Origin of the sequence: Streptomyces sp. NPDC042638 (genome assembly GCF_040647235.1) — a bacterium.
Taxonomy (GTDB): domain Bacteria; phylum Actinomycetota; class Actinomycetes; order Streptomycetales; family Streptomycetaceae; genus Streptomyces; species Streptomyces rameus.
In genome coordinates, this window is sequence record NZ_JBEZBT010000015.1 from 28,254 (window position 1) to 83,720 (window position 55,467).

At 71.5% G+C, this 55,467-nt stretch carries 56 protein-coding genes (1 of these 56 cut by a window edge); 21 read left to right on the forward strand and 35 right to left on the reverse strand.

The annotated features are described in order from the left end of the window. Positions 1–63 precede the first annotated feature (63 nt). Both ppgK and AB0B40_RS14995 read right to left on the reverse strand, forming a co-directional pair. Positions 64–810 carry a polyphosphate--glucose phosphotransferase gene (ppgK, locus tag AB0B40_RS14990; RefSeq protein ID WP_345046701.1) on the reverse strand — a complete coding sequence of 249 codons (747 nt, stop codon included), beginning with the start codon at positions 808–810 and terminating at the stop codon, positions 64–66. Positions 811–839: 29 nt separating this feature from the next. Next, entirely contained in the window at positions 840–1,856 is a 1,017-nt protein-coding gene (locus AB0B40_RS14995; protein ID WP_345046699.1) for a 4-hydroxy-3-methylbut-2-enyl diphosphate reductase, read from the reverse strand. A gap of 391 nt (positions 1,857–2,247) precedes the next feature. Here AB0B40_RS14995 and xseA point away from each other — a divergent pair, with 391 nt between their 5' ends. The 3 genes from xseA (at position 2,248) to AB0B40_RS15010 (ending at position 4,436) form a co-directional block, all read left to right on the forward strand. Continuing rightward, complete coding sequence (xseA, locus tag AB0B40_RS15000; protein ID WP_345046697.1) at positions 2,248–3,456, forward strand: exodeoxyribonuclease VII large subunit; 1,209 nt, start codon at positions 2,248–2,250, stop codon at positions 3,454–3,456. Continuing rightward, on the forward strand, positions 3,453–3,689 hold the full coding sequence (locus AB0B40_RS15005) for an exodeoxyribonuclease VII small subunit (RefSeq protein WP_345046696.1): 237 nt from the start codon (positions 3,453–3,455) through the stop codon (positions 3,687–3,689). The genes xseA and AB0B40_RS15005 overlap by 4 nt, the downstream gene beginning before the upstream one ends. 156 nt (positions 3,690–3,845) lie before the next feature. Further along, positions 3,846–4,436, forward strand: coding sequence for a malonic semialdehyde reductase (locus AB0B40_RS15010; protein ID WP_345046695.1), 591 nt, complete (start codon positions 3,846–3,848; stop codon positions 4,434–4,436). A gap of 82 nt (positions 4,437–4,518) precedes the next feature. On the opposite strand, the gene AB0B40_RS15015 is transcribed toward AB0B40_RS15010, so the two are convergent. Beyond that, positions 4,519–5,046 (reverse strand): DUF4245 domain-containing protein, encoded by a 528-nt coding sequence (locus tag AB0B40_RS15015; protein ID WP_345046693.1) that lies wholly within the window; start codon positions 5,044–5,046, stop codon positions 4,519–4,521. Between the two features lie 128 nt (positions 5,047–5,174). On the opposite strand from AB0B40_RS15015, the gene glpX reads away from it, so the two are divergent. Beyond that, positions 5,175–6,209 (forward strand): class II fructose-bisphosphatase, encoded by a 1,035-nt coding sequence (gene glpX, locus AB0B40_RS15020; RefSeq protein WP_345046692.1) that lies wholly within the window; start codon positions 5,175–5,177, stop codon positions 6,207–6,209. A 170-nt stretch (positions 6,210–6,379) separates the two neighbouring features. Here glpX and AB0B40_RS15025 read toward each other — a convergent pair whose 3' ends face one another. After that, on the reverse strand, positions 6,380–6,754 hold the full coding sequence (locus AB0B40_RS15025; protein ID WP_345046690.1) for a WhiB family transcriptional regulator: 375 nt from the start codon (positions 6,752–6,754) through the stop codon (positions 6,380–6,382). 175 nt (positions 6,755–6,929) lie between these two features. Next, entirely contained in the window at positions 6,930–7,619 is a 690-nt protein-coding gene (locus AB0B40_RS15030; protein ID WP_362264054.1) for a DUF1707 domain-containing protein, read from the reverse strand. A 170-nt stretch (positions 7,620–7,789) separates the two neighbouring features. On the opposite strand from AB0B40_RS15030, the gene AB0B40_RS15035 reads away from it, so the two are divergent. Beyond that, the gene (locus AB0B40_RS15035) at positions 7,790–9,463 is read left to right on the forward strand and encodes a fumarate hydratase (protein WP_362264055.1); all 1,674 of its coding nucleotides are present in this window, start codon (positions 7,790–7,792) and stop codon (positions 9,461–9,463) included. 16 nt (positions 9,464–9,479) lie between these two features. Here the strand turns inward: AB0B40_RS15035 and AB0B40_RS15040 are convergent, their stop codons facing one another. Beyond that, the gene (locus AB0B40_RS15040) at positions 9,480–10,994 is read right to left on the reverse strand and encodes a ricin-type beta-trefoil lectin domain protein (RefSeq protein WP_345046684.1); all 1,515 of its coding nucleotides are present in this window, start codon (positions 10,992–10,994) and stop codon (positions 9,480–9,482) included. Between the two features lie 103 nt (positions 10,995–11,097). On the opposite strand from AB0B40_RS15040, the gene AB0B40_RS15045 reads away from it, so the two are divergent. From AB0B40_RS15045 to AB0B40_RS15055, 3 genes are all read left to right on the forward strand, one after another. Further along, complete coding sequence (locus AB0B40_RS15045; RefSeq protein ID WP_362264056.1) at positions 11,098–12,495, forward strand: class II fumarate hydratase; 1,398 nt, start codon at positions 11,098–11,100, stop codon at positions 12,493–12,495. 83 nt (positions 12,496–12,578) lie between these two features. Continuing rightward, entirely contained in the window at positions 12,579–13,268 is a 690-nt protein-coding gene (locus tag AB0B40_RS15050) for a DUF402 domain-containing protein (RefSeq protein WP_345046681.1), read from the forward strand. 302 nt (positions 13,269–13,570) lie between these two features. Next, complete coding sequence (locus tag AB0B40_RS15055; protein ID WP_345046679.1) at positions 13,571–15,694, forward strand: SpoIIE family protein phosphatase; 2,124 nt, start codon at positions 13,571–13,573, stop codon at positions 15,692–15,694. Between the two features lie 64 nt (positions 15,695–15,758). Here AB0B40_RS15055 and AB0B40_RS15060 read toward each other — a convergent pair whose 3' ends face one another. After that, a complete protein-coding gene (locus AB0B40_RS15060) occupies positions 15,759–18,146 on the reverse strand; it encodes a transglycosylase domain-containing protein (RefSeq protein ID WP_345046678.1) in 2,388 nt (795 codons plus the stop codon). Between the two features lie 214 nt (positions 18,147–18,360). Here AB0B40_RS15060 and AB0B40_RS15065 point away from each other — a divergent pair, with 214 nt between their 5' ends. The 5 genes from AB0B40_RS15065 (at position 18,361) to AB0B40_RS15085 (ending at position 23,268) form a co-directional block, all read left to right on the forward strand. Then, positions 18,361–19,311, forward strand: coding sequence for an SPFH domain-containing protein (locus AB0B40_RS15065; protein ID WP_345046676.1), 951 nt, complete (start codon positions 18,361–18,363; stop codon positions 19,309–19,311). Further along, positions 19,308–19,559, forward strand: coding sequence for a hypothetical protein (locus tag AB0B40_RS15070; RefSeq protein ID WP_362264057.1), 252 nt, complete (start codon positions 19,308–19,310; stop codon positions 19,557–19,559). Before AB0B40_RS15065 ends, AB0B40_RS15070 begins: the two co-directional genes overlap by 4 nt. 150 nt (positions 19,560–19,709) lie before the next feature. After that, positions 19,710–20,234, forward strand: coding sequence for a PadR family transcriptional regulator (locus AB0B40_RS15075; protein WP_345046673.1), 525 nt, complete (start codon positions 19,710–19,712; stop codon positions 20,232–20,234). Beyond that, entirely contained in the window at positions 20,231–20,920 is a 690-nt protein-coding gene (locus AB0B40_RS15080; RefSeq protein WP_345046672.1) for an ABC transporter ATP-binding protein, read from the forward strand. Before AB0B40_RS15075 ends, AB0B40_RS15080 begins: the two co-directional genes overlap by 4 nt. Continuing rightward, on the forward strand, positions 20,917–23,268 hold the full coding sequence (locus AB0B40_RS15085) for an FtsX-like permease family protein (RefSeq protein WP_362264058.1): 2,352 nt from the start codon (positions 20,917–20,919) through the stop codon (positions 23,266–23,268). Before AB0B40_RS15080 ends, AB0B40_RS15085 begins: the two co-directional genes overlap by 4 nt. Positions 23,269–23,469: 201 nt before the next feature. Here the strand turns inward: AB0B40_RS15085 and AB0B40_RS15090 are convergent, their stop codons facing one another. Continuing rightward, positions 23,470–24,417: a LysR substrate-binding domain-containing protein gene (locus tag AB0B40_RS15090; protein ID WP_362264086.1), complete on the reverse strand. Its 948-nt coding sequence runs from the start codon at positions 24,415–24,417 to the stop codon at positions 23,470–23,472. 139 nt (positions 24,418–24,556) lie between these two features. Between AB0B40_RS15090 and AB0B40_RS15095 the strand changes: the two genes are divergently transcribed. Both AB0B40_RS15095 and AB0B40_RS15100 read left to right on the forward strand, forming a co-directional pair. Further along, on the forward strand, positions 24,557–25,111 hold the full coding sequence (locus AB0B40_RS15095) for a peroxiredoxin (RefSeq protein ID WP_161294273.1): 555 nt from the start codon (positions 24,557–24,559) through the stop codon (positions 25,109–25,111). A gap of 3 nt (positions 25,112–25,114) precedes the next feature. Further along, complete coding sequence (locus tag AB0B40_RS15100; RefSeq protein WP_345046668.1) at positions 25,115–25,648, forward strand: alkyl hydroperoxide reductase; 534 nt, start codon at positions 25,115–25,117, stop codon at positions 25,646–25,648. A 25-nt stretch (positions 25,649–25,673) separates the two neighbouring features. Here AB0B40_RS15100 and AB0B40_RS15105 read toward each other — a convergent pair whose 3' ends face one another. The 6 genes from AB0B40_RS15105 to AB0B40_RS15130 form a co-directional block, all read right to left on the reverse strand. After that, positions 25,674–27,029, reverse strand: a complete 1,356-nt coding sequence (locus tag AB0B40_RS15105) for an AI-2E family transporter (protein ID WP_362264059.1) — start codon at positions 27,027–27,029, stop codon at positions 25,674–25,676. A gap of 139 nt (positions 27,030–27,168) precedes the next feature. Next, positions 27,169–27,897, reverse strand: a complete 729-nt coding sequence (locus AB0B40_RS15110; RefSeq protein WP_345046665.1) for a transglycosylase SLT domain-containing protein — start codon at positions 27,895–27,897, stop codon at positions 27,169–27,171. A gap of 384 nt (positions 27,898–28,281) precedes the next feature. Then, positions 28,282–29,607, reverse strand: coding sequence for a PhoH family protein (locus AB0B40_RS15115; protein WP_345046664.1), 1,326 nt, complete (start codon positions 29,605–29,607; stop codon positions 28,282–28,284). A gap of 349 nt (positions 29,608–29,956) precedes the next feature. Further along, complete coding sequence (locus tag AB0B40_RS15120; protein ID WP_345046662.1) at positions 29,957–30,730, reverse strand: isoprenyl transferase; 774 nt, start codon at positions 30,728–30,730, stop codon at positions 29,957–29,959. A gap of 764 nt (positions 30,731–31,494) precedes the next feature. Then, positions 31,495–32,280 carry a class I SAM-dependent methyltransferase gene (locus AB0B40_RS15125; RefSeq protein WP_345046660.1) on the reverse strand — a complete coding sequence of 262 codons (786 nt, stop codon included), beginning with the start codon at positions 32,278–32,280 and terminating at the stop codon, positions 31,495–31,497. 117 nt (positions 32,281–32,397) lie between these two features. Next, a complete protein-coding gene (locus AB0B40_RS15130) occupies positions 32,398–33,270 on the reverse strand; it encodes an LLM class flavin-dependent oxidoreductase (protein ID WP_345046658.1) in 873 nt (290 codons plus the stop codon). Between the two features lie 86 nt (positions 33,271–33,356). Between AB0B40_RS15130 and AB0B40_RS15135 the strand changes: the two genes are divergently transcribed. Further along, a complete protein-coding gene (locus tag AB0B40_RS15135; protein WP_345046657.1) occupies positions 33,357–33,731 on the forward strand; it encodes a DUF192 domain-containing protein in 375 nt (124 codons plus the stop codon). 58 nt (positions 33,732–33,789) lie between these two features. Here AB0B40_RS15135 and AB0B40_RS15140 read toward each other — a convergent pair whose 3' ends face one another. The 14 genes from AB0B40_RS15140 to AB0B40_RS15205 form a co-directional block, all read right to left on the reverse strand. Further along, a complete protein-coding gene (locus AB0B40_RS15140; protein ID WP_345046705.1) occupies positions 33,790–34,398 on the reverse strand; it encodes an OmpA family protein in 609 nt (202 codons plus the stop codon). A 10-nt stretch (positions 34,399–34,408) separates the two neighbouring features. Next, positions 34,409–34,990, reverse strand: coding sequence for a hypothetical protein (locus AB0B40_RS15145; RefSeq protein WP_362264060.1), 582 nt, complete (start codon positions 34,988–34,990; stop codon positions 34,409–34,411). A gap of 31 nt (positions 34,991–35,021) precedes the next feature. Beyond that, positions 35,022–35,618, reverse strand: a complete 597-nt coding sequence (locus AB0B40_RS15150; RefSeq protein WP_362264087.1) for a pilus assembly protein TadG-related protein — start codon at positions 35,616–35,618, stop codon at positions 35,022–35,024. Continuing rightward, complete coding sequence (locus tag AB0B40_RS15155) at positions 35,615–35,812, reverse strand: hypothetical protein (RefSeq protein WP_362264061.1); 198 nt, start codon at positions 35,810–35,812, stop codon at positions 35,615–35,617. The genes AB0B40_RS15150 and AB0B40_RS15155 overlap by 4 nt, the downstream gene beginning before the upstream one ends. Positions 35,813–35,925: 113 nt before the next feature. Continuing rightward, positions 35,926–36,690: a response regulator transcription factor gene (locus AB0B40_RS15160; RefSeq protein ID WP_345046651.1), complete on the reverse strand. Its 765-nt coding sequence runs from the start codon at positions 36,688–36,690 to the stop codon at positions 35,926–35,928. 16 nt (positions 36,691–36,706) lie between these two features. Then, positions 36,707–37,915: a histidine kinase gene (locus tag AB0B40_RS15165; protein WP_362264088.1), complete on the reverse strand. Its 1,209-nt coding sequence runs from the start codon at positions 37,913–37,915 to the stop codon at positions 36,707–36,709. A 233-nt stretch (positions 37,916–38,148) separates the two neighbouring features. Beyond that, a complete protein-coding gene (locus AB0B40_RS15170; RefSeq protein WP_345046650.1) occupies positions 38,149–39,036 on the reverse strand; it encodes a DUF5936 domain-containing protein in 888 nt (295 codons plus the stop codon). 13 nt (positions 39,037–39,049) lie between these two features. Further along, complete coding sequence (locus AB0B40_RS15175; RefSeq protein WP_362264062.1) at positions 39,050–39,994, reverse strand: type II secretion system F family protein; 945 nt, start codon at positions 39,992–39,994, stop codon at positions 39,050–39,052. A 7-nt stretch (positions 39,995–40,001) separates the two neighbouring features. Next, complete coding sequence (locus AB0B40_RS15180; RefSeq protein ID WP_362264063.1) at positions 40,002–41,339, reverse strand: CpaF family protein; 1,338 nt, start codon at positions 41,337–41,339, stop codon at positions 40,002–40,004. An 18-nt stretch (positions 41,340–41,357) separates the two neighbouring features. Continuing rightward, on the reverse strand, positions 41,358–41,702 hold the full coding sequence (locus AB0B40_RS15185) for a TadE/TadG family type IV pilus assembly protein (RefSeq protein WP_345046646.1): 345 nt from the start codon (positions 41,700–41,702) through the stop codon (positions 41,358–41,360). Between the two features lies 1 nt (position 41,703). Continuing rightward, entirely contained in the window at positions 41,704–42,084 is a 381-nt protein-coding gene (locus AB0B40_RS15190) for a TadE family protein (protein ID WP_362264064.1), read from the reverse strand. A gap of 7 nt (positions 42,085–42,091) precedes the next feature. Continuing rightward, positions 42,092–43,336 (reverse strand): P-loop NTPase, encoded by a 1,245-nt coding sequence (locus tag AB0B40_RS15195; protein ID WP_345046644.1) that lies wholly within the window; start codon positions 43,334–43,336, stop codon positions 42,092–42,094. Positions 43,337–43,348: 12 nt separating this feature from the next. After that, the gene (cpaB, locus tag AB0B40_RS15200; protein WP_345046643.1) at positions 43,349–44,053 is read right to left on the reverse strand and encodes a Flp pilus assembly protein CpaB; all 705 of its coding nucleotides are present in this window, start codon (positions 44,051–44,053) and stop codon (positions 43,349–43,351) included. Between the two features lie 163 nt (positions 44,054–44,216). Beyond that, complete coding sequence (locus AB0B40_RS15205; protein WP_345046642.1) at positions 44,217–45,158, reverse strand: hypothetical protein; 942 nt, start codon at positions 45,156–45,158, stop codon at positions 44,217–44,219. A gap of 235 nt (positions 45,159–45,393) precedes the next feature. Here AB0B40_RS15205 and AB0B40_RS15210 point away from each other — a divergent pair, with 235 nt between their 5' ends. Continuing rightward, positions 45,394–47,106: a glycoside hydrolase family 18 protein gene (locus AB0B40_RS15210; protein WP_345046640.1), complete on the forward strand. Its 1,713-nt coding sequence runs from the start codon at positions 45,394–45,396 to the stop codon at positions 47,104–47,106. A 66-nt stretch (positions 47,107–47,172) separates the two neighbouring features. Here the strand turns inward: AB0B40_RS15210 and AB0B40_RS15215 are convergent, their stop codons facing one another. Beyond that, positions 47,173–47,583, reverse strand: a complete 411-nt coding sequence (locus tag AB0B40_RS15215; protein ID WP_362264065.1) for an ATP-binding protein — start codon at positions 47,581–47,583, stop codon at positions 47,173–47,175. Between the two features lie 175 nt (positions 47,584–47,758). On the opposite strand from AB0B40_RS15215, the gene AB0B40_RS15220 reads away from it, so the two are divergent. From AB0B40_RS15220 to AB0B40_RS15230, 3 genes are all read left to right on the forward strand, one after another. After that, positions 47,759–48,610: a helix-turn-helix transcriptional regulator gene (locus AB0B40_RS15220; RefSeq protein ID WP_362264089.1), complete on the forward strand. Its 852-nt coding sequence runs from the start codon at positions 47,759–47,761 to the stop codon at positions 48,608–48,610. Positions 48,611–48,612: 2 nt separating this feature from the next. Then, positions 48,613–48,828, forward strand: a complete 216-nt coding sequence (locus AB0B40_RS15225) for a DUF397 domain-containing protein (protein ID WP_362264066.1) — start codon at positions 48,613–48,615, stop codon at positions 48,826–48,828. A gap of 182 nt (positions 48,829–49,010) precedes the next feature. Continuing rightward, positions 49,011–49,541 (forward strand): lamin tail domain-containing protein, encoded by a 531-nt coding sequence (locus AB0B40_RS15230; protein ID WP_362264090.1) that lies wholly within the window; start codon positions 49,011–49,013, stop codon positions 49,539–49,541. Between the two features lie 137 nt (positions 49,542–49,678). Here AB0B40_RS15230 and AB0B40_RS15235 read toward each other — a convergent pair whose 3' ends face one another. Continuing rightward, positions 49,679–50,032, reverse strand: a complete 354-nt coding sequence (locus tag AB0B40_RS15235; RefSeq protein WP_362264067.1) for a hypothetical protein — start codon at positions 50,030–50,032, stop codon at positions 49,679–49,681. A 195-nt stretch (positions 50,033–50,227) separates the two neighbouring features. On the opposite strand from AB0B40_RS15235, the gene AB0B40_RS15240 reads away from it, so the two are divergent. After that, entirely contained in the window at positions 50,228–51,571 is a 1,344-nt protein-coding gene (locus AB0B40_RS15240) for a M14 family metallopeptidase (protein ID WP_362264068.1), read from the forward strand. Between the two features lie 3 nt (positions 51,572–51,574). On the opposite strand, the gene AB0B40_RS15245 is transcribed toward AB0B40_RS15240, so the two are convergent. The 5 genes from AB0B40_RS15245 to AB0B40_RS15265 form a co-directional block, all read right to left on the reverse strand. Next, a complete protein-coding gene (locus tag AB0B40_RS15245; RefSeq protein WP_362264069.1) occupies positions 51,575–52,153 on the reverse strand; it encodes a hypothetical protein in 579 nt (192 codons plus the stop codon). Positions 52,154–52,190: 37 nt separating this feature from the next. Beyond that, on the reverse strand, positions 52,191–53,669 hold the full coding sequence (locus AB0B40_RS15250; RefSeq protein WP_362264070.1) for a gluconate:H+ symporter: 1,479 nt from the start codon (positions 53,667–53,669) through the stop codon (positions 52,191–52,193). A 108-nt stretch (positions 53,670–53,777) separates the two neighbouring features. After that, positions 53,778–54,188 carry a RidA family protein gene (locus AB0B40_RS15255; RefSeq protein WP_345046629.1) on the reverse strand — a complete coding sequence of 137 codons (411 nt, stop codon included), beginning with the start codon at positions 54,186–54,188 and terminating at the stop codon, positions 53,778–53,780. Continuing rightward, positions 54,185–54,949: an IclR family transcriptional regulator gene (locus AB0B40_RS15260; RefSeq protein ID WP_345046627.1), complete on the reverse strand. Its 765-nt coding sequence runs from the start codon at positions 54,947–54,949 to the stop codon at positions 54,185–54,187. Before AB0B40_RS15260 ends, AB0B40_RS15255 begins: the two co-directional genes overlap by 4 nt. Continuing rightward, on the reverse strand, positions 54,946–55,467 hold the 3' portion of the coding sequence (locus AB0B40_RS15265) for a sugar kinase (protein ID WP_362264071.1). 525 nt of this gene lie beyond the right edge of the window; only the last 522 of its 1,047 coding nucleotides appear in the window; its start codon lies beyond the right edge, outside the window; its stop codon occupies positions 54,946–54,948. The genes AB0B40_RS15260 and AB0B40_RS15265 overlap by 4 nt, the downstream gene beginning before the upstream one ends.

The window sequence follows — 55,467 nt, forward strand, 5'->3', positions numbered from 1 at the left end:
CCGGAGCCGGCCGGGGGCGGGGTCGCCGGTGACCCCGCCCCGGGCCGGCTCGGGCGTACGGCTCTAGACCTGCTGGGCCGCTCTCATCGCCGCGCCCACGATCCCCGCGTTGTTCTGCAGCTGCGCGGGGACGATCTCGGCCTTGATGCCGTCGAGCAGGTGCAGGAACTTGTCCGCCTTGCGGCTGACGCCGCCGCCGACGATGAACAGGTCCGGCGAGAACAGCATCTCCACGTGCGCCAGGTACTGCTGGACGCGATGGGCCCACCGCTCCCAGCTGAGGTCGTGGTCCTCCTTGGCCTTGCTGGAGGCACGCTTCTCCGCGTCGTGGCCGTGCAGCTCCAGGTGGCCGAGTTCCGTGTTGGGGATCAGGGCGCCGTCCACGAAGACGGCGCTGCCGATGCCGGTGCCGAAGGTGAGCAGGATGACCGTGCCCCCGCGGCCCCGCCCGGCGCCGAACTCCATCTCGGCGACGCCCGCCGCGTCCGCGTCGTTGACCACGGTCACCGGGAGTCCGCCGAGTCTGCCGCTGAACAACGCGCGCGCGTCCGTGTCGATCCAGCTCTTGTCCACGTTCGCGGCCGTACGGACCGTGGCGCCGCCGGTGACCACTCCGGGGAAGGTCAGGCCGACCGGCCCGGTCCAGCCGAAGTGGTCCACGACCTGCTTGACCCCGTCGGCGACGCCGTCGGGCGTCGCCGGATGCGGGGTGAGCACCTTGCAGCGCTCCTGGGCCAGGCCGCCCCGGTCGAGATCCACAGGGGCGCCCTTGATCCCGGATCCGCCGATGTCCACACCGAAGATCTGCATGGCTCCACGTTACGACGGCCCACTGACGGTCACGCCACGGGCGTGCCGCTTCCGCCGCGCTCGGCGACCAGGGCGGCGGCCTCGTCCCGCAGGTCGCGGCGCAGTTCCTTGGGCAGCGAGAAGGTGATCGACTCCTCGGCCGCCCTGACCAGCTCCACGTCCGCGTAGCCGCGCTCGGCGAGCCATTCCAGGACCTGCTCGACCAGCACCTCGGGGACGGAGGCACCGGAGGTGACGCCGACCGTCGTCACGCCCTCCAGCCAGGTCTCCTCGATCTCGTCGGCGAAGTCCACCAGGTGGGCGTCGCGGGCGCCGGCGAGCTTGGCGACCTCGACCAGCCGCTTGGAGTTGGAGGAGTTGCGCGAGCCGACGACGATGACCAGGTCGGCCTCGGCGCCCATCTGCTTCACGGCGAGCTGGCGGTTCTGCGTGGCGTAGCAGATGTCGTCGCTGGGCGGGGAGACGAGCCCGGGGAACTTCGTCTTCAGCGCGTCGACGGTCTCCATGGTCTCGTCGACGGACAGGGTGGTCTGGGAGAGCCAGACGACCTTCGACGGGTCGCGGACCTCGACCTTGGCGACGTCCTCGGGGCCGTCGACCAGCTGGATGTGGTCGGGGGCCTCGCCGGAGGTGCCGATGACCTCCTCGTGGCCCTCGTGCCCGATCAGGAGGATGTCGTAGTCGTCGCCCGCGTACCGGACGGCTTCCTTGTGGACCTTGGTGACCAGGGGGCAGGTGGCGTCGATGGTGGCGAGCCGGCCCTGCCTGGCCTCCTCGTGCACCACGGGGGCGACGCCGTGCGCGGAGAACATGACGATGTTGCCCGGCGGCACCTCCTCCGTGCGCTCGACGAAGACGGCGCCCTTCTTCTCCAGGGTCTGCACGACGTACTTGTTGTGGACGATCTCGTGCCGGACGTAGATCGGGGCCCCGTACTGCTCCAGGGCTTTCTCGACGGCGATCACGGCGCGGTCCACGCCGGCGCAGTAGCCCCGGGGGGCGGCGAGCAGGACACGGCGGCCAGACGAAGCGGTCATGCGTCCCATCGTAAGGCCGCGTCCGGCGGCCCGGAGATCGCGTTCCCCCGGCCCCGCGGGCAAGACCGGTGGGTATGTCCGACACCGGAACGACGGTCGGCGAGGCCGGCACGGACCACCGGCTGCGGCGCGGAGCGGGCGCGCGGGATCTCGTGGTCCACGGGTTGCCGTCCATCGCCCCGATGGCACCGGTCGGGGTGTCCGCCGCCGCGGACTCACACCCCCGGCGGCGGCCGGTCCCCTGGCCCTCATCGGGCGGCGGGCGCGACGGCGGCGCTCGGGCGGCTGCCCCCGGGGGTGCGGGGCACCGCGCGGTCGGCCGCCGTGGGGCCGCCCCGGTGGCGCCCCGCCGCCCACGGCGCGTGGCCGGAGTGTCGGTCCCGGCCGTTAGGCTCGCCGCATGGCTGTCAACACGTCCCCGCAGTCCCCCCTGCCCGTAGGCGAGGTGTCGCGGCTCATCGGGGGCTGGATCGACCGGCTCGGCGCGGTGTGGGTCGAGGGGCAGATCACGCAGTTGTCGCGCCGCCCCGGCGCGGGCGTCGTGTTCCTCACGCTGCGCGACCCGTCGTACGACATCTCCGTCAGCGTGACCTGTTATCGCCAGGTGTTCGACGCGGTCGCGGACGTCGTCGGCGAGGGCGCCCGGGTCGTCGTCCTGGCCAAGCCCGAGTGGTACGCGCCCCGGGGCCAGCTGTCGCTGCGCGCCGCCGAGATCAAGCCGGTCGGCGTCGGTGAGCTGCTGGCCCGGCTGGAGCAGCTGAAGAAGGCCCTCGCGGCCGAGGGCCTGTTCGCGCCGGAGCGCAAGAAGCCGCTGCCGTTCCTGCCGCAGCTGATCGGGCTGGTGTGCGGCCGGGCGTCCGCCGCGGAGCGGGACGTGCTGGAGAACGCCCGGCACCGCTGGCCCGCCGTCCGCTTCGAGGTGCGCAACGTCCCCGTGCAGGGTGTGCACGCCGTCCCGCAGGTCGTGCAGGCCGTCAAGGAGCTGGACGCGATCGACGAGGTGGACGTGATCATCGTCGCGCGCGGCGGCGGCAGCGTCGAGGACCTGCTGCCCTTCTCCGACGAGCAGCTGGTGCGGGCGGTGGCCGGGTGCCGTACGCCCGTCGTGTCCGCGATCGGGCACGAACCGGACAGCCCGTTGCTCGACCACGTCGCCGACCTGCGCGCCTCCACGCCGACGGACGCGGCCAAGAAGGTCGTCCCGGACGTGGGCGAGGAGCTGGGGCGGGTGCGGATGCTGCGGGACCGGGCGCGGCGCTGCATGGCCGCGTTCGTGGAGCGGGAGGAGCGCGGGCTGGCGCACGCGCTGGGGCGGCCCGCGATGGAGGATCCGCACCGGATGCTCGACGAGCGCGCCGACCATGTGGTCTCCCTGCTGGAGCGCGGGCGGCGCACCCTGGGGCATCTGCTGGACCGCGCGGACTCGGAGCTGACGCACACGCACGCGCGTGTGGTGGCCCTCTCCCCCGCGGCGACGCTCCGGCGCGGTTACGCGGTGCTGCAGCGGGCGGACGGGCACGCGGTGCGCGATCCGGCCGAGGTGACGGCGGGCGAGGCGCTGCGGGCCCGCGTCGCCGACGGTGAATTCACAGTGAAGGTGGGCGAATGACGAGCAAGGTGGACGAGGCGCTCTCGTACGAGCAGGCGCGGGACGAGCTGATCGAGGTCGTACGGCGGCTGGAGGCGGGCGGTACGACGCTGGAGGAGTCCCTGGCGCTGTGGGAGCGCGGCGAGGAGCTGGCCAGGGTGTGCCGGCGCTGGCTGGAGGGGGCCCGGGCCCGGCTGGACGCGGCGCTGGCCGAGGAGGAGGCGGCAGACGCGGCCGAGGAGGACGGCGAGTAGGCCGCCGGGCTGCGGGGCCGCTGGGCCGGGAGCGGGCTGTGAAGCGGCTCACCACGCCCCGGTTTTAGTTGAAGCTTAAATCTAAACTGGCGTAGGGTCGGTGCCGTCAGCCGGTCCGGGCACCCCGGACCGGACGCGCGTCCGAGGAAGTCACGCATGTCTCTCGTTCTTGACCCCGCTGCCCAGGACCTGCTGTTCCGCGAGGCCCGTACCGCGAACACCTTCACCGACGAGCCGGTGACCGAGGAGCAGGTCCAGGCGATCTACGACCTGGTCAAGTACGGCCCCACCGCCTTCAACCAGAGCCCGCTGCGCGTCACCGTGGTCCGCTCCGCCGAGGCCCGCGAGCGCCTGGTGCAGCACATGGCCGAGGGCAACCAGGCCAAGACCGCCGCCGCCCCGCTGGCCGTCATCCTCTCCGCGGACAACGAGTTCCACGAGGAGCTGCCCGCCCTCTTCCCGCACTTCCCGCAGGCCAAGGACGTCTTCTTCAGCGAGCGCCCGGCCCGCGAGGGCGCCGCCGCGCTGAACGCCGCGCTCCAGGCCGCCTACTTCATCGTCGGCGTCCGCGCCGCCGGTCTGGCCGCCGGCCCGATGACCGGCTTCGACTTCGAGGGCGTCCGCAAGGAGTTCCTGGACGACGACCACACCCCGCTGATGGTCGTCAACATCGGCCGCCCGGGCCCGGACGCCTGGTTCCCGCGCTCGCCGCGCCTGGCCTATGAGGACGTCGTCACGACCGTCTGACGGCCCGCACGACCGCACGCACGAAGAGGCCCCCGGCACCCAAGAAGACCGCCGGGGGCCTCTTTCGCGTGCCGGGCGCGGCTCACGCCAGCTTCAGCGCCGCCACCATCGTCCTCAGCTCCTCGAAGGAGCCGGTGCCGGCCACCACCGTCGTGGAGCCGGGAGTGCCCTGCAGGACCAGGGCGTCGTACCGGCCGCCGGCGTAACGGGTCCAGGTACGGCCGTCGATCCGCTCGGTCCGCTTCGTCTGCGAGCCGCCCTGACTGGCCTGGTCGATGAAGTCGGCGCGCTTCTGCCGGGACTGCTCGATCTGCACGTACTGGCCGTCCGGCGTCTGGAAGCCGAGGTGCCAGCGGTCGGACTTCTCGCCCTGGAAGCGCACCGAGGTCGCCTTCCAGGTGTCCGGCAGGCCTTCGGGCGCGGCCACCGGGTAGCCCGCCGCGCGGCGGGCCGTGAGCAGCTCGACCCGGTAGTCGACCCGCTTGAGGTCGGGAGCGTGATCGTCGCGCGGGATGCTGAGGAAGTAGACGACCGCCGCCGCGATACCGATCAGGGCCAGGGAGAGGATCATGTCCCGGGCCGTCTTCTGCTTGCCGTTCGAACCTGCCACGCCCTCTATCGTCGCAGGTACCCCGAGCGCTCATCCGTGGGGTCCCCTGCTCATTTTGTCTGCCTAACGATAGAGTCGGGGACCAAGACCCTCATCCGGCCGTCGTCGTATCAGAAAGGTGCGCTCCGATGACCGAACACCATCACCTGCCGTCCGAGCTCGATGTTCCCTCGGAGGCTCCCGACCGCAACCTCGCCCTGGAACTCGTCCGGGTGACCGAAGCCGCCGCGATGGCCGCGGGCCGCTGGGTGGGGCGCGGTGACAAGAACGGCGCCGACGGCGCCGCGGTGCGCGCCATGCGGACCCTCGTCTCCACCGTGTCGATGAACGGCGTGGTCGTCATCGGCGAGGGCGAGAAGGACGAGGCCCCGATGCTCTTCAACGGGGAGCACGTGGGCGACGGCACCGGCCCCGAGGTCGACATCGCCGTCGACCCGATCGACGGCACCACGCTGACGGCCAAGGGCATGCCGAACGCGATCGCCGTCCTCGCCGCCGCCGAGCGCGGCGCGATGTTCGACCCGTCCGCCGTGTTCTACATGGACAAGCTGGTCACCGGCCCCGAGGCCGCCGAATTCGTCGACATCGACGCGCCCGTGGCCGTGAACATCAAGCGGATCGCCAAGGCGAAGAAGGTCACGCCCGAGGACGTCACCGTCGTCATCCTCGACCGGCCGCGGCACGAGGGCCTGATCCGGGAGGTCCGGGAGGCCGGTGCGCGCATCAAACTCATCTCCGACGGCGATGTCGCCGGGTCGGTGTACGCGCTGCGCGAGGGCACCGGCGTCGACCTGCTGCTCGGCATCGGCGGCACCCCCGAGGGCATCATCTCGGCCTGCGCCGTGAAGTGCCTGGGCGGGACCATCCAGGGCAAGCTGTGGCCGAAGGACGACGAGGAGCGGCAGCGGGCGATCGACGCCGGGCACGATCTGGACCGGGTGCTCACCACGGACGACCTGGTGTCCGGGGAGAACGTGTTCTTCGTGGCGACCGGCATCACCGACGGCGAGCTGCTGCGCGGTGTCCGGTACCGGCCCGAGAAGGCGCTGACCGAGTCGATCGTGATGCGGTCGAAGTCGGGGACGGTGCGCAGGATCGACTCCGAGCACCGGCTGAGCAAGCTGCGGGCCTACAGCGCGATCGATTTCGACCGGGCCAAGTAGCGCCCGCCGGGGAGGAGTTGCCGGCGCCCCCGGTGCGGAGGGGGCGCCCGCATCCGGCCCCGGGCCCTCCCGTTCGGATCGTGCCGGGCTCGCGGGCCCGGCACCGCGCGCCGGCCCAGGCAGGCCGAGCCCGGTCCAGCCAGGCCCAGCCCGGTCCAGCCGAAGGACCTCTAACCCGCCATGCGGTTCGCCGACGCCCGTGCCGTCTTCTTCAGCTCCATCTCCCGGCGGCGGCGCCTCGCCAGGACCACCCGGCGTTCGGCCGCCGTGAGGCCGCCCCAGACGCCGTAGGGCTCGGGCTGGAGCAGGGCGTGTTCGCGGCACTCGACCATGACCGGACATCCGGAGCAGACCCGCTTGGCCGCCTCCTCGCGGGACAGCCGTGCGGCGGTCGGCTCCTTGGACGGGGCGAAGAACAGGCCGGCCTCGTCGCGCCGGCACACCGCCTCGGTGTGCCAGGGTGCGTCCTGGTCCCTTTCTCGCGCTGGCACCCGCGGGGCCGGAACGGCGGCTACCTGCAGGGACGAATGCGGCGATTGCAGCACGGTCTACTCCTGACGACGGCTTCGCGAGCGAGAGACGATGCAGCAAGGCCTACCCGCTGTGCGCGCGCCTATGCACAGAGTTCCCGTTCGCGGGCGCGCGGCGACTCGTTCACTCCCCCCGCCCCGACACCACCGCGGGCCCTGGCCGCCTTGGCCGCCGACGGCTTCGCGACCGTCAATGCCCCAGGTGTTTGCGCAGCTTCCGGTCGACCTTGTCCTGGACGCGCTCCATGATGTCCGCCACGAGCTTGCCGCGCTTGGGCCGCGCCTCGACGTTGCCGAGGACGGCCCAGCCGTCGACGTAGACGACCGGCGCGTCGGGGTCCACCGAGTCCAGCGGGCTCACCTCGAAGTTGCCGAGCACCCCGCCCCCGGTGCCGCGCAGCGAGATGTTCTCCGGGACGCGGATCTGGACGTCGCCGAAGACGGAGACCGCCTTGATCACCACCTGCTGGTACTCGAAGATCGCCTCGCTGAGGTCGATCTCGACACTGCCGAAGACCGCGTACGCGTGCAGCCGGCGCCCGGCGCGCCAGCGGCCCCGGCGCATCGCGCTGCTGAACACCGCGACGACGTTGGCGTCGGCCTCCGCCGGGATCGCGCCCGGGTCCGGGCGCGGCGGGGCGGGCATGCGGGCGGAGGCGGCATGGCGGCGGTGGGCCGCGGGCAGGTCGCGGATGAAGACCTCCAGCTCACCCACCGTCTTGGCGTTCAGCACTCCGTCCACGCGCTCGGCGTGCTCGTCGGGGGTCAGCCGCCCCTCGGCCAGGGCCTCGCGGAGGATGTCGGCGACCCGGTCGCGGTCGGCGTCCGAGGCACGCAGCTCGCTGACGGGTGTGGGTGCGGTCTGCTTCTGAAGGTCCACGGCAGCAGCGTACCCACACACGATAGATCGCGACACCCCCCGGTCGGCGCGGCGGCCCGGCCCCCGGACTGAGCCTTACCTCACAAGCTCGTCGCCGACGGCAGGTCCTACGCTGGTGAGGCCCGCCAACGTCGGCGGGCAGCCGTCCGTAGAGTGAGGAATGGGCTGCGATGCCTGAGTTCGCGTACACCGATCTGCTCCCCCAGGGCGAGGACACCACCCCCTACCGGCTGGTGACCTCCGAGGGCGTCTCCACGGTCGAGGGACCGGACGGGCGGACGTTCCTCAAGGTGGAGCCGGAGGCGCTGCGCAAGCTGGCCGAGGAGGCCGTCCACGACATCCAGCACTACCTGCGACCGGCCCACCTCGCCCAGCTGCGCCGCATCATCGACGACCCCGAGGCGTCGGGCAACGACAAGTTCGTCGCGCTCGACCTGCTGAAGAACGCGAACATCGCGGCGGCCGGCGTACTGCCGATGTGCCAGGACACGGGCACGGCGATCGTCATGGGCAAGCGCGGGCAGAACGTGCTGACCGAGGGCGCTGACGAGAAGCACCTCTCGCACGGCATCTACGACGCCTACACCAAGCTCAACCTGCGCTACTCGCAGATGGCTCCGCTCACCATGTGGGAGGAGAAGAACACCGGCTCCAACCTGCCGGCCCAGATCGAGCTGTACGCGACCGACGGCGCCGCCTACAAGTTCCTGTTCATGGCCAAGGGCGGCGGCTCGGCCAACAAGTCCTTCCTGTACCAGGAGACGAAGGCCGTCCTGAACGAGGCCTCCATGATGAAGTTCCTGGAGGAGAAGATCCGCTCGCTCGGTACGGCCGCCTGCCCGCCGTACCACCTGGCGATCGTGGTCGGCGGCACGTCGGCCGAGTACGCGCTGAAGACCGCGAAGTACGCCTCCGCGCACTACCTGGACAACGCGCCCACCGAGGGCTCGCCGCTCGGCCACGGCTTCCGGGACAAGGAGCTGGAGGAGAAGGTCTTCGAGCTGACCCAGAAGATCGGCATCGGCGCGCAGTTCGGCGGCAAGTACTTCTGCCACGACGTCCGCGTGGTCCGCCTCCCGCGGCACGGCGCCTCCTGCCCGGTCGCCATCGCCGTGTCCTGCTCGGCCGACCGCCAGGCCGTCGCGAAGATCACCGCCGAGGGCGTCTTCCTGGAGCAGCTGGAGACGGACCCGGCGCGCTTCCTGCCGGAGACCACGCAGGAGCAGCTCGACGAGGCCGGCGACGTCGTGAAGATCGACCTCAACCAGCCGATGGACACGATCCTCGCCGAGCTGACCAAGTACCCGGTCAAGACCCGGCTGTCGCTGACCGGCCCGCTGGTCGTGGCCCGCGACATCGCGCACGCCAAGATCAAGGAACGCCTCGACGCGGGCGAGGAGATGCCGCAGTACCTGAAGGACCACCCGGTGTACTACGCCGGCCCGGCGAAGACCCCCGAGGGCTACGCGTCCGGGTCCTTCGGTCCGACGACGGCCGGCCGCATGGACTCCTACGTGGAGCAGTTCCAGGCCGCGGGCGGCTCCAAGGTGATGCTCGCCAAGGGCAACCGCAGCAAGCAGGTCACCGACGCGTGCGACGCCCACGGCGGCTTCTACCTCGGCTCCATCGGCGGCCCGGCCGCCCGTCTCGCCCAGGACTGCATCAAGAAGGTGGAGGTCCTGGAGTACGAGGAGCTGGGCATGGAGGCCGTCTGGCGGATCGAGGTCGAGGACTTCCCGGCGTTCATCGTGGTGGACGACAAGGGCAACGACTTCTTCACCTCACGGGAACCGGAGCAGCCGACGTTCACCAGCATCCCGGTGCGGGGTCCCGGCCTGGCCTGAGCCCGCCCCGCCCGGGTCAGCTGAAGTGCTGGGTGGCCGATCCGTCGCAGGGCTGCAGGCGGATCCGGGACCTGGCCGCCGTCTGGGTCAGGCACAGGCCCGTCGCCGCCGCGGGGCGGATCGTGTCCGACCGGCGTACGAAGCGCTGGTTGGCGCCGCCGTGGCAGTTCCACAGGATGAGGCCCGTGCCGGCGGTGTAGGAGCCGCCCGGCACGTCGAGACACCGGTCGTGGCTCAGCCCCACGTGCAGGGCGCCCCGCCCGCTGTCGTACCACCAGCTCTGGTTGCGGCCCCCGTGGCAGTCCCAGCCGATGACCTCGGTGCCGTTCGCGCTCGCTCCGCCCGAGGCGTCCAGGCAGTTGCCGGTGGCCCGGTCGGCCAGGGGGCGGAAGGCGTCGTCCCAGGCGCCCGGGTACAGCTCCGGGGTGCCGGTGCTCGCGGGGTCGGCGCAACTCGCCTCGCGGTAGCCGGAGTCGTAGAACCGGGTCAGGCAGGCGGCGAAGGCACCGTGGCCCCGGGCGTTGGGGTGGAAGGACTGCCGTACCGAGTTGGAGTCGGGCGGGAAGGGGTTGGTGAGGTCCACGTACAGACCCCGCGCCCAGGTGTCCTCCGTGCAGACCTCGTGGCCGTGGAAGAGGCGGGAGTCGTCCAGATAGGAGGCGCCGCTCTCTTCCGCCGCCTTGCGCATGCCGCGTTCGAAGAGCGGGACGGCGGTGTTCCGGCCCCAGGCGGCGTCGGTGTCGTAGCCCAGGCAGCCGCCCGGGAGCTTGCCGGGGAAGTCCGGGTTGTCGCGGAAGTCGGGGCCGATGGGGCTCGGGTAGCCCATGAGGACGAGCTTGTAGTCGTCGTCCGCGTAGCCCGCGTCCCGCATCACCGTCCTCAGGTCGGCGACGGTGGCCTCCACCTTGGGCACCAGGGCGTCGACGCGGGCCTGCCAGCCGGGGCCGTAGGTGGGCTCGCAGGTGCCCTGGAGGGTGAGGTAGCGGGTGACGCAGTCGGTCATCACGGGGCCGAACTGCAGGTCGTCGTTGGCGCCCACGACCAGCACGATCATTTTCACGCGGGTGGTGCGGGCCTTGACCGCGAGGCTGTCGCTCTGGACGGGTTCGTCGGCGTACTGCTTGCTGCCGCCGATGCGGATGTTGCCGGTGTAGGCGCCGGAGCAGGCGACGTTGTAGGTGACGTCGGCGGGGATGCCGGTGCGGTGGATGGCCGCCTGCGGTGAGCGGTGGCACCAGTTGTCCGGGCCGTTGGTGCCGGGCTCGTAGGTGCCCACGCCCTCGCCGGAGATCTCGCTGTCGCCCAGGGAGATCAGCGAGGTCTCGCGGTCGGCGAGGGGCCGCTGGGCCGGGTCGCCGTAGAGGGCGGTGGCCTCGGCGGCGCGGACGCGTTCCAGGCCGGGCGGCAGAGGGGTGGCCGCCGTGGTGGCGGGGGCCGCTCGGGTGACGGGGGCCGAGAGGCCCGCGAACACGGTGGCGGCCGTCGCGACAGCGGCGGCCGTACATCTGATCCTGGTCCTGACGCGTTGCATGACGCCTCCCCGATACAGGTGTTACCCCCGGTATGTACTGGCGGGTAGTCAGTTTGGGAATACGCGTGCCACGACAAGTGCTCACGTTTTCGGAGGTACGACGATGACGACCGAAGAGCCGCAGTACCGGATCGAGCACGACTCGATGGGCGAGGTCCGGGTCCCGGCCCATGCCAAGTGGCGGGCGCAGACGCAGCGCGCCGTCGAGAACTTCCCGGTCTCCGGGCAGCGCATCGAGCGGGCGCACATCGAGGCCCTCGCCCGCGTCAAGGCCGCGGCGGCGAAGGTGAACGCCGAGCTGGGCGTGCTGGACAAGGAGGTCGCGGAGGCGATCCAGGAGGCGGCCGGCGAGGTCGCCGCGGGGAAGTGGGACGAGCACTTCCCGGTGGACGTGTTCCAGACGGGCTCCGGGACCTCGTCCAACATGAACACCAACGAGGTCATCGCGACGCTCGCGACCGAGCGGCTCGGCCGGGACGTGCACCCCAACGACCACGTCAACGCCTCGCAGTCGTCCAACGACGTCTTCCCCTCCTCCCTCCACATCGCGGCCACCGCGGCCGTCACCCACGACCTGGTCCCGGCCCTGGAGCACCTCGCCGCGTCCCTGGAGCGCAAGTCCCGGGAGTTCGCCGACGTGGTGAAGTCCGGGCGTACGCACCTGATGGACGCCACGCCGGTGACGCTCGGTCAGGAGTTCGGCGGGTACGCGGCCCAGGTGCGCTACGGCGTCGAGCGGCTGCGCGCCTCGCTCCCCCGGCTGGCGGAGCTGCCGCTCGGCGGCACGGCGGTCGGCACCGGCATCAACACCCCGCCCGGGTTCTCCGCCGCCGTCATCGAGGAGGTCGCCCGGGTCACCGGGCTGCCGCTGACCGAGGCCCGTGACCACTTCGAGGCGCAGGGCGCCCGGGACGGCATCGTGGAGACCAGCGGCCAGCTGCGGACGATCGCGGTCGGCCTGACGAAGATCGCCAACGATCTGCGCTGGATGGCCTCCGGGCCGCGCACCGGTCTCGCCGAGATCCGGCTGCCCGATCTCCAGCCCGGTTCCTCGATCATGCCGGGCAAGGTCAACCCGGTCGTCCCCGAGGCCGTGCTGATGGTCGCCGCCCAGGTCATCGGCAACGACGCCACCATCACCACGGCCGGTGCCGCCGGAAACTTCGAACTGAACGTCATGCTCCCGGTCATCGGCAAGAATGTCCTGGAATCGATCCGGCTGCTCGCCAACGTGTCGCGGCTGCTGGCGGACCGGACGGTGGACGGCATCACCGCCGACCGCGAACGCACGCGCGAGTACGCCGAGTCGTCCCCGTCCGTGGTGACCCCGCTGAACAAGTACATCGGCTACGAGGAGGCCGCGAAGGTCGCCAAGAAGTCCCTCGCCGAGCGCAAGACCATCCGCGAAGTCGTCCTGGAGTGCGGGTACGTGGAGCGCGGCGACCTGACGGCGGAACAGCTCGACGAGGCCCTGGACGTCCTGCGGATGACACACCCGTAAACGCGAGCGAACCTTTCCGGCCACCCCCGCCCGCCGTGACACGCACCGCAGCGTCGTATGCCCGTGGCACCTAATATCTGTGCATGACGGACGACCGAGCGATGACACGAGTGGCGGCGGGGCCCGCGACGCACTGGGCCGCCGGCACACCCATCCTGTGGCGCTACCGGGAGAACGGGGGCACGCACTTCCACATCGCCCGGCCCGTCACTGTCGTACGCGACGACGACGAACTGCTGGCGGTGTGGCTGGCCCCCGGCACCGAGTGCGTGAAACCGGTCCTGGCCGACGGCACGCCCGTGCACCAGGAGCCGCTGGAGTCCCGCTACACCAAGCCGCGCACGGTGCAGCGCGACCGCTGGTTCGGCACGGGCGTGCTGAAGCTGGCCCAGCCCGGCCGGCCCTGGTCGGTGTGGCTGTTCTGGGACCCGGGCTGGCGGTTCAAGAACTGGTACGTGAACCTGGAGCAGCCGCTGTCCCGCTGGGCGGCGGGCGTGGACTCCGAGGACCACTTCCTGGACATCTCCGTGCACCCGGACCGCAGTTGGCACTGGCGGGACGAGGACGAGTTCGCGCAGGCCCGGCGGGACGGGCTGATGGACGCGGCGACCGCCCGCCGGGTGCGGGCGGCGGGCGAGGAGGCGGTGGAGGTGATCCGGGCGTGGGGGCCGCCGTTCTCGGAAGGCTGGCAGCACTGGCGCCCGGACCCGTCCTGGGCGGTACCTTCTCTTCCCGGGGACTGGGACCGCACCCCCGCGCACATGTCCTCATGAGACCCTTGATGCGCCCCAGGGCAAGAAACGTAGGATCGTCCTCCGCAAGGGGCGTTAGCGCAACTCCCGGCGCACCTGCCGGGCTGACCGATCGTCACCGAGGGGCGGCAGGACGTGAGCGTGGGGTACGAGGGCGGCACCACCGCGGAGTGCGGCGGCAGCGCGAACGACAGGGGAACAACCTCCGACCCCGCGGGAATTCCGTTCCTGGGGCACGTATTGCGGGTATCGGGACTTCGGCGGGACCAACTGCGCGCCCGGCGTAACCGGCGCACAGCCCCGGACGGATGGATGCGACACGCGTGACGGAGCAGCCCACCTCCTTCGAACGCCCCCAGCCGGGCGTCGACCCCGCGGAGGCCCGCGGGGCGCTCCTGCGTACCTCGAAACAGCACCCGGCCTTACCCGCGCAGGCCCGGGCCGACACGACGCCCTCGGGCCCGGGCACGGCCACGCCCCGTGGCAAGGGAAAGGACGGCATGGGGAAGGAGCACCCGGTGGGCGGCCCCGAGCACTCCCAGCCCGCCACCACCGAACCCATGGGGGCGCCTCCCGCGCGAGCGAAGCCGGGCATGGGAGACCACCGCCCGCGCCCCGCGCCGGAGGGCATCCCCGCACAGCCCGGCGCCGAGCAGGAGCGGGCGGCGAGCGGTGAGGAGCGCCGTACCGGGCGGGGACTGCCGCCCGGGCGCCCGATGCCGATGCGGCGGGACGGAGACCGGCTCAGGTTCGTGGGCGCGGCCACCCGGCGCATCGCCCGCGGGATCGACCTGGACGAGATCGTGATGGGGTTGTGCCGGGCCACCGTGCCGACCTTCTCCGACGCGATCCTGGTCTATCTGCGCGACCCGCTGCCGGTCGGCGACGAGCGGCCCACCGGCCCGGTGGTGCTGCGGCTGCGCCGCACCGACCGGATACCGGAGGAGCGGGACACCGAGGGGGTGCTGCTGCCGGCCGCGTTCGAGCCGGATCCGGAGCCCTCCGCCCTGGCGGACCTGTCGACGCTCACCACCGAGCTGTGCGAGGTGCGGCCGGGCGGCGCGCTGAACGAGGTGCTGCGCGGGGTACGGCCGGTGTTCGCCGACGCGCCCGCGGCCCGGGCCGCGCTGCCCGAACTGCTCGGCGAGGGCGGCGAGGCCGTCGTGCCGGGCGGGCAGCGCGCGATCCTCGCCCCGCTGCGCGGTCGGCGCCGGGTGATCGGCGCGGCCCTGTTCCTGCGCCGCCCGGAGCGGCCCGCCTTCGAGGCGGACGACCTGCTGGTGGCCGCCCAGCTGGCCACGCACAGCGCGCTCGGCATCGACAAGGCGGTGCTGTACGGCCGGGAGGCGTACATCGCCGACGAGCTGCAGCGCACCATGCTGCCCGAGACCCTGCCCCGGCCGACCGGCGTGCGCCTCGCCTCGCGCTATCTGCCGGCGGCGGAGACCGCGCGGGTCGGCGGCGACTGGTACGACGCGATCCCGCTGCCGGGCAGCCGGGTCGCGCTGGTGGTCGGCGACGTGATGGGCCACTCGATGACCTCGGCGGCGATCATGGGCCAGCTGCGCACCACCGCGCAGACCCTGGCCGGGCTCGACCTGCCGCCGCAGGAGGTGCTGCACCACCTGGACGAGCAGGCGCAGCGCCTGGGCACCGACCGCATGGCGACCTGTCTGTACGCCGTCTACGACCCGGTCACGCACCGCATCACGATCGCCAACGCCGGCCATCCGCCGCCCGTGCTGCTGCACCTGGGCGGGCGGGCCGAGGTGCTGCGGGTGCCGCCGGGCGCGCCGATCGGCGTCGGCGGGGTCGACTTCGAGGCGGTCGAGCTGGACGCGCCCGCCGGAGCCACCCTGCTGCTGTACACCGACGGGCTGGTGGAGTCCCGGCTGCGGGACGTGTGGACCGGCATAGAGCAGCTGCGGGAGAAGCTCGCCGCGACCGCCCAGCTGACCGGCCCCGACCATCCGCCGCCGCTGGAGGCGCTGTGCGACGAGGTGCTGGACATGCTCGGCCCGGGCGACCGGGACGACGACATCGCGCTGCTCGCGGCCAGGTTCGACGGGATCGCGCCGAGCGATGTCGCGTACTGGACGCTGGAGCCGGAGGAGACGGCCCCCGGCCAGGCCCGCCGGCTGGCCCGGCGGGCACTCGCCCGCTGGAACCTGGAGGAGCTGACCGACTCGGTGGAGCTGCTGGTCAGCGAGGTCGTGACGAACGCCGTGCGGTACGCGTCGCGGCCGGTGACGCTGCGGCTGCTGCGCACGGACGTGCTGCGCTGCGAGGTCGGTGACGACGTGCCGCAGCTGCCGCGGCTCAGGCAGGCCCGGGCCACGGACGAGGGCGGGCGCGGCCTGTACCTGGTCAACAGGCTGGCCCGGCGCTGGGGCGCGACCCGGCTGAGCACCGGCAAGGTGGTCTGGTTCGAGCTGAACCGCGGCTGAGCCGGTCACGTCACGACGCCGATGGGGCGCCCGGATCACTCCGGGCGCCCCTTCTCGTGCGCCTCTACTGGCCCTGCTGCCCCAACTGGCCGAAGTCACCGCCGGGGGCGACCGGAGGCTCCGTACTGGGGGAGGTCGGCGGCTGGCTCGACGGGGTCTGGGACGGGGTCTGCGAGGGCGTCCGGGACGGCGTCTGGGACGGGGTCCGGGACGGCGTCTGCGACGGCGTGTGCGAGGTCGGCGGCTCGCTGCTCGGCGTCTGCGACGGCGTCCGGCTCGGGGTCTGCGTCCACGTCGGCGTCTCGGTCGGCGCGACCGCCGCGCCCTGGGTGGTCTCCAGGTCGAACGCGGCCTTGTCCGTGACGCCGAAGGTGTACGCCGCCCAGATCTCCGCCGGGTAGCCGCCGCCGTTGATCCGGCCCGGGGCCGGCAGGCCGGTCGCCCACCTCATGGTCACGTGGGCCTTGGTCTTCGGGTCCTCGCCGAACAGGCCGACGGAGGTGACCAGGTCGGGGGTGTAGCCGGTGAACCAGGCCGACTTGTTCTCGTCGGAGGTACCGGTCTTGCCCGCCACCTGCTGGCCGTCGCGCAGCGGGTTGCTCGCGACGGAGATCTTGGCCGTGCCGTCGTCCACCACGCCGGTGAGCACCGAGGTGACCGTGTCGGCGGCCGTGCGGCTGAGCACCTGGCCGCCGACCGGGTCCGGGATGTCGGCCGTACGGTCCTTCTTCTCCGCCGACTTGATGATGCTCGGGGTCACCTTGTGGCCGTGGTTGGCGAAGGTGGCGTAGATCCCGGCCATCTCCAGCGGGCTGGCGCCCATCGAGCCCAGCGTCTGCGCGGGCACCGCCTGCATGCCCTTGGTGTCCATGCCGAGCTTGCCGGCCGTGCTCATGACCTTGTCCATGCCCACGTCCACACCCATCTGCGCGAAGACGGAGTTGACGGACTTGTTCATCGCCTGCTGCACGGTGATGTCGTGGTAGTCGACGTCGTCCTCGTTCGGCGGGGCGAAGCCGACCTTGGTGCCGTGGTCCAGGACCTGGCGGCGGCTGGTCCCGTCGTAGAGGGTGTTCGCGGTGATCGGCTTGCCGTCCTGCGTGGTGGCGTTCTGCTCCAGCGCGGCGGCGAGGATGACCGGCTTGAACGTCGAGGCCGGCTGGTAGTCCTTGCGGGTGGCGTTGTCGTAGTAGTGCTCGTAGTAGTTCTGGCCGCCGTAGAGCGCGACGATCTTCCCCGTCCGGGGGTCGACGGAGACCGCTCCGGGCTGGATGTCACCGTCGACCTTGCGCTTCTTCTTGTCGAGCTTGCTCGTCAGCTGGGTCTTGACCGCGTTCTCCAGCGCCGCCTGCTTCTTGCGGTCGATGTTGAGGGTGATGGTCCAGCCGTTCTCGACGACCGCGCTCTCGGCCTGCGACTGCGTCAGGCCCTGCTGCGCCATGAGCTGCTTCTCCAGCTGCTGGTTGGCGAGCTCGACGAGGTAGCCCTTCTGCCCGTCGAGGCCCGGGGCTCCCTTGGGCTCCTTGATGCCGGGGAAGCGCATGGCGTCCCGCCGGGCCTTGGGCAGCCAGCCCTCCTTGACCATGTTGTCGAGGACGTAGTTCCAGCGCGCCGTGACCAGCTTCTTGCCGGTGGGGCTGGCGACCGCCCAGTCGTACTGGCTCGGCGCCTGGAGCAGCGCGGCGAGGTAGGCGCCCTGTTCGACGGTGAGCTTCTCCGCGTCCTCGCGGAAGTACGCCTGGGCGGCGGCCTGGATGCCGTAGGCGTTGCGGCCGTAGTAGCTGGTGTTGATGTAACCGGCGAGGATGTCGTCCTTGGACTTCTCGCGGTCCACCTTCAGCGAGATGACCAGTTCCTTCAGCTTGCGCGTGACGGTCTGGTCCTGGTTGAGGTAGAAGTTCTTGACGTACTGCTGGGTGATGGTCGAACCACCCTGCTTGCCCTTGCCGGCCAGGGTGTTGAGGAGGCCGCGGGCCGTGCCTTTGAAGTCGACGCCGGAGTCGTGGTAGAAGCTCTTGTTCTCCGCCGCGACGAAGGTCAGCTGGACCTTGCGGGGCACCTTGGACAGGTCGACGATCTCGCGGTTGACCTTGCCGTCGCGGGCCATGATCGTTCCGTCGCTGAACTTGTAGATGTTGCTCTGCCGCTGGGCTGCGGCGTTGCCCTGGGGGACGTCGACGTACAGGTAGAGGCCGATGAAGCCCAGGATGCCCAGCAGACAGACCCCGAAGAAGGTCCCGAGGATCTTCTTCCAGCCGAATATCCGGCGCAGGAGGCTCTTGGCGGGCTTGCCGCCGGCCGGGGCGGTGCCACCGGCCGCGGACCTGCCGCCCGCCGTCGGTGCGCTGCCGGCCGCCGGTGCGCTGCCGGCCTCGGGGGCGGAGCGGCGGCGCCTGGACGCCGCGCGGTGGCCGCCGCGCTGTCGCGCTCGTCTCTCTTCCGCTCGTCCCATGGGTCCCTACGCTCGCTTCCGTCTTGGGGTCAGCTCCGAAAGCTAACACCCGTCTATATGACAAAGGGCGTCCGATCCGCTCTTTTACGGACGTGACAATCAGCACCCGCCCCATCGGAACCGACGGCTGACACTGGCGCAGGGTTGCTCGACGCATTAAAGTGCTATCACTTAGCTAGAACTGAGCTAAGCATTCGAGAGCCGGGGGTCCCTTATGTCCGCATCCGACACGTCCACAGCCGAGCCGGCCGCCACCGCCGACGTCCCCGAGATGCCCGCCCCGCGGGTGCGGGAGTTCACCGCCCACAGCATCGGCGGCGGGCTCGCCCTGCTGCTCGGCCTGATCGGGCTCGGCGGTGCCGGCGCACTGTTCGCCGGCGCCGGGGCGGTCACCGCCGGCGGGGCCGAGGCCGCCCTCGTCGTCGCCGGTGTCGTCGTCTTCCTCGCCGCCGTGATCGCGATGCGCGGCCTGAACACGGTCGCGCCGGGCGAGGCCAGGGTGGTCCAGCTCTTCGGGCGCTACCGGGGCACGATCCGGCAGGACGGCCTGCGCTGGGTCAACCCCTTCACCTCCCGGACGCGCATCTCCACCCGGGTGCGCAACCACGAGACCGCCGTCCTGAAGGTCAACGACGCCTACGGCAACCCGATCGAACTGGCCGCGGTCGTGGTGTGGAAGGTCCAGGACACCGCGCAGGCCACGTTCGAGGTGGACGACTTCGCCGAGTTCGTCGCCACGCAGACCGAGACGGCCGTGCGGCACATCGCCATCGAGTACCCGTACGACGCGCACGAGGAGGACGGCCTGTCGCTGCGCGGCAACGCCGAGGAGATCACCGAGAAGCTGGCCGTCGAGCTGCAGGCGCGGGTGGAGGCGGCCGGCGTGCGGGTCATCGAGTCGCGCTTCACGCACCTCGCGTACGCTCCCGAGATCGCCTCGGCGATGCTCCAGCGGCAGCAGGCGGGGGCGGTCGTGGCGGCTCGGCGGCAGATCGTGGACGGCGCCGTGGGCATGGTCGAGGCGGCGCTCGCCCGGATCTCGGAGGCGGACATCGTGGAACTGGACGAGGAGCGGAAGGCGGCGATGGTGTCGAACCTGATGGTGGTCCTGTGCGGGGACCGCGCCCCGCAGCCGGTCCTCAACACCGGGACCCTCTACCAGTGACGGACCCGGCTCACACTCCGCCGCGCGGGCGGCAGCAGCGCAAGCAGGTACTGCTGCGGCTGGACCCGTCGGTGTACGAGGCACTGGCCCGGTGGGCCGGGGACGAGTTGCGGTCGGCCAACGCGCAGATCGAGTTCCTGTTGCGCAAGGCGCTGGCGGAGGCAGGACGGCTGCCCCGGGAGACGGGCCCGCTGCCGCGCCGGGGACGGCCGCCGGGCGGCTCCGCCTCCGGACCCCCGTCGGCCTGACGTCAGCCGGCCCTGTCCCCTCGCGGGACAGGGCCGGCTGTCGTTACCGAACCATGACAATCGCGCGCCACCTGCACGGCAGTACCGCCCGCCATGATCTGCACACTCGGCGTATACATAGCGCGTATACACCGTGTGTAGAGTGACGGCATGTCCATCGGTCACACCCTTCTAGGACTCCTGGAGTCCGGCCCGCGCCACGGCTACGACCTCAAGCGGGCCTTCGACGAGAAGTTCGGTCACGACCGGCCGCTGCACTACGGCCAGGTCTACTCCACGATGTCCCGGCTGCTGAAGCACGGGCTCGTGGAAGTCGACGGGATCGAGGCGGGCGGTGGCCCCGAGCGCAAGCGGTACGCGATCACCGACGCCGGCATCACCGATGTCGAGCAGTGGCTCGCCACCCCGGAGAAGCCGGAGGAGTACCTCCAGTCGACCCTGTACACCAAGGTCGTCCTCGCGCTCCTCACCCACCGCGACGCGGCCGACATCCTCGACACCCAGCGGGCCGAGCACCTGCGCAGCATGCGGATCCTGACCGACCGCAAGCGCAAGGGTGACCTCGCGGACCAGCTGATCTGCGACCACGCCCTGTTCCATCTGGAGGCCGACCTGCGCTGGCTGGAGCTGACCGCGGCACGCCTCGACAAGCTCCGTGAGGCGGTGGCCAAGTGACTCCTCCCCCCGGCTCCCTGCTGTCCGCGGAGAACCTGCGCAAGTCCTACGGCCCCACGGTCGCGCTCGACGGCGCCGAGTTCTCCATCCACGCCGGCGAGGTCGTCGCCGTGATGGGCCCCTCCGGCTCCGGCAAGTCGACGCTGCTGCACTGCCTCGCCGGCATCGTGCCCCCCGACTCCGGATCCATCATGTACGACGGCCGCGAGCTGGCCGGTATGAGCGACACCCAGCGCAGCGCGCTGCGCCGCAGCGAGTTCGGGTTCGTCTTCCAGTTCGGCCAGCTGGTCCCTGAGCTGACCTGTGCGGAGAACGTGGCCCTGCCGCTCCGGCTGAACGGAACCTCCCGCAAGGAGGCCGAGCGGACCGCGCTCGCCTGGATGGAGCGCCTGGAGGTGGACGGCCTGAAGGACAAGCGGCCCGGCGAGGTCTCCGGCGGCCAGGGCCAGCGGGTCGCGGTGGCGCGGGCCCTGGTCACCAGCCCTCGGGTGGTGTTCGCCGACGAGCCGACCGGCGCGCTCGACTCCCTCAACGGCGAGCGCGTGATGGAACTGCTGACCGACGCCGCCCGCTCCGCCAACGCGGCCGTCGTCCTGGTCACCCACGAGGCGCGGGTGGCCGCCTACTCCGACCGCGAGATCGTCGTACGCGACGGCAGGTCCCGGGACATGGAGCGGGCCGTATGAGCGTGCGCCAGTGGTCCAGGGATCTGGCCATGGGAGCCCGGTTCGCCTTCACGGGCGGGCGCGAGGGCTGGGTCCGGGTGCTGCTGACCGCGGTCGGTGTCGGCCTCGGGGTCGCGCTGCTGCTGCTGACGACCGCGCTGCCCAACGCCCTGGCGGTACGGCACCAGCGCGACGAGGCCCGCCTCGACTACACCTACGACCAGACGCACAAGCCGAAGGCCGCCAACACCCTGGTGATCTCGGACGCCGCCACCACGTACCACGGCAAGGACGTCCGCGGCCGGCTGGTGGAGCCCGAGGGGCCGCGTGCGCCGCTCGCACCGGGTGTGGCCGAGTACCCCGCACCGGGCGAGATGGTGGTCTCCCCGGCGCTGAAGCGGCTGCTCGACTCCGATGACGGGAAGCTGCTGCGCGAGCGGTTGCCGTACCGGGTGGTCGGGACCATCGGCGAGCCCGGCCTGATCGGCTCGCACGAACTCGCCTACTACGCGGGCGCGAAGAACCTGGCACCGCGCATCAACGGCTGGCAGACGGCCCGGATCACCGAGTTCGGCAGCCCGCACGCGGCTCCCGACGGGCGGGCGGACCCCGTTCTGATCCTGCTGGTCCTGGTCGTGTTCGTGGTGCTGCTGATGCCGGTCGCCGTGTTCATCGCGGCGGCCGTCCGGTTCGGCGGCGAGCGGCGCGACCGCAGGCTGGCCGCACTGCGGCTGGTCGGCTCCGACAGCCGGATGACCCGGCGGATCGCGGCGGGCGAGGCACTGGCGGGCTCGGTGGTGGGGCTGGCCTTCGGCACCCTCTTCTTCCTGCTCGGCCGTCAGGTCGCGGGGTCAGTCGAGATCCTGGGCATCAGCGTGTTTCCCAGCTATCTCGACCCCACGCCCGCGCTGGCCGTGCTGGTCGCCGTCACCGTCCCGGCGGCGGCGGTGCTGGTCACCCTGTTCGCGCTGCGCGGGGTCGTCATCGAACCGCTGGGCGTGGTCCGTACGGCCAGGCCCGCGCGGCGCCGGCTGTGGTGGCGGCTGCTGCTGCCACTGGGCGGGCTGGCGATGCTGGCCCCGATGATCGGCCAAGGCCGGTCGAGCGGCGGGTTCAACCAGTACCTGGTGATCGGCGGCGTCCTGCTGCTGCTCGTCGGCGTGACCGCGCTGCTGCCGTGGATCGTCGAGGCGGTCGTCGCCCGGCTCGGGCCGGGTCCGGTCGACTGGCAGCTCGCGGTACGGCGGCTGCAGCTGAACAGCGGTTCGGCGGCCCGCATGGTGAACGGCATCGCGGTCGCGGTGGCCGGGGCGATCGCGCTGCAGATGCTGTTCGCGGGCGTCGAGGGCGACTACACCAAGGCCACGGGCAGGAGCGTCGAGGAGACGCAGATGCAGGTCCAGCTGACGCGGGGCGTCGCACCCGTCGCGGCCGCCGCGAAGTTCTCCGCCACCAAGGGCGTACGGCGGGCCGTCGCGCTGGGCGGCCTGGAGGCGGGAGACCGGAGTTTCAACAGCGACAGGGGGCCCGGCGCCACGACGAGCGTGACCATCGGCGACTGCGCCTCGCTGCGTGAGGTGGCCCGGCTGACGTCCTGCCGCGACGGGGACGTCTTCGTGGCGCGCAGCGGCGACAGGGACATGGACGCCCAGACGGCGAAGCTCACCAGGCCGGGCCGCAAGCTCCACTTCGACACGGGCAACGGCTTCTACAAGGGCCGGGACTTCGTCTGGTCCGTGCCGGGCGGTCTGCCGGAGGTCCGCGGGATCAAGGGTCCGAACGGAATGCCGGGCAGCGGCGTGCTGATGACCCCCGCCGCCGTGCCCGACCGGCTGGCCGGGCAGTTCGGCGGCCAGGTGTACCTGTCGCTCGACGAGTCGGTGCCGGACGTGTTCGAGTACGTCCGCAACACGGCGGCCCGGATCGACCCGCTGACGGACACGATCGTGTGGGCGGCCACCGAGGAGTTCACGAAGTTCACCTCCATCCGGACCGGCCTGCTCGTCGGTGCCACCTGCGTACTGGCCCTGATCGGCGCGAGCCTGCTGGTGTCCCAGCTGGAGCAGCTGCGCGAGCGCCGGAAGCTGCTGTCGGCGCTCGTGGCCTTCGGCACCCGGCGGCGCACGCTGAGCCTGTCGGTGCTGTGGCAGACGGCGATCCCGATCGCGCTCGGCCTGCTGCTCGCCCTGCTCGTGGGACTGACGCTGGGCGCGGTGCTGCTGAAGATGGTGGGCGCGACGGTGAGCGTCGACTGGCCGAGCGTGCTGACGATGACCGGCATCGGCGCCGGTGTCGTCCTCACCGTCACCCTGCTGAGCATGCCCCCGCTGCTGCGGCTGCTGCGCCCGGACGGACTGCGCACGGAGTGACGTGCGGGACAGCCGGAAGGTACTGCCCGCTCGTCGCTTCGCCCCGCTCGTCGCGCACTGGCACCGGGCCGGTCCGGTCCGGCTGGTGCGCGCCGAGGGCTGGGCGTATCTCCCGGACGCGCCGAGGGCTGGGCGTATCTCCCGGACGCCCGTGAGGCGGCGGGCCGCCGCCGGCACCGCCGGCCGGCCGAGGCGGCCGGCTCAGCGGCCCTCGGTCAGTACCCGCACCGGCAGCGCGCCCAGTGCCTCGCGCAGGGCCGCCGCCAGTTCCTCGTACTCGGCGGCCCGGGCCGCGCCGGCGCGCATGGCGAAGGCGACCCGGCGGCTCGGCGCCGGATCGGCGAAGTAGCCGGTCAGCAGCTGGGTGCTGCGGGTCGTCTCCAGCTTCAGGGCGGTGCGCGGCAGGAGGGTGCAGCCGAGGCCGCCCGCGACGAGCTGGACCAGCGTCGACAGTCCGGCGGCCGTGGTGGTGACCGGCGCGTCCGCCCGGCCGGCCTCCCGGCAGATGTCGAGGGCCTGGTCGCGCAGGCAGTGCCCCTCGTCCAGGAGCAGCAGGTTCAGCTCCCGCAGCGCCTCGCGCGGGATGCCCTCCCGGCCGCCGAGCCAGTGGTCGAGCGGGGTGACGAGCACGAAGTCCTCGTCGAACAGGGGGAGTTCGACGACTCCGGGCATGCCGAGCGGCACCGCCAGCAGCAGCAGGTCGAGCCGGCCGGAGTTCAGTCCGTCGATCAGGGTGGCGGTCTGCTCCTCGTGCACCTGGAGGTCGAGGTGCGGGTAGCGCTCGTGGACGAGCCGCAGCACGGCCGGCAGCAGATACGGCGCCACGGTGGGGATCACCCCGAGCCGCAGCACGCCCGTGAAGGGCGCCCGGACCGCCTCGGCCTCCTCCAGCAGCGCGCCGACCGCGTCCAGCACCGCCTTGGCCCGGACGGCCAGCCGCTCCCCCGCCGGCGAGAGCAGCACCTTGCGCGTCGTACGCTCGAGGAGGGTCACGCCGAGTGTCTCCTCCAGCGCCGAGACCGCGCCGGACAGGGCGGGCTGGCTCATCCCGATGGCGGCCGCCGCGTCCCGGAAGTGCAGGTGCTCGGCCACGGCGGCGAACGCCCGGAGCTGGGCGAGGCTGGGCTGCCGGCGTTTGCCGTTACCGATGGTCACTGATAACTACCTCCGATCAACACGACCGAGTGTAGCTATTTCCCTAATCAATGCACCCTGTGCCAGCATCGGTGACGTCCAACCCAAGGGAAAGACCCCCACAAGGGGTGTTTCCTCGCTGCAAGGAGAGTTTGTGCTCACTGTCGGTGACAAGTTCCCCGAGTTCGAACTGACCGCCTGCGTGTCCCTGGAGAAGGGCAAGGAGTTCGAGCAGATCCACCACAAGTCCTACGAGGGCAAGTGGCTCGTGGTCTTCGCCTGGCCCAAGGACTTCACGTTCGTGTGCCCGACCGAGATCGCCGCGTTCGGGAAGCTGAACGACGAGTTCGCCGACCGCGACGCGCAGATCCTCGGCTTCTCCGGTGACTCCGAGTTCGTCCACCACGCGTGGCGCAAGGATCACCCGGACCTGACCGACCTGCCGTTCCCGATGCTGGCCGACTCCAAGCACGAGCTGATGCGCGACCTCGGCATCGAGGGCGAGGACGGCTTCGCGCAGCGCGCCGTCTTCATCGTCGACCCGAACCGCGAGATCCAGTTCACGATGGTCACCGCCGGTTCCGTGGGCCGTAACCCCAAGGAGGTCCTGCGGGTCCTCGACGCCCTGCAGACCGACGAGCTGTGCCCCTGCAACTGGAGCAAGGGCGAAGAGACCCTGGACCCGGTCGCGCTGCTGGCTGGTGAGTGACCCATGTCGCTCGACTCCCTGAAGTCCCGCGTCCCCGACTACGCCAAGGACCTGAAGCTCAACCTGGGCTCGGTCATCGGCAACTCGGACCTCCCGGCACAGCAGCTGTGGGGCACGGTGCTGGCGACCGCCATCGCCTCCCGTTCCCCGATCGTGCTGCGTGAGCTGGAGCCGGAGGCGAAGGCGAACCTCACGCCGGAGGCGTACCAGGCCGCCAAGGCGGCCGCCGCCGTCATGGCGATGAACAACGTCTTCTACCGGACCCGGCACCTGCTGTCCGACCACGAGTACGGCACCCTGCGCGCGGGCCTGCGGATGAACGTCATCGGCAACCCGGGCGTGGAGAAGGTCGACTTCGAGCTCTGGTCGTTCGCGGTCTCCGCGATCAACGGCTGTGGCATGTGCCTGGACTCGCACGAGCAGGTGCTGCGCAAGGCCGGCGTGGAGCGCGAGACCGTCCAGGAGGCGTTCAAGATCGCCTCCGTGGTGCAGGCGGTCGGCGTCACGCTGGACGCCGAGGCCGTGCTGGCCGACTGAGCCGCGCACGTCACGAGGACCCCGCTCACCCCTGGTGGGCGGGGTCTTCCGCGTTGCGCTCCCGGGGGGCGGCCTCGTCCGCGTTCTCCCGCGCCGCCGGCACGTCCTCGGGCCCCACGGACGGCTCCAGCTGCATCTCCAGCGAGTACTGCCGCAGATACCCGACCACCGTGTTCGTCACCGCCACCAGCGGTACGGCGACCACCGCGCCGCCGATGCCGGCCACCATCCCGCCGGCGGCCACGGTCAGGACGACCGCCAGCGGGTGGACCCGTACCGCGCGGCCGAGGATGAACGGCTGCAGCACGTGCCCCTCGATCTGCTGCACCGCGAGGACCACGGCCAGGGTCATCACGGCCGCGAACACGCCCTGGGTGACCAGCGCCACGATCACCGCGAGCGCCCCGGAGGCGACCGCGCCGACCAGCGGGATGAAGGAGAACAGGAAGATGAACACGGCCAGCGGCACGGCCATCGGCACGTCGAGGAAGTAGATGCCGATGCCGATGAAGACTGCGTCGATGAGGGCGACCAGGACCGTGCCGCGGACGTAGGCGGTCAGGGTGCGCCAGGCGCGCGGGCCGGCACCGGCCACGCCCGGACGGGCCGCGGCGGGCACCAGCTTCAGGAACCACTCCCAGATGCGCTTGCCGTCGTAGAGCAGGAACAGCGTCGAGAAGAACACCAGCAGGATGCCGGTGAGGGCCTCGACGATGACCTGGACTCCCTCCAGACCCGCGGACGTTATCTGGTCGGCGTTGGCGCCGATCGCCTCGCGGAGGTTCTTGGCGATCTGGTTGATCTGCTTGTCGGTGACGTGGAAGGGGCTCTTCAGCAGCCAGTTGCGCAGGTCGTCGATGCCGCTCTGGATCTGGGTGGAGAGCGTGTCGATGTTCTCCATGACCTGCCAGGTCACGAACCAGCCCATGAGGCCGATGACGACGAAGCCGCTGATGGCGGTGAGCGCGGTGGCCGGACCGCGCGGCACCCCGCGCCGGGTGAGGCGGGCGACCGTCGGCTGGAGCAGGGCGGTGACCAGCAGGGCGATGACGAAGGCGAACACCACCAGCTGGACGGCGCTGATGACCCGCATCAGCACCCAGACGGTGCCGGCCAGCACCAGCAGCCGCCAGCCCGCCTCGGCGGCGACCCGGACACCCCAGGGCACGACCGCGGCGGGATCGGGGCGGGGACCGGCCGGCGGCGCGGGCCGGCGGACGGGCGGGGCCGACTCCGCGGGCGGGTCGGCCGGCTCGGCACCGGCGGAGTCGGCCGGTTCGGTGTGGTCCTTCTCCACCTCCGCCCGGCGCTCGTCGAGGCGCTCGCTCATCTCGGTGAGACCGGCCCCGAGCCGGCCGAGCCACCCTGGCACTCGCGACATGATCCGTCCTCTTCCCCCGCGTCCCCGGGTGTCGGCCACCACTCGCCCCTGGCGTCGTACGGATACGACCGTACAGTGCGAAAGCCCCTCCCCCGGGAACGGGGAGGGGCTGCGCGGGAACGAGAGGTGACCGTGCCGCCTAGTACCAGTGGTTGGCCGACCAGAACGACCAGGCCTGGCAGGGGCTGCCGTAGCGCTCGTTCATGTAGTTGAGGCCCCACTTGATCTGGGTGGCCGGGTTGGTCTGCCAGTCGGCACCGGCCGAGGCGTACTTGCCGGCGGGCAGGGCCTGGAAGAGACCGTAGGCACCGGAGGAGGCGTTGACCGCGTGGTAGTTCCAGCTGGACTCGTGGTCCACGATGTTGCTGAAGCACTGGAACTGGTCGCCGGCCACCATCTGCCGCGCCATCGCCTGGATCTGCGCCACGGAGTAGTTGCTCTGGACCGGGAAGCTGGAGGAGTCCCGGACATCGGTGCCGCGGCTGGCCGCGGCGGACTTCGCCTCGGCGCGCTCCTTGGCGTCCTTGGCCGCCTGGGCAGCCTTCTCCGCCTCGGCCTTCTTCGCGATGGCCGTCTCGGCGGCGGCCTTGCGGGCCGCTTCCTCGGCGTCCTTCTTGGCGCTCGCGTCCGCGGAGATGGCCTGGGCGTCGGCCTGCTGCGTCAGGGAAGCGGTCTGCACCTGCGCCTGCTGACCCGCGGGTATGTCCGCGAGGAGCGTGGTGTCGGCAGCCGTCGGCTCGGCGTCGTTGTTCTGCGCGACGCTGCCCGAGGCAACTCCGACGACGCTTCCGACGGCGGTGACCGCGGTGGCCGAGGCCACTGCGAATCCCCGGACCGAAATCCGGCTCACACGGTTTCCTTCCAGCATCGCCCGCTTCGGTGACCCTGGCGGACGCGATCGTGCCCCCTGACACTGGCCTCCCAACTGCGGGGTCACGGGAGGCACGGGCCCTGTGGGCAACTCCCCCGAGGGGAGCGCCGCATGGTGCTCGGGCGGCATACGACGACTCTATGGAGTTTGGAGGGGTACTTCTGTGGTGCCGTACCGCTGGGGGTACAGGTGTGTCGTATGCGGGGCCTGACAGGAACGAGACTCTGCCGTAACCGGACGCCGCGTGGCAATTCTGTGTTGCGTGTGAAAGCTCACATCCCGCTTGGCTCTGGGGATTCCAGGAAAGCTCCACACACCGAGGCGCCGCCCGGCTAGGCTCGTGGCCTTTGCCGGACGGCGCCAACAGCCGTCTGTTCAGCGTCAGATGTGGCCGTCCTCCAGCATTTCGGTCACAAGCGCCGCGATCTGGGACCTCTCGGACCGAGTCAGCGTGACATGGGCGAAGAGGGGATGTCCCTTCAGTTTCTCCACGACGGCGACGACTCCGTCATAACGGCCTACGCGCAGATTGTCCCGCTGTGCCACGTCATGGGTGAGGATCACCCGGGAGTTGGAGCCGATCCGGGACAGGACGGTCAGCAGGACGTTCCGTTCCAGCGACTGCGCCTCGTCGACGATCACGAACGCGTCGTGCAGCGAGCGCCCGCGGATGTGGGTGAGCGGGAGCACCTCCAGCATCCCGCGCGCGGTGACCTCCTCGATGACCTCGCGGCTGGTGACCGCCGAGAGGGTGTCGAAGACGGCCTGCGCCCACGGGCTCATCTTCTCCGCCTCGGAGCCGGGCAGATAGCCCAGCTCCTGGCCGCCGACCGCGTACAGCGGCCGGAAGACCATCACCTTCTGGTGCTGGCGGCGCTCCAGGACCGCCTCCAGGCCCGCGCACAGCGCCAGGGCCGACTTGCCGGTGCCGGCCCGGCCGCCCATCGAGACGATGCCGACGTCCGGGTCGAGCAGCAGGTCGAGCGCGATGCGCTGCTCGGCGCTGCGGCCCTTGATGCCGAACGCCTCCCGGTCGCCACGCACCAGGCGGACATTGCCCTCGGCGGTGACCCGGCCGAGCGCCTTGCCGCGCTCGGACTGGATGGTCAGCCCGGTGTGCACGGGGAGGCCGGACGCCTCCGGGACGTACACATGTCCTTCCTCGAAGAGGATGTCCACCTGTTCGCCCGACAGGGTGAGTTCGGACATCCCGGTCCAGCCCGAGCTGTCCGTGATGGCCAGCTCGGCCCGGTACTCCTCGGCGAGGAGGCCGACCGAGGACGCCTTGATCCTCAGCGGCAGGTCCTTCGACACGACGGTGACGTCGAACCCCTCGGCCTGCAGGTTGCGGGCCACCGCGAGGATGCGGGAGTCGTTGTCCCCCAGGCGGTAGCCGGTGGGCAGCACGCTGGGGTCCGAGTGGTTGAGCTCGACCCGGACCGTCCCGCCGAGTTCCCCGATCGGGATGGGGGCGTCGAGGCGACCGTTCTTCACCCGGTAGTCGTCCAGCAGGCGCAGGGCCTGGCGGGCGAAGTAGCCGAGTTCGGGATGGTGCCGCTTGGCCTCCAGCTCCGTGACCACGACGATGGGGAGCACGACCTCGTGCTCGTCGAAACGGGTCAGGGCGTTCGGGTCGGCCAGCAGGACGCTGGTGTCGAGAACATAGGTGCGCCGGTCGGGCTTATGGCGCTTTGTGCTGGTCACCACGGAAGGACGTACCCCCTCGGATGAGGTCGGGGAGCGACGAAGTGATGCTGGACCGGTGTCTGGCCCCACGCACGGCGGGCCGTGAACCGGCCCCCCCGCGGCTGCTTCCGTGCCGTGACCGCACGGTCGGGCTGGTGCAAAGGGCCTCCCGGGCGGACGGCCCCGTGCCGCCCGCTGAGATCCGACACCCGTGGTTCGGGTGTCGACCTGTTTCGTTTATGCCCTCGAACATGCGCCGCCATGCAAATGCGGCCAACAGCGTGCTGGTGAACTCCTTGTTACAGGTCCGCGAACCGGGGTAAGCGACACCGCCCCGTCACCGGGCGGCGACGGGGCGGTACGGGCCGGTTCAGCCGCCGTAACGGCGATGACGTGCGGCGTAGTCGCGCAGGGCGCGCAGGAAGTCGACCTTCCGGAAGGCCGGCCAGAAGACCTCGCAGAAGTAGTACTCCGAGTGAGCGGTCTGCCAGAGCATGAATCCGGACAACCGCTGCTCGCCGCTGGTGCGGATGACCAGGTCCGGATCGGGCTGGGCGCCGGTGTAGAGGTGACGGCCGATCATGTCGACGTCGACGGACTCGGCGAGGTCCTCCATGGACACACCCCGGTCGTGCGCGTCGTGCAGCATGGAGCGCACGGCGTCGGCGATCTCCTGCCGGCCGCCGTAGCCGATGGCGACGTTGACCACTATCCCGTCGATGTGGGCGGTGGCCTCCTCGGCCTCCTTCAGCGCCGTCTGCATCTGCGAGGGCAGCAGGTCCGGCGTGCCGACGTGGTGCACGCGCCAGCGGCCGTCGGCGGCGAGGGTGCGGACGACGTCCTCGATGATGCCGAGCAGGGGGACCAGCTCGTCCCGGGGACGGTCGAAGTTGTCGGTGGACAGCAGCCACAGGGTGACGACCTCGACGTCCGTCTCGGAGCACCAGCCCAGGAACTCCTCGATCTTCTCGGCACCGGCCCGGTGACCGTGGACCGTGGTGGAACCGGACGCCTTCGCCCAGCGGCGGTTGCCGTCCATGATGACGCCGATGTGCTTGGGCACCTGAGCGTGGTCCAGGTGGCCTTCCACCCGGCGTGCGTAGAGCCTGACGAGCAGGCCGCGCAGCTTGTCGCGCAGGTTCACGTGACCCTCCGGGGGTTGGGCGCGGGGTATGGGTGCCGGAGCCGTTGAGCCTACCGCTGCCGGAGGGCTGGTCCCGGCCCGGGCTTGGGGTCCTGGTCCGTACACCGGCGTCCGGGGGGGCCGTTGGGGGCCGGTCGCGCCCACGCGGCGCAGCCGCACATCGAGCACGGTCCCGCGTCCGTGAGGGGGACGCCGGCACCCGGCCGGGAGGTTCCCGGCCGCCGCATGAAAAAAACGGGCCGGTCCGTGGGGGGGAGACGGACCGGCCCGAGGGGGGGTTTCCACCATAACCCTTCGTGAGGGATGGTGGGTGCATCGGCGCGCCACAACTACTCTCCGGAATCACCCGGCAACGCCCCAATGGCCGCGGAATGCGGGCTTCAGTTGCTCCCCGAGGCCGGTTCGCAGTGGATTCCCAGGTGAATCCAGCCGGAATGAAAGAATTCACAGGGATTAGGCCAACTTGGGGTCACATCGGCGTGTTGGCCCCGGCGTCCCCCCGATGGGCGACCCGACGGGCGAACGGGACTTGACCGCTCCGCCCGGACGCCTGGCGGCGATCACCGGCTTCACGGCACCGCGCAGCCCCCTCCACTGCGCGGTACCGGCCGCGCAGCTTTGCTCACGCGAATTACCTTGGTCTGAACCTACGTGACAGGTGGGGCTCATGTGAACCGTGATGGATAACAATGTGGAAACCCCTGGAGAACCCCGGGAGAACCCCTGGCCGGATCGCACCGCTTTCCGGCTGTCCGCCGGTTTCGTCAGAGGGCGGGCTTGCGCAGGTCGAAGAGGTGCCGGGCGCTGTGCGCGACGAACGGCCCCTGCTGCTCGATCCGTTCGTGCAGTGCCCGGAGACGGGGCTCGTACGCCTCGACCGTGAAGCCCGGGACCATCCAGACGACCTTGCGCAGGAAGTGGACGACGGCGGCGATGTCCCGGAACTCCATCCGCAGGCGCTCCGCCCGCAGCCCGGCGACCTCCAGTCCCGCCGCCTCGGCGCCGGCCCGCTCCCGCTCGGGGTCGCGGGCGCGGCGCACCTCCTCCGGCTGCGGCCCCAGGAAGTACTCGACCAGTTCGAAGACGCTGGCCGGCCCCACGTGCTGGGCGAGATAGGTGCCGCCGGGCCGCAGTACCCGGGCGATCTCGTCCCAGTGGGGGCGCACCGGGTGCCGACTGAGGACCAGGTCGAACGCCTCGTCCGCGAACGGCAGCGGAGCGTCGTCCGGGGCGGCGACGACGACGACACCGCGCGGCCGGAGCAGGGCGGTCGCCCTGGCCACGTTCGGCGGCCAGCCCTCGGTCGCCGCGACCAGCACGGGCCGGGACGGCTCCGCCCGGCCCAGCGCGAAGTCCAGCACCTCCCCGCCCCCGGTCTGGATGTCCAGCACAGCTCCGGCTCCGGCCAGCCGCTCCCCCGCCGAGACGGCGTACCCCCACGAGGGCCGCGCCTCGGTGGCCCGCCCCTCGAACCACGCGAAGTCCCACCCGTCGGTGGGCACGGCGACCGCCTCGGCCACGAGGTCTTCGAAAGAACGGTGCGCAGTCATGGCGTCATGATCGCAGGGCGTGGTGCGAAGCCCCCGGCCACCGCGTCCGTGAGCGACGGCCGCGCGGGCCGCCCGCTGCTCCCCCGGGGCCCACGGGAACCGCCGCGCGTCCGGTCCTCACCCCACCAGGGGCCGGACCTCCTCGGCGGTGAACCGTACGAAGCCCTCCGGGTCGGGCTCGTCCGCCGTCGGCTGCAGTACGACCGTGTCCGCACCGGCCTCGGCCAGTCGCCGCACCGCCTCGGCCACCGCGTCCGCGTCCCCGGCGACGCCCAGGTCCGGCACCGGCGTCAGCCCCTCGGCCGCGAGTTCGGCGCGCAGCCGGGCGTCGGCGCCGGCCCCCGTGGCGGCCAGGAGGTAGACGACGATCCGGTGCGGGCCGCTGCGCCCGGCCGCCCGTCGCCCCTCCTCGACGAGTTCCCGGGCCCGCCGTACCCCGGCCGCCGGCGTGGCGGCGGTCAGGAGGGTGCCGTCGGCCTTCTCGCCGGAGAGCCGGAGCGTACGGGGGCCGGTACCGCCCGCGAGGATGTCGACCGGGCGACGCGGGGGCCAGTCGAGGGCGACGTCGTCGAGCTGGACGTACCGTCCGCGCACCTTGAGCCTCTCACCGCGCAGCAGGGCGCGCAGGGCGTCGAGGTGCTCACCGAGGAGTCCGAGCGGTGAGGCGGCCCGGGCGCCGACCTGTCCCATCCACTCCTGCACTCCGTGCCCCACGGTCAGGACGGCCCGGCCGGGGAACATGCGTTCCAGTGAGGCGGCCTCCATGGCGGTCACGGCCACGTTCCTGAGCGGCACGGGCAGCAGCCCGATGCCGATCCGGACCCGCTCCGTCCAGGCGAGCGCGGCGGCGGCCGTGGACACCCCGCCCTCCAGGAAGCAGTCCTCCCACAGCCACAGCTCCTCGAGGCCCACGTCGTCGGCGAGGCGGGCGACGGACCGAAGCCGCTCGGGCGGAAGCTGGGGGCGGAACACGACACCGATTCCTGTCATGACGCCCTTCCTAGTGGGGATGACGGGAATGAGCAACACAATTACGGGCCCGGCGGGTTGGCGGCGGCGGGCGGGGAGGACGGGGCATGGGGCGCCGACGGGACGGACGAGGACGGCTGGTCGTGCGGGCGGCCTCCGGGGAGGTGCTCACCGCTCAAGTCCCGCTGGAGATCTCGGCCTCCTACCGGGCGCGGACGAAGGGGCTCCTGGGCCGGGACTCGGTGGACGGGGCGATGCTGCTGTCGCCGGCGAGCGGGGTGCACACGTTCGGGATGCGGATCCCGATCGACGTGGCCTACCTCGACCGGCGGCTGACGGTCATCGCCGTCCGCACGATGATTCCGGGCCGCCTGGGCCTGCCCCGCCTGCGGGCACGGCACGTGCTGGAGGCGGGGGCGGGGGCGATGGCGGGGTGGGGCATCCGGGCGGGAGTCCGGGTGGAGGTGGAGGAGACACACTGAGGACGGACGACCGGGCCGGTCCGCGGGACCACGGGACGGCGTCGGCGGGCGTCGGCGGTCACTGCCGGGTACGGGGGAAGGTCACCTCGACGCGCCGGTTCTTCCGCCGGCCCTCCTCGGAGGAGTTGTCGGCGATGGGGTACTGCTCTCCGTAGCCGCGGACGTCGAAGGTGATGGACGGGGAGTTCAGGTCCTGGTCGAGTACGGCCTGCACGGCGTTGGCGCGCTGCCGGGAGAGGATGTCGCCGTGGGCGGCGGAGCCGAGGTCGTCGGTGAAGCCGAAGACGCGGACCTGGGTCGCGTTCTGCTTCCTGATCTCCTCGGCGATGGTGCCGATGCGGCCCTTCGCCTCCTCGCCGAGCCTGGCGCTGTCCTTGCCGAACAGCACCTCGGCCTGCAGGGCGAAGGTCACGTCGGCGTTGGTGTCCTCGCGCCGCTCGTCCCCACTCTGTTCCTCGACGACCGACTTGATGTCCAGCACCTTGGCCGCGGCGAGCGTGGCGCCTTCGGGGAGCTTGAGGTCGGGGTCGGTGGGGTCGACGTCGACGGGGGCGGTGGCGGTGGGCTCGGTGCCGGGGGGATCGCTGGGACCGGTGTCGTCGGCCCGGGCCGGGGTGACGGCGAGGAGCAGGGTGACGGCCACGGCGACGGAAAGGCGGGTGGTGATCACTTCGGCCTCATCCGGAGATCTTGACGGTGGCGCTGGAGAGGGTGGGGAGTTGGAGGGTCACCTCGGTGATGTCCGCGGGCGGGGAGGGAAACTGCATGAAGACCGGTAGTGTCTGCCCACCCTTGAGCGTGTTCAGCCCGGTTGTGGTGAGTGGGCGCCCTTCTGTGTCACGCAGTACGTAGTAGCGCTTCTTCCCCTTGGAGTCGACGAGGGTCGCTCCACCAAGAGACGGGCCGTTCTTGGTGATCTCGGTTTCGTTGCCGCTGAGGGCGGCCGGAATGAGGAGGTCCTTGGCCCCGTCGTTCTTCAGGGTGCCGTTCACCGTGACGAAGCCACCGGAATCACGCTGTGCGGAGGTGATCTGGAGGAGCAGGCCGCCCGTACCCTTCAATTCGGCCAGCGGCTCGTCCGTCTGCCCCTCCTGGGTGCTCGGGTCGGATCCCGACGTCCGGGAAGTCGGCGCTGCCCCCTCGGGCTTCTTGTCGTCACCACCGCCCCCGCCGCAACCGGCTGCACCCACGGCCAGACCAGCCGCAACGGTCAACGCGACCATCCCCCTGCGAGCCTTCGCAGTGAACCGAATGCTCATCGCTCCGCTTCCTTCGTCATCGATCGTTCGTTCATGAGTCGGTCAGGTGGACGTCGAAAAGGTCTTCAGGCTTCGGGAGTCCTGTTGCGTCGTCCGGCTTCAGACGCCAGACCTTGCCGTCCTTGCAGGTCAGGTCAGGCAGGTTGCCGTCCTCGGCTCCCTGAGCGACGGGCGTGGGGCCGCAGAGGGCTTCTATTTCGGCGACGGCGGACGCCTTGGACATGTAGTTCTCGCTGCCCGGTACGACAGATCGGCCGACGGATTTGTCGGTCTGTACGTCGACGCGGAACTTCAGCAAGGCCGGGGCGAAGCAGTTGTACACTTCGGCGTCGTTCTGCGCGGCCAGTTGGCGGGCCCGCCCGCAGGGATCATCGAGCGTCACGTTGCCCTCGAAGATCTCCTGCCACTTCTCGGGGTCACGCAGAACCGACCTCCACTGCTGCGTGAGCTGGTGCCGTTCGTCCTGGGCCGCCGCGAGCGCTGCCGCATCCGCCGCCGTCTGGGCGCCGCTCCGGTTCACCGCGGCCTGGCCGACGGCCAGATAGGCCAACGCAAGAAAGAGCAGGCCCGCCACCACCGTGATGTAGATGGGGAAGGCCTGCCCCGCGTCGCGGCGTAGGTCATTCAGCCGCCGGTGACCTCGCTGATTTTGTTCCTGATCGCGTCGAAGATCGTCTGACCGATGCTCGTGCCGGTGATCGCCAGGACGATCGCCACGACCACCGCGATGATGCCGAGGTACTCCACCGCGGTCTGCCCCTTGTCGCTCCGCGCGGCGCGGGACTGCAGATACACGACGGTGGTGTTGAACCATTTGCTCACGGTGTTCCCCTCCAGCTTCGCCTCCGGTTCGGGCAACGTACGGCCCGGTCGTCCCGGGGCCCAAGGGCCCGGGGGCCCAGCCGCGGACCCATTCCCTCCCCTTCGCCCCCACGTCAGGCCACCCCCAGCCACTTGGCCGCGGCCTGGGACCTCGTCGTGGTGTGGAGCTTGGCGAAGATGTGGTTGATGTGGTTCTTCACCGTCTTCTCGCTGATGAAGCAGGCGGCGGCGATCTGCTGGTTGGTCATCCCGGACGCGATGAGGTCCATGATCTCCGCCTCCCTCGTACTCAGCCGGAACCGTGACCGGAACGACTGTCCCACAGAGGGTTGCAATCGCGAAAGGGTCGGGGAGGGTGAATCTGTTGGCAATTCAGGGGAGTTGGGATCTCCGTGTGCAGGTGCATCTTCCCGGAGTGATGTCAGTAACGCTCTCGCCGCGCCGGGCGTGACATGCGGCCGGCCCTCCCGCACATCCCGCACCGCCCGTACCAACTGCTCCGTGGTGAACTCGCCGTGCACCAGATATCCCCCCGCCCCCAGCCGCAGCGCCTCCCGTACGGTCTCCGTCTCGTGGCTGTAGGTGAGCATCATGACGGGGGCCAGCCGCACCAGGTGGGGCAACGCCGAGATTCCGTCCACTCCGGGCATGCGGACGTCGAGGAGGATGACGTCCGGCCGGTGCCGGAGCGCCTCCTCGTACGCCTCGCGCCCGTCCCTCGCCTCCGCCACCACCGTGGTGTCGGCACGGCCCGAGAGCAGGGCCGTCAGACCGGCGCGGACCACGGGGTTGTCGTCGGCGACCAGCAGCCTCAACGGCGCCGGATCCGGCGCCGGCGGCGGGAAGGCCGGCCGGGGGGTGCAGTGCGGTGGCCGCATGGTGCCTCCTCTCGGGTCATGCCCGGGGGTCGGGGGGCGGAGGGGTGGGGGTGGGCAGGGGGATGTCCAGGCGTACTTCCGTGCCCCGGTCGTGCGCGCCCCTGCCGACACGGATGCGGGCGCCCGCCTGTGCGGCCCGTTCGACCATGCCGAGCAGCCCGAAGTGGCCGGACGTGCGGAGCTTTTCCAGGGTGGTGCCGGGCGGCAGGCCGGTGCCGTCGTCGTGGATCGTGAGCGTCAGCAGCCGGCCGTCGACCGCGGCGCGTACGTCCACGTGGGTCGCCGACGCGTGGCGGTGGGCGTTCTCCAGTGCCTCCGCGGCGATGGAGAGGACGTGTCGGGCCACGGCGGACGGGAGCGGGGCGGGGTCGGCCCGCGGCCGGTGGCAGGTGACCCGCAGGCCCGTGCGGTCGGTGAAGGCCAGCGCCTGCCGGTCCAGTTCGTCCCAGAACGGATTCCAGGCCGTTCCCTCCGGCTGGTCCCGGCGCAGGTCCGTCAGCAGTTCCCGGGATTCCGCCGCCGCCCTGCGCGCCGAGCGGGACACCAGTTCCGCCTGCTGTCTGACGCGGGCGGGATCCGGGGCGTCGGCCGAAGCGGTCGCCGCCAGGCCGTCCGCCGCGAGTGCCACGCCGTACAGGGTCTTGGCGACGGAGTCGTGCATCTCGCGGGCCAGCCGGGCGCGCTCGGCGCTCACCGCCTCCGCCGCCGCGAGGCGGGCCTGCACCGTGGTCAGGGCCTGGGTCGCGGAGCCGAAGCGGAGCATCAGGTTGCGCAGGGTCGAGCCCATGGCACCGGCGATGACGCACAGGCCGGGCAGGAGGAGGGCCTCGGCGACCGGCGCGTGCCGGTCGGCCTTCAGGGTGGCGTGGACCAGCAGCAGGATCAGGGACTGCAGGGACGCGAAGCAGGCCGCGCCGCGCCAGCTGTAGACCAGGCCGGCCAGCAGGGGGGTGCAGACGCTGACGTAGGCGAGGGTGGTGTCCGGGCCCGCGGAGACCAGCAGGAACGAGCCCAAGAGGGTGTCCGCGGCCAGCAGGCTGGGGTGGCGCAGCAGGAGGGGGCCGAAGCGTTCCCAGTCGCGGAAGAGGACGTAGGACACCATGAAGGTGACGACCACGGCCGCGCCGACCAGGCGGGCGCCCAGGCCGGGGGCCGCGTTGAGCAGGGCGGCGGGGGCCGACACGACGATCATCGCCAGCCGGAAGCCGAAGACCTGGCGGCACATCGCCTGCAGGGCGCGGATCTGGAGCTTCTCGGAGGGCTCGGCCGGGGAGACCGCCCGACGCGAACCGGCCTGGCCGGAAACGGCCTCACGTGCGGCCGCCCGGCGCGCGGCCGCCCGGCGCACGAACCGCCCGCCCGCCCGCCTCAGCCGCAGCCCCGTCCCGGGACGCGCCACCGCCTCCCGCCTCCCGGGCCTCGTCCGCGCCGTCAGCCCCGCCACCGCCATGCCCGTCCTCACTTCCCCGTGAGCGAGCCGAAGTCCACCCCGGAGCCGAGCAGCAGGCCCGCGCCCAGCAGCAGCATCGTCGCCGGGACCATGAACGTGGTGATCATCAGCGTGGCCTTGGGCACCGCGCGCGCGGCCTTGCGGCGGGCGTTCTGCGCGTCGGTGCGGCGCATGTCCTTGGCCAGGGAGACCAGGGTGTCCACGATGGGCGCGCCCAGTTCCTCGCCCTGCTGCAGCGCCGTCACGAACATGGCGACCTGCTCGGAGTCGTTCCTCCTCCTGAGCTCCGCGAACGCCTGGCGCCGGCTCACGCCGAGGTCCATCTGGCGCAGGGTGATGCGCAGTTCGTCCGCCCACGGGCCCTCGTAGCGGGTGGCGACCCGGTCCAGGGCCTGGCGGAAGCCGAGGCCGGCGCTGACCACCACCGCCAGCACGTCCAGGAAGTCCGGCAGTGTGCGTTCGATGACGTCCCTGCGGACGCGGATCGCCGACCAGATGCCGACCTCCGTCCACAGCGCGCCGAACAGCAGCAGGAGCAGCGCCACGAACCACTGGCCGCGCAGCAGGAAGACCAGGAAGCCGACGCCACCGAGGGCGCCGTAGACCGCGCGGCGGGCCGCGTAACGGTCGATGGTCAGGCCGCCGGGGTTGCCCGCGAGGTCGATCCGCCGACGGTACCTGGCCACCAGGCGCGGGCCCATCAGGCGCAGCACGGCCGGGGCGTAGCGCATGCCCATGCGGTCGATGACCGAGCCGACCGCGCCGGTGCGGGTGGCGCCGACCTCCAGGGCGACGGCGAGGTCGGCGGGGAGCCTGGCGTCGGCGCGGTACATGCGGACGCCGGTGAAGACGCCCCAGACGCCGAGGGCCATCAGCAGGGCGAGTAGGAATGCCACGGGTTCACCTCCCTCACACGTCGATCCGGCTCATGCGGCGGATGAGGACGAACCCGACGGCGTACATGGCGAACGCGATGATCACGCACGCCTGGCCGACCGGTGAGCCGGTCATGCGGTCGAGCGCGCCGGACTTCACGCCGTTCATGAGGAGCAGTGCGCCGACGCCGAGGACGGGGACGGCGTACGACGTCATGGTCACCTGGGAGAGCTGGGTGCGGATCTCGCGCCGGGTCTCCTTGCGCTCCTCCAGGGTCTCGGTCAGGTTGCGCAGCGCCGACACCACCTGGCCGCCCGCCCGGTTCGACAGCACCAGCGTGGTGACGAGGACGACCAGTTCGCGGGACGGGAGGCGGCCGGCCAGCTCGCCGAGCGCGTCGTCCAGGGAGTGGCCGATGGCCAGCTGGTCGGCGACCTTGGCCAGTTCCTCGCCGGCCGGGGCCTCCAGTTCCTCCGCCGCCATGCCGATCGCGGTGCGCAGGGCGAGGCCGGCCTGGGTGGCGTTGGCCAGGATGCGGGCGAGTTCGGGAAGCTGGCCGATGAAGCGTTCGATGCGCTTCTGGCGCTGCCAGTTGAGGAACTGCACCGCCGCCCAGACGCCGAGGAGTCCGGCGAGCGGGCCGAAGAAGGGGGCCAGGGTGGCCTGGCCGATCAGCCAGAGCGCGGCGACCGTGGCGAGCATGTACGTGAAGAACTCGCCCGGTGTGAGGTCCAGGCCGGTCGCCGCCAGCCGCAGTTCGAGCCGGCGGCCGAGGCGGGTACGGCGCAGTCGCCGGTCCACGCCCCGGAAGCGGCGTCTGCGGCCGTCGGCCGGCCGGGGGCCGGTGTGCGCGAGGCGGTCGACGAGGGCGGCGCGCCGGGCCCGGCCGGAGGCGTAGGCGTGCACGCCGGCCACCGCCAGGACACAGGCCAGCAGCGCCACACCGGTGGTGAGCTGGACGAGGGTGCGCAGTTCCATGGGCGGCCTACCTGGCTTCTCGGGTGGCGAGCTGGTCGTCGGTGTGGGCGACGCCGAAGGCCTGCGGGAGGGGCTGGTTCGCCATGTAGAGGCGGTCGGCGGTACGGCGGGGCAGCGGGAAGTACCGGAAGGCGCCGTGGACACGGCCGTCGGGGGTCATGGGCCGGGCCTCGAACCGGGCGACCGTGGCCAGCCGGTACGGCTCCCCGCCATGGCTGTCGAGCAGCGCGATCTCGGTGATCCGGCGGGCGCCGTCGGCGAACCGGGTGAGCTGGACGAGGACGTCGACGGCGCTGTTGATCTGGTCGTGCAGGGCGACGAACGGGACCTCGACGTCGGACATGGAGGCCAGGGTCTGGAGCCGGGTGAGAGCGTCCTCGGCGCTGTTGGCGTGCACGGTCGCCAGCGATCCGTCGTGGCCCGTGGACATCGCCTGGAGCATGTCCAGGGACTCGCCGCCGCGCACCTCACCGACCACGATCCGGTCCGGGCGCATCCGCAGGGAGTTGCGGACCAGGTCGCGGATGGAGACCTGCCCCTTGCCCTCCACGTTCGGCGGGCGCGACTCCAGGCGGACCACGTGGGTCTGCTGGAGCTGGAGTTCGGCCGAGTCCTCGATGGTGATGATGCGCTCGTGCCGGGGGATCAGCCCGGACAGGGCGTTCAGCAGGGTCGTCTTCCCGGTGCCGGTCGCGCCCGAGACGATGATGTTGAACTTCGCCTGCACCAGCCCCGCCAGCAGGTACACCATGTGCTCGTCGAGCGAGCCGAAGCCGATCAGCTCCTGGAGGGTGAAGGACCGCGGGAAGCGGCGGATGGTGAGGATCGGGCCGGTCAGGGACAGCGGCGGGATGATGACGTTGACGCGTTCGCCGGAGGGGAGGCGGGCGTCCACCATCGGGTTCGACTCGTCGACGCGGCGGTTGACCGTCGACACGATCCGCTCGATGGTCTGCATCAGCTGGTCGGCGGAGGCGAAACGGAGGGGCAGCTGCTCCACCCGGCCGCCGCGCTCCACGAAGATCGCGTCGGGGCCGTTCACCATGATCTCGGTGATCGACGCGTCCTCCAGGAGGGGTTCGAGGATGCCGAGACCGAGCGCCTCGTCCACGACCCGGCGGATCAGCTGGGACCGCTCGACGGTCGACAGCACCGGGCCCTCGCGGCTGATGATGTGCCCGAGCACCCGCTCCAGGCGCGCCCTGCGCTCGGCGGCGGCCAGCGAGCTCATCTCCGCGAGGTCGATCTCCTCCAGCAGCTTGGCCCGGTAGGAGGCGACCAGGTGCCCGTCCTCGCCCCGGCTGCCGTGCTCCTCCGGAGTGCTGATGCGTGCCCGCAGGCTCATGGGTCTGCAACTCCTCGGTCAGTGGTCGCGGGGCATGGTGGCGGTCTTGGTGGCGTCACCGAAGCTCCAGAGGATCGTGGGGATGGTGACGCGGGCGGTGACGGTGACCGAGTCGGCGCCGCCCCCGTCCTCGCCGCACGACACGCTGAGCGCGCCGCTGACGGCCTGCGCGCACGCCTGCCCGGGGTCCTGCCCCAGGGACGCCGCCCGCGCTCCCGCCCGGGCCGCCGTACCGGCCTGCTCGGCGGCGTAGGCGACGGCGCCGAGCTGGATGCCGGCCAGCCCGACGATCAGCAGGACGGGGACGAACCCCAGGTATTCGATGGCCACTTGGCCCCGGTCGCGCCCTGTGCGCCAGCGCATCTCAGTGCTTCACCTCCTCCACGGCCCCGGCGTGGCCGTGCACGGTGACGGGGAAGGAGATCGCACCCGGGAAGAGGACCGGGACCTTGAGGGAGACGTCGGCCGTGACATAGCCGGACGGACTGCACTCCACGCTCGCATCCCCCCTCCACGCCGCCGACAGGTGCTTCAGCCCTGCCTCGGCGCACGCGGCCCGACGTGCTTCTCCCCGCGGCGCCGCCGTCCCCGCCCGCACCGCCTCGTCCGCAGCATTCCCCGCGAGCGTGAAGGTGTACCCCACGAGCACGGCCTGCCACATCAGCACCAGCGTCAGGATGATCAGCGGTGTCATCCCGAGGAACTCGACGCTCACCTGTCCCCGGTCACCGTCCGGCGGTCTCATCGCACGCTCACTCCTTCCGCCGCCGGAAGCCCACCGGTCCCCGGCCGCCGCCCCGGTGGGAACCGGCGCTCCCCTCGTCCGCGGCCCGCACCAGCCCCAGCTCCCCCGCGAGCGCCCACAGCGCCTGCTTCACCGTGCTCCTGGCGTCCAGCTCGTGTACTCGCCCGGCGTCCACGACGCCTTGCAGCTCCTTGAAGTTGGCGGGCACGGCCGTGCGCGCCAGCGCCGTGCCCGTGATGCGCTGCACCAGCGCGGGCTGGATCTCCGTGTTCCGGGTGTGCCGGTTGACGACCACCGTCGTCTCCTCGGCCTTGCGGATCTGCAGCCGGTCCCACATCCGTACGGTCCGCTTGGCGGCGCGTACGGCGATCACGTCCGGCGTGGTGACCAGCAGCGCGGTGTCGGCCATCTCGACGACCGCCGCGCCCGCGCCGCTGAGCTGGGCACCGCAGTCGACGACGACGACCTCGTAGCGCGAGCGCAGGGAGCTGACGATCTGGCGGGCGACGCGGTCGGTGACCTCCTCGCCGCGTTCGCCCTCGCCGGGGGCGAGGAGCAGGGCGAGACCGGTGTCGTGGCGGAAGAGGGCGTCGGCGAGGACCCGGGGCGAGATGTCGGTGATGGCGGCCAGGTCGGCCACGGACCGGCGGAACTGGATGTCCAGGTAGGAGGCGACGTCGCCGGTCTGGAGGTCGAGGTCGACCAGCGCGGTGGCGCGGCCGGACGCCTGGGCGGCGAGGGCCAGCTGGACGGCGACCAGCGTCGCGCCCACACCTCCCTTGGCCCCGCTGACCGTGACGACGGTCCCGCCGGCCCCGGACGGCACCTCGGCACCGTGCCCGAGGTGCCGTCGTACCCCCGTCGACCACTGGGCGACGGCCTGGACGCGGCTGGCGAGTTCCTCGTACGACAGCGGGAGCGAGACCAGACCGCGGGCGCCGGAGTCCATCGCGGCGGCGAACAGGCCGGGGCTCGCGTCGGTGGTGACGAGGATGACGCCGACGGCCGGGAAGCGCAGGGCGACCTCGCGGATCAGCTCCAGGGCGGGGACCGGGCCGATGCGTTCGTGGACGACGACCACTTCCGGCAGTTCGTCGACCGACTCGGCGGCGACCCGGGCGAGGGCGTCGACCAGTTGGGTGGAGTCGGTCACCGGAGGCTGCGGCTCGGCGTCGGGGAGCTGGCTGAGCAGCGTGACGAGGGAGCGGACGGCGTCCGGGTCAGCGCCGGCCGGGAGGATCCTGGTGGGCATGCGGGCCGCCTCTCACTTGTCCGTCGAGAGTTCGTAGGTGCGGTCCTTGTCGGGAACGCTGGTCTCGCTGCCGGGAGCCACGAGCGCGAGCCGGACGCGCTCGGCGAAGGACTCGGCGTAGGTGATGCGCTGGGCGTCGATGGTGGACAGCGCGAAGGTGATGGGGACGGCCTCGGTGGGCTGCTGGGTCCTGTCCTTGTCGGGTTCGAGGGCGGTGAGCTGGCCGACGTCGAGGACCCGGGCGTCGGTGACGATGATCTTCGACTGGTCGGGGTCGCCCTCCTTCTTCCCCTGGAAGGTGGCGTAGACGTTGACGCGCGAACCGGGGGTGATCTTGCCGGCGACGCCGGTCGCCGCGTCGATCATGATGGCGACCTCCTGCTGGCCGGGCTGGAGGGCCGGCTGGTCCACGACCATGTCGGTCTGGAGCAGGGAGCCCGCGCGCAGGGTGGTCACGGCGATCTTGCCGCGGATCTGCCGGAGGTCGGTGACGGCGTTGCCGGACAGCCACCGCTTCGGCATCTCGATCTTCTCGAACTGGCCCGTGTCCAGCGCGGTGTACGGCTTCACCTCGGACCTGACCCGGTAGGCGGTGACCTCGGGCCCGACCTTGGAGTTCGCGTCGTGGACGACGGAGAGCACGCCGGCGAACGCGCCCAGAGCGCACAGGGCCGACAGGATCAGGAGTATCACGCCGCGGCGCTGACGGGAGTTCATGAACCGTGCAACCTCATTGGGGGAATCGGTCGAGCGGGATGTGAGGGTCGTGATCCGGTCGGTCGGGGCGGTCGGGGCGTTCGGGTCGGGGCGGTCGGATTCCGAGGGGCCGTGGCCGAGTGGCGGTGGCCGGTCCGGTCAGGTCAGGTCAGGTCAGGTCAGGTCAGGCGGGAGTGCGTTGCCTGCCGCGTTCCAGGGCGCGGGGCGCGGCGGGTTCGTGGGCGGGCGGCGCGGTAGCGGAGCAGAAGACGCAGCGGTCTCCGATGACGTCGAGGCCGCACCAGTGACAGCTGGTCTGCCGCACGGACGTGACCAGTTGGTAGAGGACGGAGAGGTCGGCGAGGTAGCCGCAGAACTCGACCATGCGGCCGGTTCCCCACCACACGGGGGACTCGGCGGGCAGCGGTGTCTCACGCAGTCCGTGCACGCCCCACCGGGTACCGAGGCCGGCCACCCAGTCGCTCTGCAGCTGCCCCTTGGCGACCAGCATCCAGGTGCTGAACTCGGGCCCCTTGAGGGTGACGTCGGGCGCGACCTTGACGAGCTGGGGGTCGGGATGGGCGAGGACGGCGAACTGGCTGCCCGGCACCCAGGATCTGGCGTGCGCCTTCAGCCCGACCGGGACCCGGTCAAGCCTGGCGACGGAGCCGAGGACGGCGCCGGCGTGGATGTAGTGGGTGAGCAGCCGGCCGGCGGAGGCGAGCACGCCCGGGCCGAGGTCGCAGGAGGCGAGCTGGCGCAGCTGCCGGGCCAGGACGGCGATGCCGAGCGGTGGCAGGCCGGGCCGGAACAGGGCGATGCGGTCGCTCTCCAACAGGGAGCGCAGGGTGTGAAGCCGCCGTACGACCGGTTCCGGGGTGGCCTGCGAGCACACGACGACCAGGTATCCGTGCTGCTCGGTCAGGGTGTGGAGTTCGGCGAGGGCCTGCTCCAGCGGCTTGCGGTCGAGACCCTCCAGCACGACGGCCGGCACGGTCCGTTCGTCCTGTGCCGGCAGCGCCGTGTCGGCACTGGTCACGGCAATGGCAGTTGGCACGCGCAGCTCCCCGCTCTTCACACCCGCCGGGCCCACCGGTGTCACTCCAGTGCGCCGGGACGACTTCATTGCGTGACTACCTGAGCACTGTATCCACGGCCCGTTGGCCGGAGAACAGCGTTTGTGGAGCCGGTGTGCAACTGTCCCGGCACAACTGCCGCCAAACCCGGACAGGTTGTGCCGCCGACCGGAAACGGGTTTGGTCTGGACCTCTTGACACCCGGATTGGTCTGGACCAACTTGTAGGGCAAGCGGTGGCCACCGTCCTCTCCCCCTCCCCGCCAACTCCCCACCGGAGGCTCCAGTGGACCGCGCACCAGGCACACCCAGACCCCGCAGACGGCGGCTCGCGACGTGGTCCGCCGCCACCGCCCTGGCCCTCTCGGTCGCGGGCCTCGCCGCTTCCCCGGCGGCCGCGGCGGACGTGAACAACGTCAAGAACGCGGGCTTCGAGTCCGGCCTGGCCAACTGGACCTGTTCGGCCGGCAGCGGCACGACGGTCTCCTCCCCGGCGCACGGCGGCACCGCGGCACTGAAGGCGACCCCGGCCGGCCAGGACAACGCCCAGTGCACCCAGGCGGTGGCGGTCAAGCCCAACGCGACGTACACGCTGAGCGCGTGGGTGCAGGGCGGCTACTCGTACCTGGGCGTGACGGGCACGGGCACCACGGACGTCTCGACGTGGACCCCGGACTCCTCCGCGTGGAAGCAGCTGTCGACGACCTTCACGACGGGCGCGTCCACGACGTCGGTCACGGTCTACACCCACGGCTGGTACGGCCAGGCGGCCTACTACGCCGACGACGTCTCGGTCTACGGCCCCGACGGCGGCGGAGGCGGCGACCCGGCCCCGACGGTCCCGGCGGCCCCGGCCGGCCTGACCGTCACCGGTACGACGTCCTCCTCGGTCTCCCTGTCCTGGTCCGCGGTGTCGGGCGCGACGGCCTACAACGTCTACCGGAACGGCACCAAGGTCACGGCGGTGACCGGCACGTCGGCCACGGTGACCGGACTGACGGCCGCCACGTCGTACACCTTCCAGGTGACGGCGGCCAACGCGGCGGGCGAGTCGGCCAGGTCGGGTTCCGTGACCGGCACGACGACCTCCGGCTCGGGCGGGGGCGGGGGCACCCTGTCCAAGCACGCGGTGACCGGCTACTGGCAGAACTTCGACAACGGCGCGACGGTGCAGAAGATCTCCGACGTCCCCTCCGCCTACGACATCATCGCGGTCGCCTTCGCGGACGCGACGTCGACCCCGGGAGCCGTCTCCTTCACCCTGGACTCCGCCGGCCTCGGCGGCTACACCGCCGACCAGTTCAAGGCCGACATCAAGGCCAAGCAGGCGGCCGGCAAGAAGGTCGTCATCTCCATCGGCGGGGAGAAGGGCACGGTGTCGGTGAACGACGCGGCCTCGGCGGCGAACTTCGCCAACTCCGTCTACTCGCTGATGCAGACCTACGGCTTCGACGGCGTCGACATCGACCTGGAGAACGGCCTCAACCCGACCTACATGACGCAGGCCCTGCGCTCCCTGTCCGCGAAGGCGGGCTCGTCCCTGATCATCACGATGGCCCCGCAGACGATCGACATGCAGTCGACGTCCGGGTCCTACTTCCAGACCGCGCTGAACGTGAAGGACATCCTCACGGTCGTCAACATGCAGTACTACAACAGCGGTTCGATGCTGGGCTGCGACGGCAAGGTCTACAGCCAGGGCACGGTCGACTTCCTGACGGCCCTCGCCTGCATCCAGCTGGAGGGCGGCCTCTCCCCGTCCCAGGTGGGCCTCGGCCTCCCCGCCTCCACCCGTGCGGCGGGCGGCGGCTACGTCTCCCCCACGGTGGTGAACAACGCCCTGGACTGCCTGACGAAGGCCGTGAACTGCGGCTCCTTCAAGCCGTCGAAGACCTACCCCGACCTGCGGGGCGCGATGACCTGGTCCACGAACTGGGACGCGGCGTCGGGCAACGCGTGGTCGAGCGCGGTGGGAGCCCACGTGCACGCGCTGCCGTGACCTGACCCGTACGGCCCCCGGCGCCCGGACACCTCGCGGTCCGGGCGCCGTGAGCCCTGCCTCGAGCTACGCCGCCGGGAGTTCGCACCACACGTACTTGCCCCGGTCCCCGAACCGGGCCGACGGCTGCCAGCCCCAGTACTCCGCGCAGGCCGTCACCAGCCCCAGCCCCCGCCCCTCCTCCAGGTCCAGGGCCCGCTCCAGCGGCCGTGGCGGTGGCGGCGGCTCCGGGTCGGTGTCCCACGCCCCGATCCACACCAGGCCCCGCGGCGAGCGGCGCACCCGCAGCGCCGCCGGCCCCTTGGTGTGCCGCACCGCGTTCGTCACCAACTCCGCCGCGAGCAGCTCCGCCGTCTCCACGAGGCCGGGCAGCCCGTGCAGCGTCAGGATCACGCGGAGCGTGCGGCGGCAGACCGTCACCGCTCTGAGGTCGTTGGGGATGTAGAGCGTGTAGTCCCACGTCTCGCACTCGGACATGCGTCATCAACTCCGGTCGGTGAGGGGAGATTCAGGACGCGGTGCGCTTCCGCAGCTGCGTGTGCGTCCGTCACCGACGGTAGGGCCACATTTTGGGACGCTGCAAGCTATTGCCGTAATCTACCCACGAACGAGGCACTGGGTCACGACAGTTGGTGAGCCGAGGGAGGAAGCCATCCCGCGTAGACAGCAGCCCACCGCACGGCAGGAACGCCTGGGCATCGAACTGCGGAAACTTCGCGAAGCCGCGGGACTCAAGGGACGCGAGGCAGCCGCGCTCCTCGGTACGGACTCTGCCCAGATGAGTCAGATCGAGGCCGGAACCGCAGGAGTGAGCGAGGAACGCGTACGGCGACTCGCGGCTCAGTACTCCTGTACGGATGCCGCGCTCATCGAGGCACTGGTGACGATGGCGACCGACAGGACGCTCGGCTGGTGGGAGGAGTACCGGGGCCGGCTCCCCACACCGTTCATGGATTTGCCCGAGCTGGAGCATCACGCCAGCTTCCGGTGGGACGTGGAGTTCCTGCATCTGCCGGGCCTCCTGCAGACCGCCGAATACGCCCGCCTCCTCTTCGCCTACGTGAACCCCGAGTTCCCGGAGAGCGACGTGGAGCGCTGGGTGGAACACCGGATGAAGCGAAGAGTCATCATCGAGCGCGCGGAACCCGTTCCGTACGAGGCGTTGATCCACGAGGCCGCGCTGCGCATCAGGGTGGGAGATCGGCGCGCGACACGCATTCAGCTCGGCCGTGTACTGGAGCTCTCCGAAGCCGCGCATGTGACTGTCCGCGTCATCCCCTTCGACCTGGACGGTTTCGGCGGAGCCGGAAGCGGCATGGTGTACGCGGGCGGCCCCGTGTCCAAGCTGGACACCATCGTCCGCGACGGCCCCGTCGGTCCGGTCTTCATCGATGCCGAGGCTCAGCTCAGCCGCTATCGAACGCTTTTCCGTAGGGTGAAGGCGGTGTCGCTCGACCCCGACCGGTCGCGTGACTTCATCCACCGGCTGGCGAAGGAGCTGTGAACATGCCGACCCCTGGCACCTGGCAGAAGTCGTCCTACTCCGGAGGCGGCCAGGGTGACGCCTGCGTCGAAGTGGCCGACCTCGGCACCCACATATCCGTCCGCGACTCCAAGGCCCCGGCGAGAGCCGTCCTCACCTTTCCGGCCGCGGCCTTCGACTCCTTCATCGGCGGCCTGAAAGAGGGCCGGCCCGAAGCATCGATGGGCATTACACCCTAGAGTCACAGAAATATGCGCAAACCGTAACAGCACCCGCGCTTCCTCGATCACCCACGCCCTCCCCCGCAAGGTGTCGGTGTGCGGCCGACCGGCCGCCACCCGTACACCGCACTCCGCACGCCGCGTTCCGGGACGCGCACCGCGGGGTGTGCGCAACCCTCGCGAAGGGGGACCTCGTGTCCGTGTTCGTATCCGCTTCCGCAACCCGCCGCCGTGTCGCCGCCGCCGTCGTGGCGGCCACCGCCGTCGTGGGCGCCGCGGCCCTGCCGGCCTCGGCCGCCGACCGTGACCACGGCCGCCCGCACCACTGGGACCGCTCACACGTGGTCATCAGCGGCGCGCAGCACCACACGTCGCTCCGGTACGACCGCTCCAACGCCTCTCTGAACAGGGAGTGGGTGGAGCTCACCAACGACGGCCGCCGGGACGTGAACCTCGACGGGTGGACGCTGTCGGACGAGGACGGCCACACCTACACCTTCCGGCACTACCGGCTGGAGGACCACGCGACCGTGCGCGTGCACACCGGTGCCGGCCGGGACAGCGAGAGCGACCTCTACCAGGACCGCCGCCAGTCCGTGTGGGACAGCGACCACGACACCGCGACCCTCCGCAACGACCACGGCCGCCTCATCGACTCCACCTCCTGGGGGTACGACGACCGCGGCGACCGCGACGACCGCGACGGCGGGCGGTCCGGGCGTCACCGGTGACCCGCACGCGACCGCGGGCCGGTGAGCACTGAGCCTCCCGCCCCGGCGTACGGAGCCTTCCCCGGAAGCGCGCCACTCCCCGCGGAGTGGCGCGCTTCCCGTGCGCTGCGGGACCGCCGGCCGGGGGTGCCGCCCCGTCACCTCCCGCCCACGCGCCGGGTGAGGAGCTGGTCGCCGAAGACGTTGTAGACCGTCACGACGGCCGGCCGCTCCGCATCCGCCGGCTTGGCGGTGCTGCGGGCGTAACCGCCGTATGCGTCGGCCACCCGCTCGGCCCGGTTCATCGCCTCGTCCTCGGCCGGGATGCCGGTGGAGATGAGGACATGGCCGTCGGCGCGGCTCTGGACGCGGTCGACGTCGGCGGTGACCTTCGCGAGGCGGCCGTGGGCCTTGCCGTAGTCACGCAGGGCCTCGGCCTCGGCCCTCATCGAGGCGGTGTCACCCGTCGCCGGGAACTCCTCCGGTACGACGGCAGCCGGGTCACCGCTCACCCCGGTGATCCTCGTTACCCGGGGCGGAACGGTTCACGCCATCACCGCCGTCCACACTTGACCTGACCACGACAACCGCGCACCATGAGCGCCAACCCGCACAGCGGGCCCACAGGAAGCCCCGCACGAGGCCCCGGCGGGTCCGCATCCGCACGTCGCACGCGAACACCCCCACCTCCACCTCAAGGAGCGTTCATGCGACTTCGCATCCGCGGCGCCGGCACGCGCGGCGGCAGACGTACCGCCGTCCTCGGCGCGCTGCTGGCCCTCGCCCTCGCCGCCCCCGTACCGGCCGCCCTCGGCCACGCCAGCGCCGACGGCGTCCGGAAGGCCACGGCGTCCGGGGACGACGTACTCCAGTACGAGATCCACCAGAGCACGACTCCCGTCACCCGCACCGCCATTCAGGCGGCCGGCGTCACCGTCGACGAGGCCGACGAGGAGACCGTCGTCGTCTCCGGGCGGGCGGAGCAGATCCGGCGGCTGCGCAGGCTGGGGTACGACGTCCAGCCCCTGGGCGCCGCGCCCCGGCGGCCGGGGCCGCGCCTCTACGACTTCCCGAGCGCCGACTCGAAGTACCACAACTACGCCGAGGCGAACGCGGAGATCGACCAGCGGCTCGCCGCCTACCCGGGCATCATGAGCAAGCGGGTGATCGGGAAGTCGTACCAGGGGCGGGACATCGTCGCCATCAAGGTCAGTGACAACGTCGGCACCGACGAGAACGAACCCGAGGTGCTGTTCACCGCGCACCAGCACGCCCGGGAGCATCTGACCGTGGAGATGGCCCTGTATCTGCTGCGCGAACTCGGCGCGGGCTACGGGTCCGACCCGCGGATCACGAACATCGTCGACAGCCGGGAGATCTGGATCATCCCGGACCTGAACCCGGACGGCGGCGAGTACGACATCGCGAGCGGGTCGTACCGGTCGTGGCGGAAGAACCGGCAGCCCAACTCCGGTTCCTCGTACGTCGGCACCGACCTCAACCGGAACTGGAACTACAAGTGGGGCTGCTGCGGCGGGTCCTCCGGGTCACCGTCCTCCGAGACCTACCGCGGGTCCGCCGCCGAGTCCGCGCCCGAGGTGAAGGTCGTGGCCGACTTCGTGCGCGGCCGGGTCGTCGGCGGCAAGCAGCAGATCAAGGCCGGGATCGACTTCCACACCTACAGCGAGCTCGTGCTGTGGCCGTTCGGGTACACGTACTCGGACACCGCCACCGGGATGACCGCGGACGACGCCGCCGCGTTCAAGGCCGTGGGGCAGAAGATGGCCGCCAGCAACGGGTACACCGCCGAGCAGTCCAGTGATCTGTACATCACCGACGGGTCGATCGACGACTATCTGTGGGGTACGCAGAAGATCTTCGACTACACCTTCGAGATGTACCCGACGTCCGCGTCCGGGGGCGGGTTCTACCCGCCCGACGAAGTCATCGAGCGGGAGACCTCCCGGAACAAGGACGCCGTGTTGCAGCTGCTGGAGAACGCCGACTGCATGTACCGGGCCATCGGCAAGGCCGGCCAGTACTGCGGCTAGCGGCTACGCCTCCTCGAAGTAGGCGTCGAGCACCGCGTCCAGCTGCTCGTCCCACTCCCTGAAGCGCGCCCTGGCCGTCGCCTCGATCTCGATCGGGAACCAGCGGCGGTCAGGGGTGTGCACGGTGACGGTGTACCGCTTGCCGAAGCGGGGCGACTCCGTCTCCACCGCGGCGATCTCGTCCCAGTGGAACTCACATGCCTCCTCGTCCAGCCTGAGGCGGACGCCGTCGCGGTCGGCCACTATCCGTGCCCGCCGGTCGGACGCCTCGAAGACCGGCCCGTCCGCCGGCTCCTCGGCGGGGTCGGCCGGGTCCTCGGCCACGGAGTCCCCGGCCACGGAGTCCTCGGCCACCGGCTTCCCGGCTTCCTCCGGTGCCTGGTCCTCCGGTGCCTCGTCCTCCGGCCCCTTCGGCCCCTTCGGCTCCTCCGGCTCGTCCGGCTCCTTCGACAGCGATGCCGTCGGAGCCGGGCCCGTGAGCCCCGGGATGAAGGCCGGGTCGAAACCGGCGCCCGTCACGGGCTCGGCCTTCAACGGCCCGCCCTTCAACGGCTTGCTGTTGGGTCCTATGCGCTGCTCCACGGCGGCAGTATGGACGACTTACCTGTGCCGGAACCAGTCAGCTCACGAACACGCTGACCACCGCCGCCACCGCGAACCCCGCCAGTGACAGCACGGACTCCAGGACCGTCCAGGTCCGCAGCGTGTCGCGTTCGCTGATGCCGAAGTACTTGGCCACCATCCAGAAGCCCCCGTCGTTGACGTGCGAGGCGAAGATGGAGCCGGCCGAGACGGCCATGATGACGAGGGCGGTGAAGGCCTGGGAGTGGGGGCCCCCGGCGAGGAGGGGGGCGACGATGCCCGCCGTCGTCACGATCGCGACCGTCGCCGAGCCCTGGGCCACCCGCAGGACCAGGGAGATCAGGTAGGCGAGGACGATCACCGGCAGGCCCACGCCGTTGAAGGTGTCCGAGAGCGCCTGGGCGACCCCGCTCGCCTTCAGTACGGCGCCGAAGACGCCGCCCGCGCCCACCACCAGCAGGATGTTGCCGACCGGCTTGAGGGAGGAAGTGGACACCGCCTCCAGGGACTTGCGCGACCAGCCCCGGCGGATGCCGAGCAGGTAGTAGGCGAGCAGCAGGGCGATGGTGAGGGCGACGAAGGGATGGCCGAGGAACTCCAGCACCGAGCGGCCCGCGGAGGGGTCCAGGGCGATCGAGGAGAAGGTCGCGGCGAGGATCAGGATCAGGGGCGTACCGATGATCGTGAGCACCGTGCCGAGCGGTACCGGGTTCTCCCGCGGTGCCACGCCCTGGGCGCGCTGTTCCGCCACCACCGCCCGCTTGGCCTCCTCGGCCGCCTCGACCATGTCCTGCGGTACGGCGACGAAGACGCGCTTGCCGATCCAGGCGGCGTACGCCCACGCGGCGAGCACGGCCGGGATGCCGCAGACGATGCCCATGAGGACGACCCAGCCGAGCTGGACGTGCAGCAGTCCGGCGGCGGCGACCGGGCCGGGGTGCGGCGGCAGGAAGGCGTGGGTCATGGACAGGCCCGCGAGGAGCGGCAGGCAGTAGAGGAGGATCGACTTGCCGCCGCGCCTGGCCGCCGCGTAGACAAGCGGCGCGAGGACGAAGATGCCCACGTCGAAGAAGACCGGGATGCCGAAGATCAGGCCGGTCAGGCCCATGGCGAGCGGGGCCCGGCGTTCGCCGAAGACGTTCAGCAGGCGCGAGGCGAGGACCTCCGCGCCGCCGCTGACTTCGAGGATCGCGCCGAGCATGGTGCCCAGGCCGATGATGATCGCGACATGGCCGAGAATGCCGCCCATGCCGGACTCGATGGTGGAGACGGCGTCCGAGCGCTGGACGGTGCCGAAGAGTTCGGTCACCGAGAGGCCGGCCAGCAGGCCGACGGTGACGGAGGCGGCGAGCAGGGCGACGAAGGGCTGCAGCCTGACCTTGATGATCAGCAGGAGCAGCAGGGCTATGCCGATGGCGGCGACCGTGAGCAGGCCTGCGGTGCCGTCGAGGAGGAGGAGCAGGCCGCCGGTGTGGGGTGGGGCGGCGGGGGCGGGCATGGCGAGCGGGAAGGGCATACGGGGGTCCTCGGAGTAAGTGCATCGTGCTTTCGGGCAGGGCGGATCGCGGCACGGCGGCCCAGGCGGGCGCCGTGCCGTACGGGAGTGCGGAGGAAGCGGGGGCCGTCAGCTCAGGACGGCGAGGACGTCGATCTCGACGAGGAGTCCGGCCGGCAGACCGACGTAGACCGTCGTGCGGGCGGCGGGCGGCTGGGTGAGGCCCTGCTCCTCGAAGTAGGCGTTGTAGATCTCGTTCATCTCGGCGAAGTGGTCCACGTCCGTGAGGTAGACGCGGATCATCATCGCGTCGTCCCAGGTCGCGCCGCCTTCCTCCAGGATCGCCTTGACGTTGGCGAGGGTCTGGAGGGTCTGCTCGCGCAGGGAGGGGCCGGCGGGCGTCGGGGGCTTGCCCTCCTCGGCGGGCAGGAAGCCGACCTGGCCGGCCACCTGGAGGATGTTGCCCTTGCGCACGCCGTGCGAGAACTTCGCGGGCGGGGTGGTGTGGGTCTTGGGGGTGAGCGCGGTCTTCTCGGTCATGCGGGGGTGCCCTTCACTGGCGTTCTTCCGGAGTACTCGCCGCTGATCGCGTCCGCCGTGCGGCGCACCAGCGGCAGCAGGGTGAGGAGTTCCTCGGCGGTGACGACCACGTTCGGCGCGGACACCGACATCGCGGCGACCACGCGGCCGTCGGCGCCGCGGACAGGGGCGGCGACGCAGTTGATGGACTCCTCGTGGCCACCGAGGTCGGTGGCCCAGCCCTGTTCGCGCACCGCGGCCAGTTCCTTCAGGAACGCCTCGGCGTTGGCGGTCGAACGGGCCGTGTACAGGGGGTAGTCGAGCTGCTCGGCGAGGGCGCGGCGCTCGGCCGTGGGCAGGTCGGCGAGGAGCAGCTTGGCGACGGCGGCCACGGTGATGGCCACCGGCTTGCCGATCCGCGAGTACATGCGCACGGGGTAGCGGCTGTCCACCTTGTCGATGTACAGCACTTCCTGCTCCTCGTACACCGCGAGGTGGACGGTGTGTCCGCACTGCTCGTTGAGCCGTACGAGGTGAGGGTGGGCGATCTCGCGGATGTCGAGGTTCTCCATCGCCTCCTGGGCGAGGGCGAAGAGCCGGGCGCCGAGGCGATAGCGCTGGTCGGACTGGCGGTAGACCAGGCCGTGTTCGTGCAGGGTGCGCAGGAGGCGCAGCGCCGTGGACTTGTGCACGCCCAGGCGGTCGGCGACCTGCCCGAGGTCGGCGGGGCCCTCGGCGAGCAGCGGCAGGATGCTCAGGGCGCGGTCGACGGTCTGACTCATGGGGTGTTCGCCTCCTCCTCGGCCTGCTCGGCTTGCGTCCAGCCGGGGCCGAGTCGAAGTGTCCCCCATGCGTGGTCGTCCAGGGCCGCGAGGCGGTCGGCGTGGCCGCGGGCGGGGGGTGCGGCGAGGTCGCCGGGGGCGGTGAGGGCGGCGGCGGCGAAGAGGTGGCCGTGGCGGAGGCGGTCGCGGACGGGCAGGCCGCGGAGGGTGGCCGAGAGGAAGCCGGCGGCGAAGGCGTCTCCGGCGCCGGTGGTCGCGACGACGTCCACGGTGAGGGCGGGGACCGCGACCGCCACGTGGTCGTGGTGCCCGCGTTCGAACACCGTCGCGCCGCGCGCTCCCTCCTTCACCACCAGCACGGCCGGCTCGGGCAGCAGCTCGCGGACGGCCGCGGGGCCGCCGGCGACCCCCCACGTCTGTTCCGCCTCGTCCTCCCCCACGAACACGATGTCCGCGCCCCGCGCCAGTTCCAGCAGGACCCCGCTGCCGGCGGTGTCCCGCCACAGGCCGGGGCGGTG

What these genes read in the sequence shown, in the direction of transcription:
- AB0B40_RS15065 (WP_345046676.1), top strand. Translation starts at nt 18,361, where the DNA reads ATGTCCGCATCCGACACGTCCACAGCCGAGCCGGCCGCCACCGCCGAC.
- AB0B40_RS15040 (WP_345046684.1), bottom strand. Translation starts at nt 10,994, where the DNA reads ATGCAACGCGTCAGGACCAGGATCAGATGTACGGCCGCCGCTGTCGCG.
- AB0B40_RS15085 (WP_362264058.1), top strand. Translation starts at nt 20,917, where the DNA reads ATGAGCGTGCGCCAGTGGTCCAGGGATCTGGCCATGGGAGCCCGGTTC.
- xseA (WP_345046697.1), top strand. Translation starts at nt 2,248, where the DNA reads ATGGCTGTCAACACGTCCCCGCAGTCCCCCCTGCCCGTAGGCGAGGTG.
- glpX (WP_345046692.1), top strand. Translation starts at nt 5,175, where the DNA reads ATGACCGAACACCATCACCTGCCGTCCGAGCTCGATGTTCCCTCGGAG.
- AB0B40_RS15075 (WP_345046673.1), top strand. Translation starts at nt 19,710, where the DNA reads ATGTCCATCGGTCACACCCTTCTAGGACTCCTGGAGTCCGGCCCGCGC.
- AB0B40_RS15225 (WP_362264066.1), top strand. Translation starts at nt 48,613, where the DNA reads ATGCCGACCCCTGGCACCTGGCAGAAGTCGTCCTACTCCGGAGGCGGC.
- AB0B40_RS15105 (WP_362264059.1), bottom strand. Translation starts at nt 27,029, where the DNA reads ATGTCGCGAGTGCCAGGGTGGCTCGGCCGGCTCGGGGCCGGTCTCACC.
- AB0B40_RS15005 (WP_345046696.1), top strand. Translation starts at nt 3,453, where the DNA reads ATGACGAGCAAGGTGGACGAGGCGCTCTCGTACGAGCAGGCGCGGGAC.
- AB0B40_RS15175 (WP_362264062.1), bottom strand. Translation starts at nt 39,994, where the DNA reads ATGGAACTGCGCACCCTCGTCCAGCTCACCACCGGTGTGGCGCTGCTG.
- AB0B40_RS15045 (WP_362264056.1), top strand. Translation starts at nt 11,098, where the DNA reads ATGACGACCGAAGAGCCGCAGTACCGGATCGAGCACGACTCGATGGGC.
- AB0B40_RS15100 (WP_345046668.1), top strand. Translation starts at nt 25,115, where the DNA reads ATGTCGCTCGACTCCCTGAAGTCCCGCGTCCCCGACTACGCCAAGGAC.
- AB0B40_RS15260 (WP_345046627.1), bottom strand. Translation starts at nt 54,949, where the DNA reads ATGAGTCAGACCGTCGACCGCGCCCTGAGCATCCTGCCGCTGCTCGCC.
- AB0B40_RS15240 (WP_362264068.1), top strand. Translation starts at nt 50,228, where the DNA reads ATGCGACTTCGCATCCGCGGCGCCGGCACGCGCGGCGGCAGACGTACC.
- AB0B40_RS15165 (WP_362264088.1), bottom strand. Translation starts at nt 37,915, where the DNA reads ATGTGCCGCCAGGTCTTCGGCTTCCGGCTGGCGATGATCGTCGTGTCG.
- AB0B40_RS15125 (WP_345046660.1), bottom strand. Translation starts at nt 32,280, where the DNA reads ATGACTGCGCACCGTTCTTTCGAAGACCTCGTGGCCGAGGCGGTCGCC.
- AB0B40_RS15050 (WP_345046681.1), top strand. Translation starts at nt 12,579, where the DNA reads ATGACGGACGACCGAGCGATGACACGAGTGGCGGCGGGGCCCGCGACG.
- ppgK (WP_345046701.1), bottom strand. Translation starts at nt 810, where the DNA reads ATGCAGATCTTCGGTGTGGACATCGGCGGATCCGGGATCAAGGGCGCC.
- AB0B40_RS15145 (WP_362264060.1), bottom strand. Translation starts at nt 34,990, where the DNA reads ATGAGCATTCGGTTCACTGCGAAGGCTCGCAGGGGGATGGTCGCGTTG.
- AB0B40_RS15130 (WP_345046658.1), bottom strand. Translation starts at nt 33,270, where the DNA reads ATGACAGGAATCGGTGTCGTGTTCCGCCCCCAGCTTCCGCCCGAGCGG.
- AB0B40_RS15060 (WP_345046678.1), bottom strand. Translation starts at nt 18,146, where the DNA reads ATGGGACGAGCGGAAGAGAGACGAGCGCGACAGCGCGGCGGCCACCGC.
- AB0B40_RS15180 (WP_362264063.1), bottom strand. Translation starts at nt 41,339, where the DNA reads ATGAGCCTGCGGGCACGCATCAGCACTCCGGAGGAGCACGGCAGCCGG.
- AB0B40_RS15215 (WP_362264065.1), bottom strand. Translation starts at nt 47,583, where the DNA reads ATGTCCGAGTGCGAGACGTGGGACTACACGCTCTACATCCCCAACGAC.
- AB0B40_RS15160 (WP_345046651.1), bottom strand. Translation starts at nt 36,690, where the DNA reads ATGCGGCCACCGCACTGCACCCCCCGGCCGGCCTTCCCGCCGCCGGCG.
- AB0B40_RS15010 (WP_345046695.1), top strand. Translation starts at nt 3,846, where the DNA reads ATGTCTCTCGTTCTTGACCCCGCTGCCCAGGACCTGCTGTTCCGCGAG.
- AB0B40_RS15195 (WP_345046644.1), bottom strand. Translation starts at nt 43,336, where the DNA reads ATGCCCACCAGGATCCTCCCGGCCGGCGCTGACCCGGACGCCGTCCGC.
- AB0B40_RS14995 (WP_345046699.1), bottom strand. Translation starts at nt 1,856, where the DNA reads ATGGGACGCATGACCGCTTCGTCTGGCCGCCGTGTCCTGCTCGCCGCC.
- AB0B40_RS15205 (WP_345046642.1), bottom strand. Translation starts at nt 45,158, where the DNA reads ATGAAGTCGTCCCGGCGCACTGGAGTGACACCGGTGGGCCCGGCGGGT.
- AB0B40_RS15110 (WP_345046665.1), bottom strand. Translation starts at nt 27,897, where the DNA reads ATGCTGGAAGGAAACCGTGTGAGCCGGATTTCGGTCCGGGGATTCGCA.
- AB0B40_RS15190 (WP_362264064.1), bottom strand. Translation starts at nt 42,084, where the DNA reads ATGAGACCGCCGGACGGTGACCGGGGACAGGTGAGCGTCGAGTTCCTC.
- AB0B40_RS15255 (WP_345046629.1), bottom strand. Translation starts at nt 54,188, where the DNA reads ATGACCGAGAAGACCGCGCTCACCCCCAAGACCCACACCACCCCGCCC.
- cpaB (WP_345046643.1), bottom strand. Translation starts at nt 44,053, where the DNA reads ATGAACTCCCGTCAGCGCCGCGGCGTGATACTCCTGATCCTGTCGGCC.
- AB0B40_RS15135 (WP_345046657.1), top strand. Translation starts at nt 33,357, where the DNA reads ATGGGGCGCCGACGGGACGGACGAGGACGGCTGGTCGTGCGGGCGGCC.
- AB0B40_RS15250 (WP_362264070.1), bottom strand. Translation starts at nt 53,669, where the DNA reads ATGCCCTTCCCGCTCGCCATGCCCGCCCCCGCCGCCCCACCCCACACC.
- AB0B40_RS15185 (WP_345046646.1), bottom strand. Translation starts at nt 41,702, where the DNA reads ATGCGCTGGCGCACAGGGCGCGACCGGGGCCAAGTGGCCATCGAATAC.
- AB0B40_RS15035 (WP_362264055.1), top strand. Translation starts at nt 7,790, where the DNA reads ATGCCTGAGTTCGCGTACACCGATCTGCTCCCCCAGGGCGAGGACACC.